This window comes from Castellaniella ginsengisoli, from assembly GCF_040955415.1.
Classification (GTDB): domain Bacteria; phylum Pseudomonadota; class Gammaproteobacteria; order Burkholderiales; family Burkholderiaceae_B; genus Castellaniella; species Castellaniella ginsengisoli.
This window is the reverse complement of record NZ_CP158257.1, coordinates 1,457,818-1,514,171: the sequence shown is the minus strand read 5'-3', so window position 1 is coordinate 1,514,171 and position 56,354 is coordinate 1,457,818. Positions and strand designations below refer to the sequence as shown.

55 protein-coding genes (2 of these 55 only partly in view) are annotated in these 56,354 nt (G+C 65.6%); 25 read left to right on the top strand and 30 right to left on the bottom strand.

All coding sequences use genetic code 11. The features are described from left to right. On the top strand, positions 1–923 hold the 3' portion of the coding sequence (locus ABRZ00_RS07185; protein WP_368647637.1) for a 4-hydroxyproline epimerase. The gene continues 19 nt to the left of window position 1, outside the view; 923 of the gene's 942 nt are visible here — the last part of the coding sequence; its start codon lies beyond the left edge, outside the window; it ends in the stop codon at positions 921–923. Positions 924–930: 7 nt separating this feature from the next. Then, complete coding sequence (locus ABRZ00_RS07180; protein WP_368642480.1) at positions 931–1,587, top strand: GntR family transcriptional regulator; 657 nt, start codon at positions 931–933, stop codon at positions 1,585–1,587. 78 nt (positions 1,588–1,665) lie between these two features. Here ABRZ00_RS07180 and ABRZ00_RS07175 read toward each other — a convergent pair whose 3' ends face one another. The 5 genes from ABRZ00_RS07175 to dctP all read right to left on the bottom strand — a co-directional run bounded on the left by ABRZ00_RS07175 (position 1,666) and on the right by dctP (position 7,023). Next, the gene (locus ABRZ00_RS07175) at positions 1,666–3,147 is read right to left on the bottom strand and encodes an aldehyde dehydrogenase (RefSeq protein WP_368642481.1); all 1,482 of its coding nucleotides are present in this window, start codon (positions 3,145–3,147) and stop codon (positions 1,666–1,668) included. 10 nt (positions 3,148–3,157) lie between these two features. Beyond that, on the bottom strand, positions 3,158–4,033 hold the full coding sequence (dapA, locus tag ABRZ00_RS07170; protein ID WP_368642482.1) for a 4-hydroxy-tetrahydrodipicolinate synthase: 876 nt from the start codon (positions 4,031–4,033) through the stop codon (positions 3,158–3,160). 72 nt (positions 4,034–4,105) lie between these two features. Further along, on the bottom strand, positions 4,106–5,425 hold the full coding sequence (locus ABRZ00_RS07165; RefSeq protein ID WP_368642483.1) for a TRAP transporter large permease subunit: 1,320 nt from the start codon (positions 5,423–5,425) through the stop codon (positions 4,106–4,108). After that, entirely contained in the window at positions 5,425–5,940 is a 516-nt protein-coding gene (locus ABRZ00_RS07160) for a TRAP transporter small permease subunit (RefSeq protein ID WP_368642484.1), read from the bottom strand. Before ABRZ00_RS07160 ends, ABRZ00_RS07165 begins: the two co-directional genes overlap by 1 nt. Positions 5,941–5,967: 27 nt before the next feature. Further along, the gene (dctP, locus tag ABRZ00_RS07155; RefSeq protein ID WP_368647636.1) at positions 5,968–7,023 is read right to left on the bottom strand and encodes a TRAP transporter substrate-binding protein DctP; all 1,056 of its coding nucleotides are present in this window, start codon (positions 7,021–7,023) and stop codon (positions 5,968–5,970) included. Between the two features lie 162 nt (positions 7,024–7,185). Here dctP and ABRZ00_RS07150 point away from each other — a divergent pair, with 162 nt between their 5' ends. Then, positions 7,186–7,413, top strand: a complete 228-nt coding sequence (locus ABRZ00_RS07150) for a 4-oxalocrotonate tautomerase (protein WP_368642486.1) — start codon at positions 7,186–7,188, stop codon at positions 7,411–7,413. A gap of 24 nt (positions 7,414–7,437) precedes the next feature. Here the strand turns inward: ABRZ00_RS07150 and ABRZ00_RS07145 are convergent, their stop codons facing one another. Next, positions 7,438–7,980 carry a DUF4168 domain-containing protein gene (locus tag ABRZ00_RS07145; RefSeq protein ID WP_368642487.1) on the bottom strand — a complete coding sequence of 181 codons (543 nt, stop codon included), beginning with the start codon at positions 7,978–7,980 and terminating at the stop codon, positions 7,438–7,440. Positions 7,981–8,269: 289 nt separating this feature from the next. Here ABRZ00_RS07145 and ABRZ00_RS07140 point away from each other — a divergent pair, with 289 nt between their 5' ends. The 5 genes from ABRZ00_RS07140 (at position 8,270) to ABRZ00_RS07120 (ending at position 15,140) form a co-directional block, all read left to right on the top strand. Further along, positions 8,270–9,166, top strand: coding sequence for a hypothetical protein (locus ABRZ00_RS07140; protein WP_368642488.1), 897 nt, complete (start codon positions 8,270–8,272; stop codon positions 9,164–9,166). A gap of 69 nt (positions 9,167–9,235) precedes the next feature. Continuing rightward, positions 9,236–9,892, top strand: a complete 657-nt coding sequence (locus tag ABRZ00_RS07135) for a thiopurine S-methyltransferase (RefSeq protein ID WP_368642489.1) — start codon at positions 9,236–9,238, stop codon at positions 9,890–9,892. A 180-nt stretch (positions 9,893–10,072) separates the two neighbouring features. Continuing rightward, entirely contained in the window at positions 10,073–11,800 is a 1,728-nt protein-coding gene (locus tag ABRZ00_RS07130) for a methyl-accepting chemotaxis protein (RefSeq protein ID WP_368642490.1), read from the top strand. A 253-nt stretch (positions 11,801–12,053) separates the two neighbouring features. Further along, on the top strand, positions 12,054–13,862 hold the full coding sequence (locus ABRZ00_RS07125) for a methyl-accepting chemotaxis protein (protein WP_368647635.1): 1,809 nt from the start codon (positions 12,054–12,056) through the stop codon (positions 13,860–13,862). Positions 13,863–13,994: 132 nt separating this feature from the next. Beyond that, entirely contained in the window at positions 13,995–15,140 is a 1,146-nt protein-coding gene (locus ABRZ00_RS07120; RefSeq protein ID WP_368647891.1) for an ABC transporter substrate-binding protein, read from the top strand. Positions 15,141–15,153: 13 nt separating this feature from the next. On the opposite strand, the gene ABRZ00_RS07115 is transcribed toward ABRZ00_RS07120, so the two are convergent. The 3 genes from ABRZ00_RS07115 to ABRZ00_RS07105 form a co-directional block, all read right to left on the bottom strand. Next, positions 15,154–15,999 carry a DsbC family protein gene (locus tag ABRZ00_RS07115; protein WP_368642492.1) on the bottom strand — a complete coding sequence of 282 codons (846 nt, stop codon included), beginning with the start codon at positions 15,997–15,999 and terminating at the stop codon, positions 15,154–15,156. A gap of 29 nt (positions 16,000–16,028) precedes the next feature. After that, positions 16,029–17,216 (bottom strand): FAD-dependent monooxygenase, encoded by a 1,188-nt coding sequence (locus ABRZ00_RS07110; RefSeq protein WP_368642493.1) that lies wholly within the window; start codon positions 17,214–17,216, stop codon positions 16,029–16,031. A gap of 82 nt (positions 17,217–17,298) precedes the next feature. Then, positions 17,299–18,579 (bottom strand): murein transglycosylase A, encoded by a 1,281-nt coding sequence (locus tag ABRZ00_RS07105; RefSeq protein WP_368642494.1) that lies wholly within the window; start codon positions 18,577–18,579, stop codon positions 17,299–17,301. A gap of 65 nt (positions 18,580–18,644) precedes the next feature. Here ABRZ00_RS07105 and rpe point away from each other — a divergent pair, with 65 nt between their 5' ends. The 3 genes from rpe to trpE all read left to right on the top strand — a co-directional run bounded on the left by rpe (position 18,645) and on the right by trpE (position 21,895). Beyond that, on the top strand, positions 18,645–19,397 hold the full coding sequence (rpe, locus tag ABRZ00_RS07100; RefSeq protein WP_368642495.1) for a ribulose-phosphate 3-epimerase: 753 nt from the start codon (positions 18,645–18,647) through the stop codon (positions 19,395–19,397). Between the two features lie 108 nt (positions 19,398–19,505). Then, a complete protein-coding gene (locus ABRZ00_RS07095) occupies positions 19,506–20,192 on the top strand; it encodes a phosphoglycolate phosphatase (protein ID WP_343836055.1) in 687 nt (228 codons plus the stop codon). A gap of 182 nt (positions 20,193–20,374) precedes the next feature. After that, positions 20,375–21,895, top strand: coding sequence for an anthranilate synthase component I (trpE, locus tag ABRZ00_RS07090; RefSeq protein ID WP_368642496.1), 1,521 nt, complete (start codon positions 20,375–20,377; stop codon positions 21,893–21,895). 54 nt (positions 21,896–21,949) lie between these two features. Here the strand turns inward: trpE and lldD are convergent, their stop codons facing one another. The 9 genes from lldD to ABRZ00_RS07045 all read right to left on the bottom strand — a co-directional run bounded on the left by lldD (position 21,950) and on the right by ABRZ00_RS07045 (position 32,424). Beyond that, the gene (lldD, locus tag ABRZ00_RS07085) at positions 21,950–23,086 is read right to left on the bottom strand and encodes an FMN-dependent L-lactate dehydrogenase LldD (RefSeq protein ID WP_343836057.1); all 1,137 of its coding nucleotides are present in this window, start codon (positions 23,084–23,086) and stop codon (positions 21,950–21,952) included. Continuing rightward, complete coding sequence (gene lldR, locus ABRZ00_RS07080) at positions 23,083–23,847, bottom strand: transcriptional regulator LldR (protein ID WP_343836058.1); 765 nt, start codon at positions 23,845–23,847, stop codon at positions 23,083–23,085. Before lldR ends, lldD begins: the two co-directional genes overlap by 4 nt. A gap of 172 nt (positions 23,848–24,019) precedes the next feature. Continuing rightward, a complete protein-coding gene (locus ABRZ00_RS07075) occupies positions 24,020–24,781 on the bottom strand; it encodes an IclR family transcriptional regulator (RefSeq protein WP_368642499.1) in 762 nt (253 codons plus the stop codon). Positions 24,782–24,811: 30 nt separating this feature from the next. Next, complete coding sequence (locus ABRZ00_RS07070; RefSeq protein ID WP_368647634.1) at positions 24,812–26,224, bottom strand: FAD-binding oxidoreductase; 1,413 nt, start codon at positions 26,222–26,224, stop codon at positions 24,812–24,814. A 64-nt stretch (positions 26,225–26,288) separates the two neighbouring features. Continuing rightward, complete coding sequence (locus tag ABRZ00_RS07065) at positions 26,289–28,073, bottom strand: IlvD/Edd family dehydratase (RefSeq protein WP_368647633.1); 1,785 nt, start codon at positions 28,071–28,073, stop codon at positions 26,289–26,291. Positions 28,074–28,225: 152 nt separating this feature from the next. Next, positions 28,226–29,260 (bottom strand): TRAP transporter substrate-binding protein, encoded by a 1,035-nt coding sequence (locus tag ABRZ00_RS07060; RefSeq protein ID WP_368642502.1) that lies wholly within the window; start codon positions 29,258–29,260, stop codon positions 28,226–28,228. A 67-nt stretch (positions 29,261–29,327) separates the two neighbouring features. Further along, positions 29,328–30,608 carry a TRAP transporter large permease subunit gene (locus ABRZ00_RS07055; protein ID WP_368642503.1) on the bottom strand — a complete coding sequence of 427 codons (1,281 nt, stop codon included), beginning with the start codon at positions 30,606–30,608 and terminating at the stop codon, positions 29,328–29,330. Between the two features lie 2 nt (positions 30,609–30,610). Further along, on the bottom strand, positions 30,611–31,111 hold the full coding sequence (locus ABRZ00_RS07050) for a TRAP transporter small permease (protein WP_368647632.1): 501 nt from the start codon (positions 31,109–31,111) through the stop codon (positions 30,611–30,613). A gap of 137 nt (positions 31,112–31,248) precedes the next feature. Continuing rightward, entirely contained in the window at positions 31,249–32,424 is a 1,176-nt protein-coding gene (locus tag ABRZ00_RS07045; protein ID WP_368642505.1) for a fumarylacetoacetate hydrolase family protein, read from the bottom strand. A gap of 498 nt (positions 32,425–32,922) precedes the next feature. Between ABRZ00_RS07045 and ABRZ00_RS07040 the strand changes: the two genes are divergently transcribed. From ABRZ00_RS07040 to ABRZ00_RS07020, 5 genes are read left to right on the top strand one after another with little or no spacing between them, the layout of a single operon-like run. Continuing rightward, a complete protein-coding gene (locus tag ABRZ00_RS07040; protein WP_368642506.1) occupies positions 32,923–33,489 on the top strand; it encodes an aminodeoxychorismate/anthranilate synthase component II in 567 nt (188 codons plus the stop codon). A gap of 50 nt (positions 33,490–33,539) precedes the next feature. Beyond that, entirely contained in the window at positions 33,540–34,574 is a 1,035-nt protein-coding gene (gene trpD / locus ABRZ00_RS07035) for an anthranilate phosphoribosyltransferase (protein ID WP_343836071.1), read from the top strand. After that, positions 34,571–35,365: an indole-3-glycerol phosphate synthase TrpC gene (gene trpC / locus ABRZ00_RS07030; RefSeq protein WP_343836072.1), complete on the top strand. Its 795-nt coding sequence runs from the start codon at positions 34,571–34,573 to the stop codon at positions 35,363–35,365. Before trpD ends, trpC begins: the two co-directional genes overlap by 4 nt. A gap of 16 nt (positions 35,366–35,381) precedes the next feature. Continuing rightward, the gene (locus ABRZ00_RS07025) at positions 35,382–35,846 is read left to right on the top strand and encodes an HIT family protein (protein WP_368642507.1); all 465 of its coding nucleotides are present in this window, start codon (positions 35,382–35,384) and stop codon (positions 35,844–35,846) included. A gap of 53 nt (positions 35,847–35,899) precedes the next feature. Beyond that, the gene (locus ABRZ00_RS07020; protein ID WP_368639698.1) at positions 35,900–37,279 is read left to right on the top strand and encodes an amino acid permease; all 1,380 of its coding nucleotides are present in this window, start codon (positions 35,900–35,902) and stop codon (positions 37,277–37,279) included. 121 nt (positions 37,280–37,400) lie between these two features. Here ABRZ00_RS07020 and ABRZ00_RS07015 read toward each other — a convergent pair whose 3' ends face one another. The 12 genes from ABRZ00_RS07015 to ABRZ00_RS06960 all read right to left on the bottom strand — a co-directional run bounded on the left by ABRZ00_RS07015 (position 37,401) and on the right by ABRZ00_RS06960 (position 47,618). Then, complete coding sequence (locus tag ABRZ00_RS07015) at positions 37,401–39,182, bottom strand: patatin-like phospholipase family protein (RefSeq protein WP_368642508.1); 1,782 nt, start codon at positions 39,180–39,182, stop codon at positions 37,401–37,403. A 2-nt stretch (positions 39,183–39,184) separates the two neighbouring features. Next, on the bottom strand, positions 39,185–39,652 hold the full coding sequence (locus tag ABRZ00_RS07010; RefSeq protein ID WP_368642509.1) for a hypothetical protein: 468 nt from the start codon (positions 39,650–39,652) through the stop codon (positions 39,185–39,187). A gap of 24 nt (positions 39,653–39,676) precedes the next feature. Beyond that, positions 39,677–40,117: a hypothetical protein gene (locus tag ABRZ00_RS07005; RefSeq protein WP_368642510.1), complete on the bottom strand. Its 441-nt coding sequence runs from the start codon at positions 40,115–40,117 to the stop codon at positions 39,677–39,679. A 242-nt stretch (positions 40,118–40,359) separates the two neighbouring features. Next, complete coding sequence (locus ABRZ00_RS07000; protein ID WP_343836075.1) at positions 40,360–40,785, bottom strand: F0F1 ATP synthase subunit epsilon; 426 nt, start codon at positions 40,783–40,785, stop codon at positions 40,360–40,362. Between the two features lie 9 nt (positions 40,786–40,794). Further along, positions 40,795–42,216 carry a F0F1 ATP synthase subunit beta gene (gene atpD / locus ABRZ00_RS06995; RefSeq protein WP_368642511.1) on the bottom strand — a complete coding sequence of 474 codons (1,422 nt, stop codon included), beginning with the start codon at positions 42,214–42,216 and terminating at the stop codon, positions 40,795–40,797. Between the two features lie 44 nt (positions 42,217–42,260). Then, complete coding sequence (gene atpG, locus ABRZ00_RS06990; protein WP_343836077.1) at positions 42,261–43,160, bottom strand: F0F1 ATP synthase subunit gamma; 900 nt, start codon at positions 43,158–43,160, stop codon at positions 42,261–42,263. A 54-nt stretch (positions 43,161–43,214) separates the two neighbouring features. Beyond that, positions 43,215–44,756 carry a F0F1 ATP synthase subunit alpha gene (gene atpA / locus ABRZ00_RS06985; protein ID WP_343836078.1) on the bottom strand — a complete coding sequence of 514 codons (1,542 nt, stop codon included), beginning with the start codon at positions 44,754–44,756 and terminating at the stop codon, positions 43,215–43,217. 36 nt (positions 44,757–44,792) lie between these two features. Further along, positions 44,793–45,332: a F0F1 ATP synthase subunit delta gene (locus tag ABRZ00_RS06980; RefSeq protein WP_343836079.1), complete on the bottom strand. Its 540-nt coding sequence runs from the start codon at positions 45,330–45,332 to the stop codon at positions 44,793–44,795. A 13-nt stretch (positions 45,333–45,345) separates the two neighbouring features. Beyond that, the gene (locus ABRZ00_RS06975) at positions 45,346–45,816 is read right to left on the bottom strand and encodes a F0F1 ATP synthase subunit B (RefSeq protein WP_343836080.1); all 471 of its coding nucleotides are present in this window, start codon (positions 45,814–45,816) and stop codon (positions 45,346–45,348) included. A gap of 128 nt (positions 45,817–45,944) precedes the next feature. Then, on the bottom strand, positions 45,945–46,187 hold the full coding sequence (gene atpE / locus ABRZ00_RS06970; RefSeq protein WP_043684944.1) for a F0F1 ATP synthase subunit C: 243 nt from the start codon (positions 46,185–46,187) through the stop codon (positions 45,945–45,947). A gap of 99 nt (positions 46,188–46,286) precedes the next feature. Beyond that, positions 46,287–47,165, bottom strand: coding sequence for a F0F1 ATP synthase subunit A (gene atpB, locus ABRZ00_RS06965; protein WP_368642512.1), 879 nt, complete (start codon positions 47,163–47,165; stop codon positions 46,287–46,289). Positions 47,166–47,189: 24 nt separating this feature from the next. Beyond that, positions 47,190–47,618, bottom strand: coding sequence for an ATP synthase subunit I (locus ABRZ00_RS06960; protein WP_368642513.1), 429 nt, complete (start codon positions 47,616–47,618; stop codon positions 47,190–47,192). 324 nt (positions 47,619–47,942) lie between these two features. Here ABRZ00_RS06960 and ABRZ00_RS06955 point away from each other — a divergent pair, with 324 nt between their 5' ends. From ABRZ00_RS06955 to pgaC, 9 genes are all read left to right on the top strand, one after another. After that, positions 47,943–48,422 carry a CsgE family curli-type amyloid fiber assembly protein gene (locus tag ABRZ00_RS06955; RefSeq protein WP_368642514.1) on the top strand — a complete coding sequence of 160 codons (480 nt, stop codon included), beginning with the start codon at positions 47,943–47,945 and terminating at the stop codon, positions 48,420–48,422. Continuing rightward, a complete protein-coding gene (locus tag ABRZ00_RS06950) occupies positions 48,423–48,791 on the top strand; it encodes a curli assembly protein CsgF (protein ID WP_343836086.1) in 369 nt (122 codons plus the stop codon). Between the two features lie 22 nt (positions 48,792–48,813). Continuing rightward, entirely contained in the window at positions 48,814–49,746 is a 933-nt protein-coding gene (locus ABRZ00_RS06945) for a CsgG/HfaB family protein (RefSeq protein WP_368642515.1), read from the top strand. 36 nt (positions 49,747–49,782) lie between these two features. Beyond that, on the top strand, positions 49,783–50,337 hold the full coding sequence (locus ABRZ00_RS06940) for a hypothetical protein (RefSeq protein WP_368642516.1): 555 nt from the start codon (positions 49,783–49,785) through the stop codon (positions 50,335–50,337). An 88-nt stretch (positions 50,338–50,425) separates the two neighbouring features. Beyond that, complete coding sequence (locus tag ABRZ00_RS06935) at positions 50,426–51,187, top strand: hypothetical protein (RefSeq protein WP_368642517.1); 762 nt, start codon at positions 50,426–50,428, stop codon at positions 51,185–51,187. A gap of 88 nt (positions 51,188–51,275) precedes the next feature. Beyond that, the gene (csgH, locus tag ABRZ00_RS06930; protein ID WP_368642518.1) at positions 51,276–51,593 is read left to right on the top strand and encodes a curli-like amyloid fiber formation chaperone CsgH; all 318 of its coding nucleotides are present in this window, start codon (positions 51,276–51,278) and stop codon (positions 51,591–51,593) included. A gap of 24 nt (positions 51,594–51,617) precedes the next feature. After that, positions 51,618–53,876, top strand: coding sequence for a poly-beta-1,6 N-acetyl-D-glucosamine export porin PgaA (gene pgaA / locus ABRZ00_RS06925; RefSeq protein WP_368642519.1), 2,259 nt, complete (start codon positions 51,618–51,620; stop codon positions 53,874–53,876). Between the two features lie 13 nt (positions 53,877–53,889). Further along, a complete protein-coding gene (gene pgaB / locus ABRZ00_RS06920; RefSeq protein WP_368642520.1) occupies positions 53,890–55,911 on the top strand; it encodes a poly-beta-1,6-N-acetyl-D-glucosamine N-deacetylase PgaB in 2,022 nt (673 codons plus the stop codon). 11 nt (positions 55,912–55,922) lie between these two features. Beyond that, positions 55,923–56,354, top strand: partial view of a poly-beta-1,6-N-acetyl-D-glucosamine synthase gene (pgaC, locus tag ABRZ00_RS06915; RefSeq protein ID WP_368642521.1) — the 5' portion only. 903 nt of this gene lie beyond the right edge of the window; the window shows 432 of its 1,335 coding nt (coding positions 1–432); its start codon is at positions 55,923–55,925; its stop codon lies beyond the right edge, outside the window.

Here is a 56,354-nt window from a genome sequence, read left to right as displayed (position 1 = left end):
TGGATTCCCACACGGGCGGAGAGCCGACCCGCCTGGTACTCGACGGCTTTCCCGATCTGGGCGGGGGATCCATGGCCGACCGCCGCCGGCTCCTGGCCGAACGGCACGACGATTGGCGCAAGGCCGTGATTCTGGAGCCGCGCGGCAGCGACGTGCTGGTCGGCGCCCTTCTGTGCACGCCGGTCGATCCCGCCGCCACCGCCGGCGTCATCTTCTTCAACAACACCGGCTATCTGGGCATGTGCGGCCACGGCACCATCGGCCTGCTGGCTTCGCTGGCCTGGATGGGCCGCATCGAACCGGGCGCGCATCGCATTGAGACTCCGGTGGGCGCCATCGGCGCCACCCTGCACGCCGACGGCTCGGTCAGCGTGCGCAATGTGCCGGCCTACCGCCATCGCAAGGCGGTCGCCGTGGACGTCCCGGGCTACGGCACCGTGCACGGCGACATCGCCTGGGGCGGCAACTGGTTCTTCCTGGTCGAGGCGCCCGACCGGGTCGTACCCGGCGCCGACCGGGCCGCCCTCACGGATTACGCCTGGGCCATCTGCCAGGCCCTGGAAGCCCAGGGCATCCGCGGCCGGGGCGATGCGCGCATCGACCACATCGAGCTTTTCGGCGCCGACGAGGAGGCCGACAGCCGCAACTTCGTGCTCTGCCCCGGCAAGGCCTACGACCGCTCGCCCTGCGGCACCGGCACCAGCGCCAAACTGGCCTGCCTGGCCGCCGACGGCAAGCTCGCGCCGGGACAGATCTGGCGCCAGTCCAGTATCATTGGCAGCCAGTTCCAGGCCAGCTACGAACCGGGTGAGCACGGCGAGGTCATCCCGACCCTGCGCGGACGCGCCTGCATCAGCGGCGAAACCACCCTGATTCTCCAGGACGATGATCCCTTTCAATGGGGCATCGAACCGCAGCTCTGATCCGACCATGACTTCCGCATCCCCCACCATCAAGATCCGCGCCACCGAAGCGGCCTACGACCGCATCGAGCAGATGATCGCCACACTGCAACTGGAGCCCAACCAGCCGATCGTGGAAAGCGACCTCATTCAGATGACCGGCCTGGGCCGCACGCCCATCCGCGAGGCACTGATGCGGCTGATCGCCAGCGGCCTGATCGAACAGCAGCCCCGCCGCGGGCTCCGCGTCAGCGAAATCCGCATCGCGGAACACCTCATCCTGATCGAGACCCGCCGGGTTCTGGAACGGCTGATCGCCGGATCGGCGGCCCGCCGCGCAACGTCCGGCCAGCGCGCCGCCCTGCTGCAGTGCGCGCACGACATGGCGGCCGCCGCGCACGAGGGCGACCTGGGCGACTACATGCAGGCCGACCAGGCCCTGGATCGCGTCACGCACGAAGCCAGCCGCAACCCCTACGCGGTGCAGGCGATCATTCCCATGATCATTCAATGCCGGCGTTTCTGGTACGCCTACCAGCACGAAGGCGACCTGGAGCGCGGCGCCCGCTGCCACCTGATGCTGGCCGAAGGCATCCACGCCAACGATCCGGAGCGGGCCATCGCCGGCGCGGATGCGCTGATGGACTACCTGATGGATTTCACCCATACAGTGATCGAGGGGTGAGCCCCCCTCGCTGCGCAGCCCCACGCCGCCGGGGCGGCCCTGCGGCGTGGAACTTTCCTGCGCCAGGCCCGGGCAGGCCTAGTTCACATACCAGATCGTCTTGACCTGCTGGTACTGGTCCAGGGCTTCCAGGCCATTGTCGCGGCCGCCGAAGCCGGACTGCTTGTAGCCGCCGAACGGGGTCGTGATGTCGCCTTCCGAGAAACCGTTGACCGACACCGTGCCCGCCTGGATGGCGCGGGCCACGCGCTGGGCGCGGCCCACGTCGCGGGTGTACAGGGACGCTGCCAGGCCGTAGTGGCTGTCATTGGCCAGCTCGATGGCTTCGGCTTCGGTCTCGAAAGTGCTCACGGCCAGGATAGGACCGAAGACTTCCTCGCGGAACAGGCGCGAGGCGCGCGTGACGCCGTCGAAGATGGTCGGCTCCACATACCAGCCGCTGCCCAGGTCGGAATGAATGCGGCCGCCATGCACCAGCCGCGCCCCTTCGGCCGCAGCGCCTTCGAGGAAGCCGCGCACCTTGTCGAAATGCGCGCGTTCGACCATGGGGCCGATCTGCACGGATTCGTCCGTGGGCAAGCCGACCTTCCAGGCGGACAAGCGCGCGCGCAGACGGTCGAGCAGGGCATCCTTGATGCCGGCCTGGACGATCAGGCGCGAACCGCAACTGCAATTCTCGCCCATGTTCCAGAAGGCGGCGGCCAGCACATGATCCACCAGGCCATCCAGATCCGCGTCGTCGAAGATCACCTGCGGGCTCTTACCGCCGCACTCCAGGACGATTTCCTTCAAGTTGCTTTCGGCGGAATACTTCAGGAAGTAGCGGCCGACCTCGGTGGAGCCCGTGAAGGACACCACGTCCACATCCATGTGGCGGCCCAGCACCTGGCCGACTTCCTCGCCTAGGCCGGTCACCAGTTGCAGCGCCGACGCCGGGACGCCGGCCTCGTGGGCCAGTTGGGTCATGCGGTAGGCGCTCAGGGACGTGAGCTCGGCGGGCTTGACGATGACCGAATTACCGGCCGCCAGCGCGGGCGCGACCTTCCAGGCATACATCTGCGCGGGGAAATTCCAGGGCAGCACGGCGCCCACCACGCCGATGGGTTCCTTGACGATCAGGCCCATGGCATCCGGTCCCGTCGGGGCGATGCGGCCGAAACACTTGTCGATGGCTTCGGCGTACCAGCGGAACGTGTCGAGCGTGGCCGGCAGGTCGGTATTCAGGCACTCGGTGATCGGCTTGCCGGCATCGATGCAGTCCAGCGCCGCCAGCTCTTCGGCGTGGGCCGTCATCAGGTCCGCCCAGGCCAGCATGATGCGCTTGCGTTCCGCCGGGGCCAGTTGCGACCATTCCCCGGACTTGAAGCCGGCGCGCGCCACGCGCACCGCCAGATCGACATCGGCGGCGGTGCCCGATTCCAGGGAGCCGATCACGCTGTTGTCGATCGGCGTCGTATTGTCCATCCGGGCGCCCGGCGCCTCATGGCCGGGAATCAGGTGGCCCGCCCAAAGGCTGCCTGCGCGGGCCTGGGCGAAAATCTGTTCTTTGGTCTGCGGCATGGTGGTCTCCTCAGCCTTGGTAGGCATCCAGCAGCGCCAGGAAGGCGCGTTCGTCCTGCTCCGACAGCGGGGCCAGGGGCTGGCGCACCGGGCCGGCCTCGATGCCGTGGCGGCGGCAACCCAGCTTGGCCTTCTGGTTGTAGTCGCCGGACTCCATGGCCTGGATCACCGGGTACATGCCGCTCATCAGGCGGCGCACCTCGTCCCACCGGCCGTCGTCGGCGGCCTTGACCATGGCCGCCTGCTCGCCCGGGAAGACATTGGCGCCGCCGCTGATCCAACTGCGCACGCCCCAGAACAGGAAATCGGCCGCCATGTCGTCGGAGCCGCTGATGATCTCGAAATTCGGGATATCGGCCTGGATCAGGGCCAGGGCGCGATTGAAGCTGCCGCTGCTTTCCTTGATGCCGACGATGTTGGGGATGCGGGCCAGCTCGATCACGGTCTCGACCTCGATCTGCACGCCGACCCTGGCCGGGAAGTCGTACATGATGATCGGCAGCCTCGTAGCTTGCGCGACCGTGCGGAAATGCTGCGCAATCCCGGCCTGCTCCGGCAAGCTGTAGGGCGGCGTGGACAACATCAAGCCGTCGTAGCCCAGGGCCTCGGCCTGTTGCGCATTGCGAATGGCCTGCGTCGTCGACAGGGCATTGATGCCGGCGATCGCGGTCACGCGGCCCCGGGTGGCCTCGGCCACCGTGCGCAGCACCAGTTCGCGCTCGTCGTCTTCCAGCGCGTAGTACTCACCCGTGGTGCCGCAGGCGACGATTCCCGCGACGCCGGCCTCGATGAAGCGTTCCGCCAGCCGGCGCAGCGCGTCGGCATCGACGCGGCCATCCGCCGCGAACGGGGTAATGATGGGAACTAGGACTCCAGCGGTATTCATATGTATTCCTAAAGACGAGAAAAACGGCCCGGACTCCGGGCGAATGCGGGGCGCAAGACCCCGGAATCAAAATCAGAACCCGACGACGCGCTGCGGCAACCAGGTGGCCAGGGCCGGGAACAGCACCACCAGCGCCAGGGTCGCGAACTGGATCAGGATGAACGGCACCACGCCTTTGCAGACCTGGCCATACTTCATGTCCGGCGGCGCGATCGAAAGCAGGTAGAAGATCGAGGATGCCATCGGCGGGGTCAGGTAGCTGGTCTGGATGACGATGATCACCAGCGTGCCGAACCAGATCGGATCGACGCCGGCCGCCGTGAGCACGGGCAGGAACAGCGGCACGCAGATCAGCACATTGGCGGTCCAGTCGAGCACGAAACCCAGCAGGAACACGATGCACAGGAACAGCACCAGGGTGCCCGACACCCCCAGGCCCATGTCGGAGATCAGCCCCTGGATCAGGCGTGACCCTCCGTTGGCGGCGAAAATTCCCGTAAACATGATACCGCCGGCCACGATCAGCATGATCATGGCGGAGATCCGCACGGTGATCGCCAGCGACTCCCGCATCACGGGCAGGCTGAACTTGCCGTAGCAGATGCACAAGATCAGCGCGCCGACCGCGCCGACGGCCGCAGCCTCGGTGGGCGAGGCGATGCCGGCCATCAGCGAGCCCAGCACGGCCACGATCAGCAGCATGGTGGGCAACAGGCCGCTGAGCGTGATCTTCAGCTTTTCCATCACCGGCAGACGCATGTCCGGATCGTCGGCCCGGGGGCCTTTCTTCGGATCCACGAGGCAGACGACGATGATGTACAGGATGAACAGCGCCACCATCACCAGCCCCGGGAACAGCATGGCGGCAAACAGCTCGCCCACCGAGATCTGCGCCAGCGAGGCATACACCACGGCCACCACCGAAGGCGGGATCATAGTGCCCAGCGAACCGCCCGCGCAGATGGTGCCTGCGATCAGGGAATTGTCGTAGCGAAAACGCTGCATGGCGGGAATGGCCATCAGGCCCACCATGACTTCGACCGCCCCCACCACGCCGGCGGCGGCGGCGAAGGTGGCGCCCATGGCGATGGTGGCCACGGCCAGGCCGCCGGGCAGCCGGCCCAGCCACAACTGCATGGTGCGGAACAGGCGTGCGGCGATCCCGGAGCGCTCCAGGATCGCGCCCATCAGCACGAACATGGGAATGGCCGACAGGATGTAGTTGGTGGCCGCCGAATACAGGCCGCCGTAGAGTTGGTTGAACACCTGATCGCCGAAAGCGAACCAGCCGGCCGCCAGGGCGGGAATGATCAGAGACAGGGAAACAGGGACGCCCAGGAAAATCAGCAGGAACATCCCCGGAAACATCAGGGCGGCGATGGTCGGATTCATCAGTGTTCCTTCTTGGCGTCGGAATCCAGGCCGCGGAAGGCCCGCAGACCCTCCACCGCCAATTGCAGGGTCAGGGCGGTCAACCCGATCGCAAAGCACAGGTAGAACGGCCACATCACCGGCGCCCAGGGGCTCACCGTCTCGACCTCATGCCGCACCCAGGCGCGCCAGGTGTGCGATGCGGCAATCCAGGACAGCATGCCGAAGAACGGCGCCAGGACCAACAGGTAGGCGACCCCCTGAACTCCATGGTTGAAACGGGCGGGCAGGCGGTTGCGCAGCACGTCGATACGGATGTGCGCGTCTTCCCGCAGGACGTAGGCCACGCCCAGCAGGAAGACGGCGCCATTGGCCATGTAGGCAATGTCGAAGGCCCAAACCGTGGGCGCATCGAATACGTAGCGGGCCACGACCTCATAGACCATGGCGATGGTCAGAACGGCCGCCGACACGCTGGCCAGTTGGGAAGCGCACCAGGATACGCCGTTTGCGAATCGGGTCAGGGCATTGAGCATCTCGGCCTCGCTAGGTAGGCGCGCGGATCAATCGCGCATCAGGTAGTTGCTCTCGGCCTTCCAGCGCTTGTGGTAGGCCTCGTAGTCGGCCAGCACCTCGGCCATGCCCGGTTTGCCGGCGGCCTTTTGCGCTTCGGCCGTCTTGTGCATCCAGTCATAGCCCGCATCGGACAACTGCTTCACGAATTCGGGGCTCAGGGTGATGATCTCGTTGCGTCCGGCGCGGTATTTTTCCATTGCTTTCATATCGGCGTCATAGAAATAGTCCAGGCTCTGCTCGGTGGTCAGTTGGGCGGCGGCCTCGATCAACGGTTTCAGGTCCGCAGGCACCTTGTCCCAGGTTTCCTGCTTGACGACCACTTCCCACATGAAGGTCGGCTGGTGCACGCCCGGCACGACGATGTACTTGGCCGCCTGGTGGAAACCTTCGGGCATATTGGCCGAGGGCGGAGCCCATTCCACGGCGTCCACACCCTTGCGCTGCAGCAGCGTATAGGTCTCGCCCGGCGGCACCACGGTCGGCACGGCGCCAAAATAATCGCGCATCACCTCGGCCCAGGGACCGGACGTGCGGTATTTCAGGCCCTTCAGGTCTTCCGCGCTGCGGATGGGCTTGTTGGCGTGGGCCATGATTTCAGAAGAACCGATCCCGACGATCATGGTCTTCAACCCCTGCCCGGCGCGCAGCTTCTCCAGCTTTTCCTTGCCGCCGCCCTGGTACAGCCAGGCTTTGTAGGTGTCCGGCCCCATGCCGCCCGGGAAGCCCGAGAAAATGGCGTTTTGCGGATCCTGGTTGACCAGGTAGCTGGACGTGGAGTGGCCGGCTTCAACCACGCCTTCGCGCACCGCATCGAACACCTTCAAGGCAGGCACGATGACGCCGGCGCCGAAAGGCTGGATCTCGACCCGGCCGGATGTAATCGTCTTAACGTTGGACGCGAAGCGCTCCAGGAAATTCTGATAGAAGGGCGAGCCTTCGGGCACGGAAGTCGGCACGCGCCAAGTCACGTCGGCCGCCGTCGCGGCCCCTGCGGTGCACATCGTCAAGGCCGCCACGGCCAGAGTACGGAAAATTTTCTTCATGGTCTCCCCCTTGAAGTATTGGACCGGCGCAGCTCGAACAGCACTCGCGCTATGCCTAGTCTAATATCCTATAAATATATTTACAACATATTTAGGGTAAACACCGAACTTGGCCTGTCGATGCCCGGCGCGGGGGTAACTGCACGGGCGCGCCCGCCGCATATGCTAGGCTCCCGTTCTCGACTTCACAGGAGTTGTGCCATGCCGACCATGCACATTGAATTGTTCGAGGGCCGCACCCCCGAAAAGAAACGCGAACTCGTCCGCGCCCTGACGGAGCGCACATGCGAAGTCCTGGGCTGCCAGCCGGACTCCGTGGACATCATCCTCACGGAAATCAGCAAGGACCGCTGGGCCACGGGCGGCGTACTCTGGTCCGAAAAGAGCTGACCCTGGCGCAAAGAGACGCCCTCGCTACTGGCCGACCAGACGCTCGACCTTCCGGCGCAACTCGGGATTCTCGCGCACGGCGCGGCTGATGCCGTTGTATTCGGCCACACTCATGCCGCCGGCCTCGACCTGGTCCACCATTTTCTGGTCGGCCTCGACACGCACCGCCTGCCTGGCCGGTTCGTCCTGGGCGGCCTCCAGCTTGGGCTGGTATTCCGCAGCCACCATGCCGACCTTGCGCACGGCCGCCGCATAACGCTGCAGTTGCTCGTCCGTCGGCTGATCCACCACCTCATAGGCCGCCTGGGCGTTCGCCGTCCGGACTACCGTCAAGGGGGCGGCCAGCCCCAGCGCAATGACGGAAGCCGCCAGAAACGCCCCGACACTGCGCAGCCCCTGGCTGCTCGCTGCCCCCCCAAGGGGGGAGCTTTCCGCCTTGGGACGGCCCGGCGGCGGAAACAGACCCCCCTCGCCGCGCAGCCCCTGGCCGCTCGCTGCCCCCCCAAGGGGGGGGCTTTCCGCCTTGGGACGGCCCGGCGGCGGAAAACCCTTCATCGCCTGATTCATCCTGGACTCCTGCGTTGGGTGATTGACGGTTTCATCATCACGGCGGAGCGGGCGTATTTCAAGTTTCCCGTTGTATAGGCCTGTGTCGCCATGACACAGGGATTTCCCTTCCCCTTCCGCCGCCAGCCTGCGCCAACCGGCATTAATAGCAGAACGTATATCCGAACTATAAGAACCTCGACATGCCGACGAGGCCAACACTTCGTTACGTTAGTGGGGCGCCGGATCAGGCGCCCGGCATCGCGAAATCCGCGTGGCCGCGTCCCTCGAAAAAGAAACCATTGGAGACATGATGCAAAAACAACCGCGACGCCTGCTGGCCGCCGCCTGCCTCGGACTCAGCGTATCCGCAGCGGGCACCGCCCACGCCGCCAACTGGAGCGACAACTTCATCGGCTATCGCTATAGCCCGTCATACACGGAACCTACGAATCCGGACACCGTCACGAAGAACGTCCTGTCCTTCACTCACGCCAGTGGCTACGACTACGGGCAGAACTTCCTGAACATCGACATCCTGCAATCCAGCAGCAACGATCCGGCCAGCGGCGGTTCGCGCAACGAAAGCAGCACGGGCGGCGCGACCGAGGCCTATCTGACTTACCGCCACCAGTTGCTCCTCGACAAAGTCTTCGATCACGACCTGGCCTTCGGGCCCGTCAAGGATGTGGCCTTGACGGCGGGTTTCGACCTGAACACGAAGAACACGGCGTTCGCCCCTCGCAAGCGCCTGCTGGTGCTTGGCCCAACGCTCAAGTTCGACGTGCCCAAAGGCTTTGTCGACCTGAGTCTGCTCTTAGGCAAAGAATGGAATCACTGCGGACTGGGCGCGCCGGCCTGTCCCGAGGCCAATGTCGCCTTCGATCCGCAGTGGATCGTGAGCCTGGCCTGGGGCCTGCCGTTCCAGGCAGGTTCGGTCCCCATGAAATTCCAGGGCTTCGCAAACTACAACAGCAAGAAGGGGCGCGACTACTCCGGCGTGGAAACCGAACCGGAAATCCTGGTGAGGGCCTCGCTCATGGCCGACGTCGGACAGATGATGTTCGACAGGAAGAACACCTTATGGGTCGGAGTCGGTTATGAATACTGGCACAACAAGTTCGGCAACCGCTACTACGGCAACGGCGCCAAGAAAGACGGCATCCTGACGACCGCTCCCACATTGCAAGTCGAATACCATTTCTGACCGCCCCGCAGCCGCCCATCCGAAACCGCTACACTGGAAACCCGAGGCGCTTCGGATGGGATACGAAACATGGATACGGATTTCTGGCTGCAACGCTGGACGCACGGGCAGACCGGCTTTCATCAGACCCGCGTCATGCCCTTGCTGCAAAAGCACTGGCCCGCGCTTGGCCTGCCGGCCGGCAGCCGGGTGCTGGTGCCCCTGGCCGGCAAATCCCTGGACGTCGCGTGGCTGGCGGCGCAGGGCCATGCCGTCCTGGCCGTCGAGCTTTCGCCGATCGCCGTGGAACAGTTCTTCACCGAACACGCGCTTCAGCCCGATCTCCACGCCACGGCCCGAGGCACCCTGTATCGCGCCGGCTCGATCGAGTTCCTGTGTGGTGACATTTTCGACCTGGATGAAACCTCACTGGCCGGCTGCTCGGCCTGCTATGACCGTGCGGCCCTGATCGCCCTGCCTGCGGACCTGCGCGCGCGCTACGTACGCCACGTCTATGGACACCTGCCCGCAGGCTGCCGCACCTTGCTGCTGACTTTGGATTACCCCCAGGCTGAAATGGACGGCCCGCCGTTCTCCGTGCCGGCGGCCGAGGTCCAGGCCCTCTACGGCGACCGTTGGCATATCGAAGCGCTGGAAACCCGGGACGTCCTGGCCCAGGAACCCAAATTCGCCGCACTCGGCCTCTCCCGCATGAATACGGATGTCTATCGCCTGACGGCCGTCTGAGCCGCACCGGAATGCCGCAAGCGGCCGCCCCATGCAATTTCCGCATGAAACCAACGATCGGCCGGGGAAAAGCAAAACACTAGAGGAATTATCCCCCCCTACTGGACCGATCAAGCGGCCAGGGTTTTCCCTAAGATAAAGGGATACCCTCTGCCGTATGGCGTCCCTCTTCGAATCCCCATGCAAAACGTCAAAATCAGTACGCGACTCGCCACAGCTTTCGGCTTCATCCTGTTTCTGGCGCTGATCCTGGCGCTGATCGGCATCTGGAATGCCCTCAGCACCCAGTCGATCACCAGGGAAATCAGCCAGCGCAACCAAACCGGCCAACTGATGAACCAATGGGCCCGGGATATCGACGTCCGCTCCAACCAGCTCATGGCCTACGCCCTGGTCGCCGACCCGGACATGATCGCGTACTTCAAGCAGGGGATCGACGAATCGACCGCCAGGATCAAGGATTACGCCCGGCAGGCCGACACGCTGTTCACCCAGCCCCGATCCCGGGCTCTTCTGCAGAAGGCCATGGCCGAGCGCGCCCAGTACCTGGACGTCCTGGGCACTATCTACAAGGCGCTCGACAACTACCAGAACCTGGCGGCGACCGAGATCGTCCGCAATCAATTGCCACAGCTCAACCAAAGCTATCTCGCCAGCATCGAAGCCCTGCGCGCCTACCAGCAGGAACAAATCGGCTTGGCCCAGCAGCAGGCAGCCGACCGGGCGCTGCTGAGCGAACAGATCCTGGCGATCGCCACCCTGCTGGCCCTGATCCTGGGGCCGCTGCTCGCCTGGCGTGTCATGCGCGCCATCACGATACCGCTGCGTCGCGCCGTCGCCGCAGCCGAAACCATCGCGCGCCGCGATCTCAGCCATGACATCCACGTCGACTCGAACAATGAGATCGGCCAGTTGCTGAACGCTCTGGCCACCATGACGCGGAACCTGCGCGGCGCCCTGGGCGAGGTGCGCAGCGGCTCGGATGCCATCGCCTCGGCCTCGGCGCAGATCAGCGCCGGCAACCTGGACCTGTCCTCGCGCACCGAGCAGCAGGCCAGTTCCCTGGCCGAGACCGCCGCCACCACCGAGCAGATCACCGCTACCGTGCGCCAGAACGCCGACAACGCCCAGCAGGCCAACACCCTGGCCGCCTCGGCCGCCAGGACCGCCACCGACGGCGGCGCCATCGTCGCCGAACTGGTCTCCACCATGAGCGAGATCAACACCAAGTCCCAGCAGGTCGCCGACATCATCGGCGTGATCGACAGCATCGCCTTCCAGACCAACATCCTGGCGCTGAACGCCGCCGTCGAGGCCGCCCGCGCCGGCGAACAGGGCCGCGGCTTCGCCGTGGTGGCCGCCGAAGTCCGGGCGCTGGCCCAGCGCTCGGCGGGCGCCGCCAAAGAGATCAAGGGCCTCATCGACACCTCGGTGGAATCGACCGCCAAGGGTAACGAGCAGGCCGCGCGCGCCGGGGCCACGATGCAGGACATCGTCGACAGCATCCACCGCGTCACCGACATCATGGGCGAGATCAGCGCGGCCAGCCGCGAGCAGACCACCGGCATCGAAGAGATCAATGCCGCCATCACGCAGATGGACGACGTTACCCGCCAGAACGCCAGCCTGGTCGAGGAATCGGCCGCCGCGGCCGGCAGCCTGCAAGAACAGGCCGACACCCTGGCGCGCCTGGCGTCCACCTTCACCCTGAGCCGGGACGCCGCCCAGCCACCCAGGCCCGCGCGCCTGCCCTCGGCTCCGGAGAAGGTCGTCAGCCCCGCGCCTCAAGCGCCCCGGCGCAGCGCCCGGGCAGACGCTCCGGCCCCCGCCGCCGCGAAGCCCGCCTTGCGCGCTCCGGGCCGGCCCGCCCCGGCCTCGGCCGGCGACGAAGAGTGGATCGATTTCTAGCGCCCCGACACTGCCCCCGGCCCGGCGTCCTCGCCGTCGGGCCGGTTCCCCCCATGCCCATGCGGGCTGTTTTCCGTCAGGCGCCCGCACCGCCCTCCCCATTTCCCGGCTGAACTGTGGCGACACCGGGCGCCTGTTATGCGCTTTGAAATCGGGGTCGCTTCGTACAATCAGACACAAACGATCGTTCGGCCCGCATCGGATGGCTGCCACCGTGGGCCCAGGAGACATTCAGCCATGACGCGAGTCCACCATGCGTAATCTCAAAATCGGCACCCGACTGGCCTTGGGCTTCGGGCTCATCATCGCTTTGCTGCTGGTCATGTCCGGCATCGGCGCCTGGCGCATGCTTGGCAGCCAGCAGGCCAACGCCAACCTCGAAGAACGGCAGATCGCCAACGCCCTGATCCTGCAATGGGCCCGCCAGGTCGAGGTCAACGCCAACCAGGCCCTGGCCGCCGCCAACCTGACCAATCCGGACGTGCTGGCGGTCTTCAAGCAGGGCATGGATGCCTCGGACCAGCAGGCGACCGACATCCGGGCCAAGATCGAACCCATGATCACCAGCGCAGAAGCCCGGGCGCTGTACGACGCCGCCATGCAGGTTCGCGAGGCCTACATCCAAGGGCGCACCCAGGCCTTCAAGGATCTGGACAACGGCGACTACGCCAAGGCCGATGCCTTCTTCAACCAGGAAATGCCCAAGATCACGGCCCAGTACATCGCCGAGATCGACAAGCTGTCCAAATTCCAGGGCAGCTACGTCACCCGGCTGTTCAACGAAAGCGAGCAAGCCACCGAACTGGGCCTGAGCATTCTGGCGGTGGCCACCCTGCTGGCCCTGATCCTGGGGCCGTTGTTCGCCTGGCGCGTGACGCGCTCGATCACCCATCCGTTGCGCCGCGCCGTCGATCTGGCCGGCGCCGTCGCCCGCCGCGATCTCAGCCACAACATCCAGCCCCAGGGCAAGGACGAGGTCACCTCCCTGGAGCAGGCGCTGCGCAACATGGCGAACGACCTGCGCAATGCCGTGAGCGAAATCCGCAGCGGCTCGGATGCCATCGCCTCGGCCTCGGCGCAGATCAGCGCCGGCAACCTGGACCTGTCCTCGCGCACCGAACAGCAGGCCAGCTCCCTGGCCGAGACCGCCGCCACGATGGAAGAGATCACCGCCACCGTGCGCCAGAACGCCGACAACGCCCAGCAGGCCAACACCCTGGCCGCCTCGGCCGCCAAGACCGCCACCGACGGCGGCGCCATCGTCGCCGAACTGGTCTCCACCATGAGCGAGATCAACACCAAGTCCCAGCAGGTCGCCGACATCATCGGCGTGATCGACAGCATCGCCTTCCAGACCAACATCCTGGCGCTGAACGCCGCCGTCGAGGCCGCCCGCGCCGGCGAACAGGGCCGCGGCTTCGCCGTGGTGGCTTCCGAAGTCCGAGCGCTGGCCCAGCGCTCGGCGGGCGCTGCCAAAGAGATCAAGGGCCTCATCGACACCTCGGTGGAATCGACCACCAAGGGCAACGAGCAAGCCTCGCGCACCGGCGCCACGATGCAGGACATCGTCGATAGCATCAACCGCGTCACCGACATCATGGGCGAGATCAGCGCGGCCAGCCGCGAGCAGACCACCGGCATCGAGGAAATCAACTCCGCGGTCACCCAGATGGACGACGTCACCCGCCAGAACGCCAGTCTGGTCGAGGAATCGGCCGCCGCGGCCGGCAGCCTGCGGGAGCAGGCCGACACCCTGGCGCGCCTGGTGGGCACCTTCACCCTGAGCCGGGACGGCGCCGCCGCCGGCCCGGACGCGCAAACGCGTGCCGGCGCCCAGCCGGGCACGGCCTCGGGCGCCCCCGGCGCGAACAACGCCGCCCAGCCACCCAAGCCCGCGCGCCTGCCCTCGGCTCCCGAGAAGGTCGTCAGCCCCGCGCCTCAAGCGCCCCGGCGCAGCGCCCGGGCAGACGCTCCGGCCCCCGCCGCCGCGAAGCCCGCCCTGCGGGCCCCGGGAAAACCGGCGCCGGCCTCGGCCGACACCGAGGAGTGGACGGAGTTCTAAAGCACGGTCTTCGGCAGCCCCCCTCTGCGCCCCCGGGGCGGCCTGCCAGGCCTTTTCATTACAATCGCGAGAGATTCGCGCAACGGCCCGCAATCGCGGGCCGTCTTTCATTCAGGAGACATCGCCGTGAACATCCGCTTCTCCAGCGCCGCCCTCGCGGCCGCCCTGGCCCTGGTCCTTCCGCTCCATGCCCATGCCCAGGTGAAGGTCGGCGTGGTGGTATCCGCCACCGGCCCGACGGCCCTGGTCGGCATTCCGCAGAAAAACACGGTTCCCCTGCTGCCCACCCAGGCGGGCGGCCAGTCCATCGAATACATCACGCTGGATGATGCCAGCGACCCGACGCAGACGGTCACGGCCTTCAAGAAATTGATCAGCGAAACGCACGTGGACGCCCTGATCGGCCCCACCGGCTCGCCCAACGCGATGAGCGTGCTGCAGTTCGCTGCGGAATCCGGCACGCCGATGCTGGCTCCGGTAGGCGCCGCGTCGGTCGTGCTGCCCATGACCGAGCAGAAAAAATGGGCCTTCAAGACCACCCAGAATACCGGCATCATCGCCCAGGCCCTGGTTGAAGACATGGTCGGACGCGGCATCAAGACCGTCGGTTTCATCGGTTTCGCCGATGCCTACGGCGATGACTGGCACCAGGTCTTCAGCCGCATGGCCCAGGAGGCAGGCCTGGACTTGATCGCCACCGAACGCTACCAGCGCACCGACAGCTCCGTCACCGGGCAGGCATTGAAACTGCTGGCGGCCAGGCCCGACGCCATCCTGATTGCCGGCACGGGCGGCGCCGCCGCATTACCGCAAACCACCCTGGCGCAGCAAGGCTACAAAGGCCGCTTCTACCAGACTCACGGCGCCGCTCTGCCTGCCTTTCTGAAGTTCGCCGGTCCGGCGGCCGAAGGCACCATCCTGGCCGCCGGCCTGATGCTCGTCCTGCCCGAGATCCCTGACAGCAACCCTTCCAAGCCCATCGTTCAGGATTACATCCAGCGCTACGAAGCGATGCATGGCGAAAAACCCGCCACCTTCGGGGCCAATGTCTACGATGCCGGCCTGCTGCTGCAGCATGCCATCCCCGCAGCGCTGAAATCCGCCCAGCCGGGCACCCCGGAGTTCCGCCGCGCATTGCGCGACGCCCTGGAGCAAACGCACGAACTGGTGGCGACCCAGGGGGTCTACAGCATGACGCCCGAAGACCACAGCGGTTTCGACCAGCGCGGGCGCGAACTCATCACCGTCAAGAACGGCGCCTGGACGCTGCTTCGCTGACCGTCATGCCGGGTCAGCCCGCAGCGGCCGACCCGCTCCCCGGCTCGTTCTGGGCATCCAGCTTCTTTTTCAGGGACTCCAGCGGCATCGCGCCGTTGACGCGGCTGCCATCGGCAAAGAACAGCGCGGGCGTGCCCTGCACATTCAGCTTGCGACCCAGCGCCAGGTTGGCCTGGATCGGCGTCTCGCATTCGGCCTGCGCCGGGGCCTCGCCGTTCAGCATCCAGGCTTTCCAGGCCTTGGCGGGGTCGGCCGCGCACCAGATGTCACGCGAACGGGTGGTGGAATCCGGCGAGAGGATCGGGAACAGGAAGGTGTAGACCGTCACGTCATCCACCTCTTCGAGGGTCCGGTGCAACTGCTTGCAATAGCCGCAATTGGGATCCTCGAAGACGGCGACCTGGCGCGTGCCGTCGCCCTTGACCTGCTTGATCGCGCGATCCAGCGGCAGGCTGTCGAAGGCCACCTGCTGCAAAACCTCGAGCCGCTCGGCCGTCAGGTCGCGACGCGCATGGGCATCGATCATCGATCCTTGCAGCACATAATCCACCTGGGCGTCGGTGTACAGCAGGTCCATCCCGACCTGAACCTCGAAAATCCCGTTCATGGGGGTCACCCGGACGGCATCCACGCGGATCCCGGGAAACCGCTGCTCAAAGGCGCGGGAGACGGCTTGAGCCGAATCGGCCTGGGCGGGAGCCGTCGACAGCACGCGATCGGCCGTGCCGTCGCGGGCGGGCACGGGCGCCTCGGCCCCGCCGGCCGTCCGGGTGCTCAAGACCTGGTCGGCGGCCGGCTGCGCCTGGGCGGTCAAACTGGCGCACAACAACAGCGCGGCCAGGCTCAGGGAGTGTTTCATGGAAAGAACCTCAAAAGACGAACCGGCGTTCAATCGCCGGCGGCAGCCTGGATCAGGCGGCGTTTCAGGAAGGGCACGCCGTCAACGAGACGCATGCCCTGGTTGCGTGCCCAGGCGGTCGGCGCGTTCGAGGCGCCGAACAGCCGGTGCAGGCCGTCGGTGACCAGGCCCATGGCCTGGACGGGCTCGGCCCGCCGACGGCGGTACCGCGCCAGAACCCGAGGATCGCCGGGCGTACGGTGCGGTTCGCGCATCCGCAGGACGTCCACCAGTTCCCGCACGTCGCCCAGCCCAAGGTTCAAGCCTTGGCCGGCGAGCGGGTGGACCCGGTGCGCGGCGTCTCCGATGAGCGCAACGCCAGGGGCCGTCATCGCGCTGCGCTCAAGCGTCAGGGGGAAGCCCTGGGGCCGCGTGCGCAGGCGCAGCGCCCCCAGGCGGTCTCCTGTGATGGCGCGCGCATGCGCGGCCAGGAAAGCCTGCTGGGCGTCGCCGTCCAGCGCCAGCCATTGACGCGCGCGGCCCTCATGCATCGACCAGACCAGAGAGGCTTGCGGACCGTCCGCCGTATCCGGCATGGGCAGCAAGGCGAACACGCTGTCGCCGGTGAACCATTGGCAGGCGCGATTCTGATGGGACCGCCCGATGTCCAGGTGCGCGACCACCCCCATGTCGCCATAGGGCGTGTAATGATGCTCGATGCCGGCCGCCAGCCGCACCGGGGAGCGCGCGCCATCCGCGCCCACCAGCAGCGCCGCCTCCAGCGCGCGGCCTTGCGCCGTCGTGATCCGCACGCCCGGGGCGCGGGCCTCGAGCCGCTCGAAGCGGTCCTCGTGCCAGGCGATCCCCATGACCTGCACGGCCTGCTGGAGTGCGCGTTCGATCTCACCGGACTCGACGATCCAGGCGAGTGCGTCGCGCGCATCCTGCCAGGCGGACAGGTCCAGGCGCCCGTCGGCATCGCCATGAATCTCCATGGCTTCGACGGCGGTGATACGGCGCGTATCCATCAGCCGCCAGGCGCCCAGCTTATCGAGCAGGTCGCGGCTGGCCGGCGAAATCGCATAAACGCGCGGATGGTAGTCGTCGACGGCGCGCGCGGCCGGCGCCTGGCGCGGCCCCAGCAGGGCGGCGGGCAGGCCCGCCCGGGCCAGCCCCAGCGCACACGCCAGGCCGGCAATGCCGGTGCCGCAGACGAGAATGGGTTCCTGATTCTTCATTCGAGCATCTTACCGCGCCGCGCGCCCGAGCGAATGCCCCCCGCCAAGGAAAGCCGGGTTCCCGGCGGGGTGTCCGCCGCCGTCAGCGCGCCGACGGCGCCCCGGCCCGCGCAGGCCACAACAGCCACATCCGCCCGGACTGCTTCATGCGGCCGGCGCGCGCGCCGGCCTCGTCTCCGGTGCCCCAGTAGAAATCGGCCCGGGCCGCGCCCTTGATCGCCGCGCCCGTGTCCTGGGCGAACACCAGCCGCCGCATCGGGGCGGCGCCGCCCTGGGGCCCGATATCGAGGAAGACCGGCGTGCCCAGCGGCACGAAGGCGGGGTCGACCGCGATGGAGCGCTGCGCCAGCAGCGGCACCCCATAGGCGCCACGGGGGCCAAGCTCGGGATCGATGATGGCTTCCTCGCGGAAAAACACCATGGCCGGATTGACGTTCAGCAACTCCGGCACACGCTCGGGATGCGCGCGCGCCCAGGCCTTGATGTTCTGCATGGAAGCCCGGGCCAGCGGCATCTCGCCCTGCCGTGCCAGCCACTGGCCGATGGAGACGTACGGCCGGCCGTTGTGATCGGCATAGGCCAGGCGCAAGACACCGCCATCGGGCAGGACGGCGCGCCCCGATCCCTGGATCTGCAGAAAAAAGGCCTCGACCGGATCATCCGCCCAGACGATCGCGGCGGGCTGGCGGGCCGGGTCGGAGGCGATCTGGGCACGCGTGTCGTAGGGCACTACCCGGCGGCCTTCGAGTTTGCCGCGCACCCGCTTGCCGGCGAGTTCCGGATACACCGCGCCCAGATCGACGATCAGCAGGTCGTCCGGTACGGCGTAGAGAGGCCACTGATAGGCGCCTCCACGGGTCCGCGAGGCCCGGATGAGCGGTTCGTAATAACCCGTCACGGTGCCGACGGCGGCCAGCCCGGCGCCATCGTCGAGCCGCCAGGGCCGCAACTGATCCTGCAGGAACTGGCGCACGGCGGGCCCGCCGGCCTGGGCCCCCAGGCCGGACTGTACCGCCGCCTGGCAGACTGGCTGCCAGGCCCGGGGCGCCGCACGCGCGGGCAGCGCCAACGAGCCCGATACCGGTCGCATCAGGCCGCGGCAATCATTCAGCAACGCCTTCCAGACATGCCTCAGGTCGTCGCCCGCCCATCCCGGCACACTGTCCCAGGAAACAGGCGTATAGCGCCCCTGCAAGGGCCGCGCAGGCGTTTCCGGCAACGCCGACAGCGGCGGAACGGCCAGGGGCTGCTCGCCCGGCACCGCCACGCCAGGCCCGCCGCCGGAAGCGGGCTCTTCGAGCGGCACGGTGGAGCACGCGCTCAGAACGGCCAGCACGGCCACAAACCACAAATGCTTTTTCATGCGGGGGGGCACTAAAATGGAGGCTGCAAAACCGTCATCATGACATATCCGGACCCCCTTTCGCCATGACTGAACTGCCCGCCGCCCGCATCGCCCCCAGCCTGCTGTCCGCCGATTTCGCCCGCCTGGGCGAAGAGGTCGCCAGCGTGATGGCCGCCGGCGCCGACTGGATCCACTTCGACGTCATGGACAACCACTACGTCCCGAACCTGACCATGGGGCCCATGGTGTGCGCCGCCCTGCGCCCCCACACCACCGCGCCCATCGACGTCCATCTGATGGTCGAGCCCGTCGACGCGCTCGTGCCCGCCTTTGCCGATGCCGGCGCGGACATCATCAGTTTTCACCCGGAGGCCTCGCGCCATGTCGACCGCACACTGGCGCTGATCCGCGACCACGGCTGCCGCGCCGGCCTCGTGTTCAATCCGGCCACGCCCCTGGAATGGATGGACCACGTGATGGGCCGCCTCGACCTGGTCCTGCTGATGTCGGTCAACCCGGGCTTTGGCGGCCAATCCTTCATCCCCCACACGCTGGACAAGCTCGCCCAGGCGCGGACGCGCATCGACCGCTGGCGGGCGGCGGGCGGCCAGCCCATCGACCTGGAGGTCGACGGCGGCGTCAAGATCGACAACATCGCCGACATCCGCGCCGCGGGGGCCGACGCCTTCGTCGCGGGTTCGGCCGTGTTCGGCCAGCCGGACTACGCCCATGTCATCGCCGCGCTGCGCGACGGCATCGCCCAGGGCGACGCCAGGCGCCGCACAGCCGAAAACCACGCCCCGTCACCGGGCCGGGCGGCAGATTCCCTGCGGTAATGATACGATGACGCCCGCCGACGTCCGAATGGCCCCTGGCATTCCGGCGCTCTCATGATTCACCCGGCCGCAGATCCGATGCGGCCGCTTTACCCGGCGTGCGACACCATGCAATTTCCCGGAATACTGTTCGACCTGGACGGCACCCTGCTGGACACCATCCCCGATCTGGCGGACGCCGCCAATGCCATGCGTCAAGACATGGGCCTGGCGCCGATCGCCGAAGAGATCATCGCCACCTATGTCGGCAAGGGCGTGGAACAACTGGTCATCCGCACGCTCGGCCATGAAGGCACGCCCGCCAGCGTGGACATGGTCATGCGCGGCCTGGCCCGCTACCAGGACCACTACCGTGCCCTCAACGGCCAGCGCAGCCACCTGTATCCCGGCGTCATCGCGGGCCTGCAGGCCTTCCGCGAGCAAGGCGCCCGTCTGGCCGTCGTCACCAACAAGGGCGCCGAGTTCACCGGCCCCCTGCTGCGCCAGAAGGGCCTGGATGGCTATTTCGACGCGGTGGTCTGCGGCGATACCTGCGAGCGCAAGAAGCCCGACCCCATGCCTTTGTTCCACGCCTGCGACCTGCTGGGAATTTCTCCCTCCCAGGCCCTGTTCATCGGCGATTCGATCAACGATGCCCTGGCCGCCAGGGCGGCCGGCATGCGCGTGCTGGCGCTGCCCTACGGCTACAACGAGGGCCGTCCCGTGCAGACCCTGCCGGTGGATGCTATAGTTGACTCCATTGTCGCGGCTGCCCGCTGGGCCACCGACGCGGCGCCCCAGACCGAACACGCATGAACACCCTCCGTTACTACCCGATCACCGCCGGCGCCTATTGGCGCTGGTGGTATTTCCGTTCCGGGTCGTAACGGTCACCCGGCGCACAGGCCCGCCTGTGCCCCGCCTCCACAGCCCGGACCCCTGATCGGCCGGGCTGTCTTGTTTCTGTCCCGGTCTGCCTCCACCCCCCTGAGACCACCATGACGGAAATCGAATTCAACGCACTGGCCGCCCAAGGCTACAACCGGATTCCGCTGATCGCGGAAACCTACGCCGACCTGGACACGCCCCTGGCGATCTACCTGAAGCTGGCGCATGCCGGGCCGGAAGCCGGGCGCAATAGCTGCCTGCTGGAATCGGTGGTAGGGGGCGAGCGCTTCGGCCGCTATTCCTTCATCGGCCTGCCGGCCAAGACGCTGATCCGCGCCACCGGCACCACCACCGAAGTCGTCACCCGGGGCCAGATCGTGGAAACCCACGAAGGCGATCCCCTGGCCTTCATCGAATCCTTCCAGAAGCGGTTCCGTGTCGCCCTGCGCCCGGGCATGCCGCGTTTCGCGGGCGGCCTGGCGGGTTATTTCGGCTACGACACCGTGCGCCACATCGAGCCGCGCCTGGGCCCGTGCGTCAAGCCGCGCCCCGCCGGCCAGCAGCCCGGCACGCCCGACATCATGCTGCTGCAGATCGACGAACTGGTCATCGTCGACAACCTGGCCGGGCGCACCTACCTGATCGTCTACGCCGACCCCCAGCAGCCGGAGGCCTACGCCCTGGCGCGCCGCCGCCTGAAGGCCCTGCGCGAGAAACTGCGCACGCCCGTGGTCATCCCCTACGCCTACGCCAGCATGCAGACGCCCACGGAGCGCGACTTCAAGAAAGACGACTACCTGGCCGCCGTGCGCAAGGCCAAGGACTACATCGCCGCCGGCGACCTGATGCAGGTCCAGATCGGACAGGTGATCGTCAAGCCCTTCCGCGATTCACCGCTCTCGCTGTACCGGGCGCTGCGATCCCTGAACCCCTCGCCCTACATGTACTACTGGAATTTCGACACGTTCCACGTCGTGGGCGCCTCGCCGGAAATCCTGGTGCGCCAGGACCGCGAATTCGAAGACGGCCGCAGCCGCGAAATGGTCACCATCCGCCCGCTGGCCGGCACGCGCAAACGCGGCGCCACCCAGGACGACGATCTGCGCCTGGAGCAGGAACTGCTGGCCGATCCCAAGGAACGCGCCGAACACGTCATGCTCATCGACCTGGCGCGCAACGACATCGGCCGCGTCTCCAAGGCCGGCACGGTCGAAGTCACGGACACCATGGCCATCGAGCGCTATTCCCACGTCATGCACCTGGTGTCCAATGTGCGCGGCGAACTGAACGACGGCATGAGCAACATCGACGTGCTGCGGGCAACCTTTCCGGCCGGCACGCTGACCGGCGCGCCCAAGGTGCGCGCCATGGAAATCATCGACGAACTCGAACCCGTGCGCCGCGGCATCTACGGCGGCGCGGCCGGCTACATGAGCTACGGCGGGGAAATGGACCTGGCCATCGCCATCCGCACCGGCATCATCCGCGATGGCATGCTGTATGTGCAGGCCGCCGCCGGGATCGTCGCCGATTCGGATCCCGAAAAAGAATGGCAGGAAACCGAGGCCAAGGCCCGCGCCCTGCTGCGCGCCGCCGAACAGGTGCAATTCGGGCTGGACGAGCCGATCTGAACACACGCGGCGCGGGGGCCGCGGCGCCGGCGCGGCCCCCGCGGGCCTTGCGGCTCAATCGCGGACCAGCAACTCCCGCGTGATGTCGGCGATGGTGCGCGCGCCGGTGAGCGTCATGGCCACGCGCATTTCCTTTTCGATCAGGTCCAGCAGGTTGGCGACGCCCGCCTCGCCCCCCGCCGCCAGCGCATACAGCCAGGCGCGGCCCAGCAGCACGGTGTCGGCGCCCAGCGCCAGCATGCGCACCACGTCCAGCCCGGTCCGCACGCCCGAATCCGCCAGCAGGGTGATCCGGCCTTTGACCGCATCGGCAATCGCCGGCAGGGCGCGGGCCGTGGAAAGCACGCCGTCCAACTGACGGCCGCCGTGATTGGACACCACAATGCCGTCGGCCCCGAAACGCACGGCGTCGCGCGCGTCATCCGGATCGAGGATGCCCTTGATGATCATCGGCCCCTGCCAGAAATCCCGGATCCATTGCAGATCCTTCCAGGAGATCGAGGGATCGAAATTGGCCCCCAGCCAACCGATGTAATCCTCCAGGCCGGTCGGCTTGCCCAGATACCGGGAGACATTGCCCAGATCGTGCGGACGGCCCCACAGGCCGACGTCCCAGGCCCAACGCGGATGCAGCACCGCCTGGACGTAGCGGCGCAGGGCGGCATAGGGGCCGCTCATCCCCGAATGGGCGTCGCGGTAGCGGGCACCCGGAACCGGCATGTCGACGGTAAAGACCAGCGTCGACACCCCGGCCGCCTGGGCGCGCTCCAGCACGCTTTTCATGAAGCCCCGGTCTTTCAGGACGTAGAGCTGGAACCACATGGGCCGGCTGATGGCGGGCGCGACCTCCTCGATCGGGCAGACCGACACCGTGGACAGGGTGTAGGGGATGCCCTTGCGATCGGCCGCGCGCGCCGCCTGGACTTCGCCGCGGCGGGCGTACATCCCGGTCAGCCCCACCGGCGCCAGGGCCACCGGCATGGACAAGGTCTCGCCGAACAGCCGCGTGGACAGGTCCAGTTGCGACATATCGTTCAACACCCGCTGGCGCAGCGCCACGCCCGCCAGGTCGCTGACGTTGTGCCCGAGCGTGTATTCGGCATACGCCCCGCCATCGCCGTAATGGAACAGGAAGGGAGGCAGGCGGCGCCGGGCGGCTTCGCGGTAATCGGTAGAAGCGGAAATGATCATGATGTCAGTGAGAAAGGGGGCAAACGGGAGGCGCGGGCGCACCGCGCTTCATCTTCGTCGAGTTTGCGCACACTGCCGTGCACGAACTCCAGGTGGCGCCAGACAGTCGTCCGGGCGGCTTCGGCATCGCCGCGCAGGATGGCTTCCATCAGCGCCTGATGCTGAGCCGTCAACTGATCCTGGGTATCCCGGATCAGGTACATGCGCTGGCGGTTTTCGGTCACGGTGGAGCGCAGCAGTTCGAACACGCCCCGCATCATCTGCAGCAACACCGCATTATGGGAAGCCTCGGCGATGGCCAGGTGGAACCGGGCATCGGCCTGCGCCGACAGATCCGGATCGTCCCGGCCCTGGAAGCGCACGATGTCCTCGAAGCGCCGCCGGATCGCCTGGCGGTCCTGGTCCGTGGCGCGCAGCGCGGCATGCCAGGCGGTGCCGCCTTCCAGGGCATGGCGGGCTTCCAGCACGTCGTAGCGGTATTCGGGATCGTCGGACACCAGCGCATCCAGCGGACGCATCAGACGCCGCTCGGGCCAGTCGTCTTCCACGGATTCAGCCGCCTGGACGTAGGTTCCCCCGCCCTGGCGGCTGCGCAACAGGCCTTGGCTGGACAACTGGCGGATGGCTTCGCGGATCGAAGGCCGCGAAGCGCCGAGGTCTTCGGCCAGCCGCCGTTCCGCCGGCAGGCGGTCGCCGGGTTTCAGGCCCTGCTCGTCGATCAGGTCCAGAAGCTGTTTCGCGAGTCGGTCGGAAAGGCGCATGCCGCACAGGCACGGTCTGCTTGAAGCCGGATATTGGCCAGACCATTTGAGTGATATGCCGTCCCAGATTTTAGGGCGCAGGCCCTCACACAGTCAACAAATCAATGAACAAGCCGGCCTGTCCCAAAAGACCGGCAAAAATGGTATGACCTTTATGCTTGCACGATCCCGATCAGGCTCGCGCCGACAGGCTCTGCCTGACTTGCGCGGCGACCCGCACGATGGCCTGCACGATGGTTTTTTCCCGCTTCGGCCCCAGCCGATCGGTGGGGATCGATGTGCTGACGGCAATCCTGCGCCCCATCGGGGTTTCGCCGGCAAAGACCGCGAAACAGTTCAAGCCCGCGGCCACCTCTTCCTGGTCGAGCGCCAGCCCGGACCGGCGGACCGCCGCGAGTTCCGCCAGCAGCACGTCATGCCGGGTAATCGTACGGTCCGTGATGGCGACGAGTTCGCGCGGCAGCAACCGCATGACCTCTTCATCGGACAACTGCGCCAGCAGCGCCTTTCCCAGAGCGCAGGCATGCGCGGGCAGCCTCGTCCCCATGTCGGACACCAGACGGACCGGACGGTGGGCATCCTCGCGCGCCAGATAGACGACCTCGGCACCCTGCAGCACGGCCAACTGGACGACTTCGTTATGCGCAGTCACGAATTCGGCCGCGGCCGTCCGGAAAATATGCTGCAGATTATCGAAATGGACGTAGGCGCAGCCCAGGATGTAGAGCCCGATGCCGATGACGTAGCCGCTGCCCTTTTTTTCGATCCAGCGGCGCTGTTCGAGCGAAGTGAGCAGCAAGTAGAGCGTGCTTTTTGCCAGGCCGGTATGCAGGGCCAGGTCGGCGGGGCTGACCGGCTCGCTGCTCAAGGCCAGCACCTGGAGCACGGCATCGGCCCTGTCCACTGCGGGCACTGCGGAATTGGAATCGCTCATTTCGGTCTGCCGCGTCGTGAAGGGCCCAGGTCATGCGTCCCAGGCAAGCACCTTGCCCGGATTGAAGATGTTGTGTGGATCATAGGCGTGTTTCAGCAGGCGCATGAGTTCGAGACCGGCCGCCCCATGCTCGGTCTTCAGGAACTCCATTTTATGGATGCCGACGCCATGCTCGCCCGAACAGGTGCCTTCCATGCCGATCGCCCGGTGGACCAGCCGATGATTGATGGCCTCGGCCGCCCGCCACTGCGCCTCGCAATCCGGATCGATCAGCATCTGGACGTGAAAATTGCCATCCCCGACATGGCCCACGATCGTAAACGGAAACTCGGCCGACTTCAGATCCTCCGCCGTCTGGGTGACGCAATCGACCAGTTTCGAAATGGGGACGCAGACGTCCGTGGCGACGCTGCGCGCCCCGGGCCGCAATTGCAGCCCGGCAAAATGGGATTGATGCCGGGCCGCCCACAGGCGCGCGCGATCCTCCGGATTCTCCGCCCAGGCGAATCCCGATCCGCCATGATCGCGCGTGATTTCCCGCACCACCTCGGCCTGTTCCCGCACACCGCTGGCGCTGCCGTGGAATTCGAACAGCAGCAGCGGCGTCTCCGCGAGTTCCAGCCGGCTATGGCGATTGACCGCCCCGACGGCGCGCTCATCCATGAACTCGATCCGGGCGATGCCGACGCCCGTCTGCATGATTTCCACCACCGACTGCACGGCATCGGCCAGGGTCGGAAAATTGCAGACTGCCGCGGTCACGGCCTCGGGCCGCGGATGAATCCGCAGCGTCACCTCCACGATGATGCCCAAGGTGCCCTCGCTGCCGACGAACAGCCGCGTCAGATCGTAGCCGGCGGATGATTTGCGCGCCCGGCTGCCCGTCCGGACGATCTCGCCCTTGGCCGTCACGACCTTGAGCGACACGACGTTCTCGCGCATGGTGCCGTACCGCACCGCATTGGTGCCCGATGCGCGCGTCGCCGCCATCCCCCCGATCGACGCATCCGCCCCCGGATCAATGGGAAAGAACAGGCCCGTATCGCGCAAGGCGTCGTTGATCTGGGTGCGCGTCACGCCCGGCTGGACGGTGGCGGTGAAGTCTTCGGGCCGCAGGGAAATGATCCGGTTCATCTCCGCCATGGACAATGTGATCCCGCCCTCGATGGGCAAGACATGCCCTTCGAGGGATGAGCCGGCGCCAAATGGAATGACCGGCACACGATACCGGTCGCACAGCCTGACGGCATGCGCCACTTCGTCCGCATCGCGCGGGAACACGACGGCATCGGGCAGGCACGCGGGATACGGCGACTCATCCCTGCCATGGTGCGCGCGCACGGCGTCGGACGTCACGAACCGCGCCCCGAACGCTTGCTTGAATTCGGCAACCCCCTGCGGCGGCAGGCTCCGCCGCCGGGCGTTCTCAAAACCGTTCTTCATGCCTTCCCTTCCTGTTCCAATCCCGTTTCATGGCGGCGCGTCCCCGGGCCGCCCAGCCCCGCGCTCAATGGTTGTTGCGGGCCTCGCCGCGCGTTTCCAGAATATTCAGGTAGAGCGTCGCAGGCTCCAGGCAGGCACCCGTGCCGTGCTGGCCGATCATGCTGCGGTAAATCTCTTCCCAGGGCGTCTGGCTGACCAGATCGGGCGGTTGCCATGCGGCGCGCCGCTGTTCAAGCTCCGCATCGGGAATCAGCACATCGACCCGCCGCGCATTCAAGTCGAGGCGAACCTTGTCGCCCGTTTTCAGCAGCGCCAGGCCGCCGCCGATGGCGGCCTCGGGCGACACGTTGAGGATCGACGGGCTGGCCGACGTGCCGCTTTGCCGGCCATCCCCCATGGTGGGCAATGTATCGATGCCCCGCGCGAGCAACGCGGCCGGCGGCTGCATGTTGACCACCTCCGAGCCGCCCGGATACCCCACAGGGCCCACGTTGCGAATGACCAGCAGGGTGTGCTCATCGATCCCGAGGCCGGGATCCTCGATCCGGGCGTGGTAGTCCTCCGGCCCCTCGAACACGACGGCTTTCAATTCCGCCACATTCGGATGCCCGGGATCGGACAGGAACCGCTCGCGGAATTTTTCATCGATGACGCAGGTCTTGATGACGGCGCTGTCGAACAGATTGCCGCCCAGCACCACATAGCCGGCATGGTGCTTGAGCGGATTTCCATAGGCCCGGATGACTTCATGGTCGGGCTCGCCCACCTGGCTCAGGTTCTCGGCCAGCGTCTTCCCGGTGACCGTCATGACGGTCGTGTCCAGCTTGCCGGCCCGCATCAATTCCCGCAGCACGCCCGGCACGCCGCCGGCGCGGTGGAACGCCTCGCCCAGATACCGCCCCGCCGGCTGGCAATCCACCAGCAAAGGGATGTCCGGCCCAAGCCGCTGCCAGTCGTCCAGCGTATGCTCGATGCCCATGTGGCGGGCAATGGCGATCATGTGGATCGGGCAGTTGGACGAAGCGCCCAGCGCCGCCGCCGCCACCACGGCGTTTTCAAAAGCGGCCTTGGTCATGATGTCGGAGGGCCGCAGGTTTTCATGCACCATGCCGACAATGCGCCGGCCCGTTTCATAGGCCATCCAGCCGCGCTCCCGGTAGGGCGCGGGAATGGCGGCGCAGCCCGGCAGCGACATGCCCACGGCCTCGGCCAGCGAGTTCATGGACAACGCCGTGCCCATGGTGTTGCAGTGCCCGATCGAGGGCGCCGAGGCGGCCGCCGCATCCATGAAATCGTCGTAATCCATTTCCCCGACCGCAAGGCGGCGGCGCGCCTCCCAGATCACGGTGCCCGAGCCCGCCAGCTTGCCATCCCACCAGCCGTCCAGCATCGGGCCGCCGGACAGTACGATCGCGGGGATGTTGACCGTCGCCGCGCCCATCAGGCAGGCTGGCGTCGTCTTGTCGCATCCGGTCGTCAGGACCACGCCGTCGATCGGATAGCCATGCAGCACTTCCACCAGGCCCAGATAGGCCAGATTCCGATCGATGGCGGCGGTCGGGCGCTTGCCGGTTTCCTGGATCGGATGCATCGGGAATTCCAGCGGAATGCCGCCCGCATCGCGTATGCCTTCCCGCACGCGCTTGGCCAGTTCGATATGGTGGCGATTGCAGGGGCACAGATCGGAGCCGGTCTGCGCAATGCCGATGATGGGCTTCCCGGACTGAAGTTCGGCACGGGTGATCCCGTAGTTCATGTACCGCTCGACATACATGGCCGTCATGCCGGGATCCGCCGGATTGTCGAACCAGCGGCGGCTGCGCAAAGTGGGTTTTTCGGAATTGGACATAAAACGCCTTCAAAGACTCTCTGCGACAAGGAGGAATTGATCAATCATCTGGCGCCGCGGCCCGTGACCGGGCCGCCCAGGCCCCGCGGGCGGCCTGCGGCAAAGCGCAGCGTCTTCCATCCGGATGCGCGCCCCGCCGCCATCGTGAGCGCTCATTGCGCCGCCTGTGCGGCCTTCACGATGCCATCCACCGTTTCAGGCCCGATTTCGGTGCGCAATTTGGCCACGATCGGTTCCAGTGTCGCCCGGATCTTCTCTTTTTCCTCGGGGGAGAAGCGCGACACTTCCACGCCATGATCCTTGATGAATTGCAGCGACTCGCTGTCCGCCTCCCGGCTGATCTTGCGCTGGTAGGCCTGGGAGGTCTTGGCGGCCTGGGTAATGACATCGCGCTCATCGGCCGTCAGGCTGTCCCACCAGCGCTTCGAGGCCAGCAGCACGAAAGGCGTATAGACGTGATTGGAAATCGTCAGGTAAGGCTGGACCTCATAGAACTTGCTGGTCTTGATCGTGCTCAGGGGATTTTCCTGGCCATCGACCGTCTTGGTCTCCAGCGCCGTGAACAATTCGGTGAAAGGCATGGGAATGGCATTGGCCCCCAGCCCATTGAACACCGCCAACGCCACTTCATTCTGCATGACGCGCAGCTTGATGCCCTTGATGTCTTCCATTTTGGCAATCGCATGGCGCGAGTTCGTGAGGTTGCGGAAGCCATTTTCCCAGTAAAGCAGCCCGATCAGCCCCTTCTCGGGCAAGGTGTCCAGCAGCTTCTGGCCCTCTGGCCCGTCCAGCACCGCATCCGCGACCTTTTCATTGTCGAACAGGAACGGCAGGTCGAAGACGCCAAAGCCCTTGACCATGCCGGCCAGCGGCGCCGTGGAGACGAAGGTGAGCTCCTGCGAGCCGCCGATCAGCGCATTCTGCATCTGTTCGTCGGAACCCAGCGAGCCGTTGCCGTAGGTCTTGACCTTCATCTTGCCATCGCTGAGCTTGCCGACCTCTTCGGCGAAGAAGCGCACGGCGTGGCCGGACGGACTCGAATCCGCCAGACCATAACCGAAGCGGATGATCCGCGAATTGATATCCTTGGCCATGACATCGTGGCCGGCCAGGCCCAGGGTCATGGCGGCCGCCAGCCCCACTGCGGCCGTCTTGAGACTCAGCCTTTTATTCAGATCAACAGACATTTGCCATCCTCCAGAAAATCACCGGTTTGCCGCCGCGGCTTCGGCCACGGCCGTCGCGTTCCGGCCTTTAATAAAACCAGTCCAGGGGGACCAGTACGATTTGCGGGAAAATCACCATCAGAACGACCAGCAGCGTATAGGCGATGACATAGGGCATCACCCCCTTGATGACTTCCTCCATCCGCACGCGCGCCACGCTGCACACGACGTTCAGCACCGTGCCGACCGGCGGGGTCAGCAAGCCGGCGCAGCCGACAATCACGAAGATGACGCCGAAATAAGTCGGATCGATGCCCGCCTTCTCGATGACCGGCATCATCACGGGCGCCAGAATAAGGATGGTGGGCGTCAGATCCATGGCCGTCCCGATGAGGGTCAGCAGGATGACGATGCAGAACATCAGCAAGGTGGGCGAATCCGTGAGCGGGCCCAGCAGGTCGATCAACTGGTCGGGGAGATCGGCCAGCGTAATCATGTAGGAGGCCACCAGCGCCGCCGCCACCAGGTACATCACGATGCTGGTCGTCTTGGCGGTATTGACCAGCACCTGAAAGAGCATTTTGAGGCCGATCTCGCGATACACGAACACACTGATCAGCAAGGCATAGGCCGCCGCGACGGCCCCCGCTTCGGTCGGTGTGAAGATGCCGCCGCGCAGCCCCCCGATGATGATGACCGGCAGGAACAAGGCCCAGAGAGAATCCCTGAACGCCTTCAGCCGGACCGCGCCGCTTTCCTTGGGCGCCATCCGGATGCCTGTCGAGCGGCGCGCCGAATACGCCCAGACCGCGGTCAGCGTCAGACCCATCAGCAGGCCGGGCACAATCCCCGCGATGAACAGCTTGGTGACCGAGATATTGGCCGCCACGCCAAAGATGATGAAGGAGATCGAGGGCGGGATGATGGGCGCGATGATCCCCCCGGCGGCGATCAGGCCGGTGGACTGGCCCATGTCGTAGCCTTGCTGGCGCAGCATGGGAACGAGCAGCGCGGCCAGCGCGGCCGCATCGGCGACCGCCGACCCGGAAAGGGCCGCCAGCAGGATGCTGGCCATGATGGCCACATAGCCCACCCCGCCCTTGATGTGGCCGACCAGCGTGGTCGCCATGAAGACCATGCGCCTGGACATGCCGCCCGCATTCATGCTCTCGCCCGCGAGGATGAACAGCGGCACCGCCATGAGCGAGAAATTATCGGCCCCGGTGAGCATGTTCTGCACGATGATCTGCGGGTCGAAGAAGGACAGGTGAAACATCAAGCCGATGGCGCCCAGGATCAGCGCAAAGGCGATGGGCATGCCGAAAGCCATGAAACCCAGCAGCGTGCCGACGAAAATGAGGACATCCATGCTCAGATCTCCTCCACGCTGTCCACCGAGGTGCGGAACACCCCGGTGTTTTCCGGCGTCGCGGGCGTGCGCAAGGCCACGAAAATGTCCAGAATCGCCATGAGGGCCATCGCCACCGCCGAGAACAGGACCGCGCCGCTGAAAACGGCGATCGGCATGCCCGCCACGGGGGTGACCGTGCGCATGCTGATGACGGTCTGCTCCCATCCGCCCGTGATGATCAGCCACAGCACCCAGAGAATGAGCAACTGCCGGGCCACGTGGGTGAACTTCTGCATCCTCGGGGAAAAGCGCTCGATTCCCATATTGATGGCCAGGTGCTCGCGCGTCCTGAAGGCGAGCACGGCGCCGCCGAATGTCAGCCAGACGAACGCCAGGCGCGCGATCTCGCTGGAGATATTGATTCCCGAATTGAACACATAGCGCAGCACCACATTGCCGAACACAAGCACCAGCATCACGAAAACACACAGGGCCAGGGCGACGGTCAGCACCGCGAACATCAGATCGGAAAGCGTCCGGATCCTCGGCGCCGTCGCTCGTCTGTCTTTCTCCTCCAATGACATCTCCTTATCTCTCTTGATATTCATTGCCCGTGCGCCCGGGCTTTTTGACCCCTGAGCGCCGGAATCCCGCCCCGCTAGGCGGGCAGCAGCAGTCCCCGCGCGCCGAGATTCCTGTAGAGCGCCCGCACGCCGAAAGTCCAGCGGGGAATCTCCGTCGACAGTTGGACCTCATTGACCAGGGCGCCCAGCAGCGGCGATGAAATGGTCACGATGTCGCCCAGGTGATGAGTGAATCCGGCGCCGGGGGTTTCCCGATCCTGAACGGGCGAGAACATCGTGCCGAGAAACAGCATGAAGCCGTCCGGATACTGATGGTGATCGCCGTAGGCCTGGTTGACGAGATCCAGCGGATCCCGGCTGATCAGGTCCATGCGGCTGACGGCCTCCAGCCTGAAGCCATCGAGCCCTTCGATCAACAGCGACACTTCGGCCCGGCGGACGGAATCCAGGGTGTAGTGCGCGTCGAACAAGCGGATGAACGGACCGATGGCGCAGGAACCATTGTTGTCCTTGGCCCGCCCCAGCAACAAGGCGCTGCGGCCTTCGATGTCGCGCAGATTGACGTCGTTGCCCAAAGTGGCGCCCCGCGCCCTACCCCGGCTGTCCACGGCCAGCACGATTTCCGGCTCGGGATTGTTCCACCGGGAATCGGGATGCAGGCCGATCCGGTCTCCCAGGCCGACCGACGCCATCGGCGGCGCCTTGGAAAAGATCTCCGCATCCGGGCCGATGGCAACCTCCAGATATTGCGACCACTCGCCGCGCCGGACCAGTTCGCGCTTCAATTGCCGCGCGCTGTCCGATCCCGGGCGCACCGAGGACAGCTCGGCGCCGATCGATTGCTGCAGTGAATCGCGGATGGCCTGGGCCTGCCGGGCATCGCCCCCGGCCCGCTCCTCGATGAGCCGCTCGAGCAGACTGACAATGAAAGTCACGCCCGACGCCTTGACGGTCTGCACATCGCAAGGAGCGCACAAGACAGGCGCCGCGCTTTCCGGCGACCGGGCGAGACTGTTGTGGATCAGTTCGTCGACCGGGCCGATGGGAGCGCCCGTCACGCGGCGCACGAATCCGGCGCAGTCCTCGCGGTCGAGAAGATCCGCCATGGTCGGCGCATGGGCCGAAATATCGAAGACCATGCCTTCCTTGACGACCACCGTGCTGGGACCGCCCTGCGGGCCCGGCACCCAGACTCTTCCCACGAGCGTGGCGTGATCGACATCGGCGGGCAAGTGGCTGACAGCATTCATCGATTGAATTCCTGATATTCGAGACACCGCAATCCGGAGAGGCGTTCGGAGAGGCTGGAGGCAGTCTAGTATTCGCTTTTCATCCAAACAACATATTGTTTTTATTTCCAATATATTGGAAACACAGCCGATGCGCCGTGCACGCCTTCCGCGGCGCGCCGATCCGCCCCAGGCGCACCGAACGCAGCGGCATGGCGCGCCACCCGCTCGACAGTCTTCGCGCCACACAGTAGAATGCTTGCCATGATTTCACTTGCGACCGTGCACGCTTCGTCCTGGTGGCGCTCCTCTTAGGGGCGGCATCCTCATGCGTGATTCATCGCACCTTGCCGCCGCTCTGGCAGGCATAGGTCTTCGTGAATCTATCTCCGGTGCGGCGGCTCCTGACTCCAAGGAAGACCATGTCCGTATCGCTTCATCCCTCCCGCACCCCGCAGCTTCCCGAGCGTGCCCCGGTTCGCGCGCGCGTTTCCCGACACTGACCAGGACGGCTCGATCATGAAACTGCTGATGCTGGACAACTACGACTCTTTCACCTACAACCTGGTGCAGTATTTCGGCGAACTGGGCGCTCAGGTCCAGGTCGTGCGCAACGACCAGATCGACCTGGCCGGCATCGAGGCCATCGACCCGGACCGCATCTGCGTGTCTCCGGGGCCCTGCTCGCCCGCCGAGGCCGGCATCTCCATCGAACTGATCCGGCATTTCGCCGGCAAGAAGCCGATACTGGGCGTGTGCCTCGGCCACCAGGCCATCGGCGCGGCCTATGGCGCACGCATCGTGCGCGCACAGGAGATCATGCACGGCAAGGTCTCGTCCATCACGCACCGGGGCACCGACGTCTTTGCGGGGCTGCCTTCGCCCTGCACCGTCACCCGATACCATTCCCTGGCCATCGAGCGCGCCTCCCTGCCCGACTGTCTGGACATCACCGCCGAGACCGCCGACGGTGAAATCATGGGCGTCGCCCACCAGTCCCTGCCCCTCTACGGCGTGCAGTTCCACCCGGAATCCGTACTCAGCGAACACGGCCACGCGCTATTGCGCAATTTCCTGGAACTCTGAAGCCACCGCGCCCGGCCATCCGAAACACGAAGACACGAGGAGCCTTGCCCATGCCGCCGATCACTCCCAACGAAGCGCTGTCCCGCTGCATCGAACACCGGGAAATCTTTCACGACGAAATGCTGGAACTGATGCGCATGCTGATGCGCGGGGAAATGTCTCCCCAACTGGCCAGCGCCTTGCTGATGGGCTTGCGCGTCAAGAAAGAAACCGTCGGCGAGATCACGGCCGCCGCCCAGGTCATGCGCGAATTCGCCCTGGGCGTTGACACCCCCTACCCCGAAGAGCTGCTGGACATGTGCGGCACGGGCGGCGATGGGTCGCATACGTTCAACATCTCGACCGCCGCCATGTTCGTGGCGGCGGCGGGCGGGGCCAGGATCGCCAAGCATGGCGGGCGCAGCGCCTCGTCTTCATCGGGCAGCGCCGATGTCCTCGAAACGCTGGGCATCCACTTCGCCGCCACGCCCGCCCAGGTGGCCGAATCCATCGAGGCCACCGGCATCGGCTTCATGTTCGCTCCCGCCCACCACAGCGCCATGAAGAACGTCGCCGCCGTGCGCCGCGAGCTCGGTGTGCGCACGATCTTCAACATCCTCGGCCCGCTGACCAACCCGGCGGGCGCGGCCAACCAATTGATGGGCGTGTTCCATGCCGATCTGGTCGGCATTCTGGTGCGCGTCCTGCAGCGCCTGGGCTCGCGCCACGTGCTGATCGTGCATGGCAAGGATGGCATGGACGAGGCCTCGCTGGGCGCAGCCACCCTGGTGGGCGAACTCAAGAACGACGAGGTCCGCGAGTACGAGATCCACCCCGAGGATTTCGGCATGTCCATGGTCTCCAACCGCAGCATCAAGGTCGCCAATCGCGACGAATCCGCCCAGTTGGTGCGCGCCGCCCTGAACAATACCGCCGGCGCGGCCCGCGACATCGTCGCCCTGAACGCGGGCCTGGCCCTGTACGCGGGCAACCGCGCCGATTCGATCGACGCCGGCATCCGCCAGGCCTTCGAACTGATCGCCTCGGGCGCCGCGCGCGACAAGCTGGAACAATTCCGCCAATACACGCAAAGGTTTTCCGCATGAACGACATTCTGGCCAGGATTCTGGACACCAAGCGTACCGAAGTCGCCACCGCGCGGCAGATGCGCAGCGAATCCGAAGTGCTGCGCGAAGCCCAGAGCCGCCAGGACATCCGCGGCTTCGTGCGCGCCATCGAAGACCGGATCGCTCAGGGCAAGCCCGCCGTGATCGCTGAAATCAAGAAGGCATCGCCCTCCAAAGGCGTGATCCGCGAGGATTTCCGGCCGGCGGACATCGCCACCAGCTACGCCGGCCACGGCGCGGCCTGCCTGTCCGTGCTCACCGACGTGCAGTATTTCCAGGGTGGCTATGATCACCTGCGCCAGGCGCGCGCCGCCTGCAGCCTGCCCGTGCTGCGCAAGGATTTCCTGATCGATCCCTACCAGGTCATCCACGCCCGGGCGCTGGGTGCGGACTGCGTGCTGCTGATCGCCGCCGCCCTGACGCCCGCCCAGTTGAGCGAACTCGAAAGCGTGGCCACGGAACTGGGCATGGACGTGCTGGTTGAAATCCACGACCGCGACGAACTGGACGCGGCCTTGTCGCTGAACACGCCCCTGATCGGCATCAACAACCGCAATCTGCGGACCTTCGAAACCCGCCTCGAAACCACGCTGTCGATGCTGAAGGACCTCCCGGAAGGCAAGCGCGTCGTCACCGAAAGCGGCATCCTGCTGCCTGAAGACGTCGACCGCATGCGCGAGCACGGCGTCCAGGCCTTCCTGGTCGGGGAAGCCTTCATGCGCGCGCCGGATCCGGGCGCCGCCTTGCACGAACTGTTCTTCGCCCGCTGACCCGGCCGCTTCCGCCATGGATTTTTCTCCCGACTGCCCGCTGTGCACGGCAAACCCCGACACGCTGCTCTGGCGGGACGACAAACTGCGGATCATTCGTGTGGATGAGCCCCGGTACCCCGGCTATCTGCGCATCGTCTGGCAGCGCCACAAGGCGGAAATGACCGACATCGACCCCATGGATCGCCTGCACCTGATGCGCACCGTATTCCAGGTCGAACGCCTGCAGCGGACCTTGCTGCGTCCCGACAAGATCAACCTGGCCAGCCTCGGCAATCAGGTGCCTCACCTGCACTGGCACCTGATTCCCCGCTGGCGCGGCGACCCCTGCTTTCCGGATGCCGTCTGGGCGCCGCCCCGGCACGATCCCGCCCGCGCAGCCGCCTGGTCGCACGCCTGCGAGGCGCTGGCTCCGCACGTCGAGCGGCTGCACCTGGCCCTGTCGACCCGCGGGCCGGCGGCCGAGCCGCCCCGCGCCTGAAACGCCCCGATACGCTCCCCGCGGTTCCGATTCCCCACGTACTTCCTGCTTCCATGCCCACCCCTCCCCCCGCATCCGGCGCAGCGCCCGCCGCTCTGGCGCGCAGCCTGAAAAACCGGCACATCCAGATGATCGCCCTGGGCGGAGCCATCGGCACAGGCCTCTTCTACGGGTCGGCCGCCTCCATCCAACTGGTCGGTCCAGGCATCATCCTGTCCTATCTGATCGGCGGCCTGGCGATCTACCTGATCCTGCGCTTCCTGGGGGAAATGTCCACCCAGGAACCCGTGAGCGGCGCGTTCAGCCATTTCGCCTATCGCTACTGGGGCGGTTTCGCAGGCTTTCTGTCCGGCTGGAACTACTGGCTGCTGTACGTTCTGGTCAGCATGGCCGAGCTCTCGGTGGTCGGCCTCTACGTCAATTACTGGCTGCCCGACTTTCCCGCCTGGGCCAGCGCCCTGGCGGTGCTGCTGGCCGTCACGTCCCTGAACCTGCTGAACGTGCGCCTGTATGGCGAAAGCGAATTCTGGCTGGCCTTCATCAAGATCGCCGCCATCATCGGCATGATCCTGCTGGGCGGCGTGCTGATCGCGCGCGGCGCCGGCGGCGCGAGCGTGAGCAATCTCTGGGCGCACGGCGGTTTCCTACCCAACGGCGCGCACGGCCTGCTGCTGTCCCTGGTGGTGGTGATGTTCTCCTTCGGAGGCACCGAGCTGATCGGCATCACGGCGGGCGAAGCCGACGATCCCCGGCGCAGCATCCCGCGCGCCGTCAATCAGGTGATCTGGCGCATCCTGATCTTCTACATCGGCGCGCTGGCGGTGCTGGTGGCCCTGTATCCCTGGAATGAAGTCGGCTCGCACGGCAGCCCCTTCGTGCTGATTTTTTCACGCCTGGGAATCCCCGCAGCCCCCGATATCCTGAACCTGGTCGTGCTGAGCGCCGCCATCTCGGTCTACAACAGCGGCATGTACAGCAACGGCCGCATGCTCTACAGCCTGGCCGAGCAAGGCAATGCGCCCCGCATCTTCCTGCGCCTGAGCCGGCGCCAGGTGCCCTGGGCGGGGGTGCTGTTTTCGTCGGCCTGCACATTGCTGATCGTGATCGTGAATTTCCTGGTGCCCGAAGGCGCCTTCATGCGGATCATGGCCGTGGCGACGGCGGCAGCCGCGATCACCTGGATGATGATCGTGCTGGTTCACCTGCGCTTTCGCAAGGCCCATGCACGCGAAACACTGTTGTTCCCCGCGCCCTTTTATCCCTGGACCAACTACCTGTGCGTGGCTTTTCTGGTGGGGCTGGTGGGACTCATGACACAGTTGGAAAGCACCCGGCCGGCCGTCTATGTGCTGCCGGTCTGGCTGGGCGCGCTCTACCTGGGCTACCGGCTGCGGCGGCGGCATTGCCCAGAACGCCCGAAGATCGGGGTGTGAATCCAGATCAGGCGGGCGGGCAATGCCCAAGCCCATTGCCTCGTCAGCGGCCGGGCCATTGCACAAGGGAACGACGCTCGCGTCGCGCCCTGTGCGTCCTCTTGCGCGGTATCGGCGCGGATCAGCCCTCCTTGCCCCACGCAAGCTCGTACAGCTCAAGCTGGAACCGGTAGCACGGGTCCGTCTCGAACTGCGGCGGATAGTTGCCGGGATGCGGCTCGCCACCGTCGCGGATCGCATGCTTTTCCATATCCGTCAGCACAGCGAAGCAATCCTGCGCGCTGTCGAACTCGGTCGCGTAGGCTTGGTCCCGGCGCTGCTCGATCTGCTCCAGGATCTTCAGGGTGGACAGCGTCTGCGCCTTGCGCACCCGCTCTGGCGATGCGTTCAGATCGAACGTGCCGATATCCCCGTGGAAAATCACGAAGGCATTCGGGCCCGCTTCGTGGATCTTGATCTTGTCCTGGTGCCCCATCCCGGAGAGTTTCGAGTTGCCGGACATCTGGGCCTTGGCCCAGGCGACCAGCCCCGTCGCCGGCCCCTCGGGCTCTCTGTGCAGCACGGTATAAGCCTTGCCGTTCTCGTCGAACGTCATCAAGGCGGTTCGCGCCCGCGCCTCCTCCAGCGCCCGCCCCTGCAGGTTGTCCGTGATGACCTCGGTGGGCATGTTGCTGCCGACCCCGCCATCGGTGAAGGAACGCGTGCCGCTGCCGTCGCCGGGATCGAAATCCACGGACCGGAAGTACACCGGGATGCTCATGGAGATGCGCCCCGCGACGGCCACGGGCATGTCCGGCGTGTTCTGCGCGTTGAAGTAGGTTTCCTGCTTGTTGGTGCTGTCCCACCCCGTGAGCGTCAGCTCCTTGAACTGCGCGGGCGCCAGCAGATGCATCAGGCGCAGGTCCTTGAACGTCACCATCTGGCCCGTGCGGTCGCTCTCGAAATCCTGCGTGCGCAACTGCGCCAGGCGCTCGATGGCGCTATCGATCTCCCCCTCGCCGCCCAGGCTGGCGAGCTTCTCCCGCATGGCGGCCGGGTCCCAGTTCCTGTTCAGGTATTGGGACACGCCGGTGGCCGAGGTCTGGTCCAGCAGTTCAAGCGCGCGGCCGGCATGGAACCCCACGCGCCAGCTCACATCGACCATCGGATAACGCGTCTCGAAGTTTTTCGGCGTGCCCTTCAGTTCGTTCATGTCCACCGAGGCGGAGAACGTCTGGAAGGCATGCGCGTCCTGCCCGCACGACAGACACACCGCGGTCAGCGCGCCGGCGGACGTGCCCACCAGGTGCTTCAGGCCACTGAGCATGCCGGCGTCCTGCATTTCGACCAGGGCCCCGGGATTGCCGATGCCTTTGGCGCCGCCGCCGCGGAACACCAGATTCTCGATCTGCGGCGCTTGCCGGATCACGTTGAAGCCCAGCACCTTGCCTTCGGAATCCTTGCGCGGAACCACCTGCGGCCGGATATCCACTTGCCGATCCACCGTCAGCCGCGCGTGCGAGGCATGGATCTGCAGTTCCTGCAGCGCTTCCTGGGCGCGGGCATTGGCCTTGGACACGGCCTCGCGCAGCACCTTGTCCGGCACCCGGCCATCGCCGCGAGCGAGGGCTTCCCGCGTCGCGATGTTCAGCGAGTTCTCCAGGATTGAGGCGCACAGTTCCTGAGCGCGGACCTCGAAGCCCGCCTTGCTGTGCCCGGGTACGCCCGCCCCGAGTTGCGAGACCTGGGCCTGGAAGAAACCCTTGAACGCTTCACGCGTGTTGATCAGTTGGGCGACGCTGCGGGTCGGCGTGCAGAAGACGCCGACCAGCCGGGCAAACCACGTGGGGGGTTCGCTGCTGCGCTGGACCGCGTCATTCCATTGCGTCGAGAGATGGCTTACGTTGCCTAAGGGGGCGGTCATCATCATTGATCTCCTTGAGGCGCGGCGGCAAGCGCCGGGGCCAGTTCATAGGCGAGACGGCTGTTCTCGAAACCGATGGTGCGAACCAGTTCGCGTACGCGGCGCCCCTGATCGAGCATCCAGATCAACCAGGCGCCGAACGTACCGCCCTCGAGGCGGTCCATGGCCTGGCTGGCGTGCACGACGATGAAATCGCGGCTGTCCAGACCCACGCGGAACGGCTGTCCGGCCTGCGCGGAGCGATTGAGCAGCAACAGCGTATCGACCAGGGCGCGGCGCGGCGCGCCGACATACGCCGAGACGTCATGGCACCAAACGTCGACGCAGACATCCGGTCGTTTGAGATGTCCGGACACGGTCACGCACAGGTTGTCGTCGAATACCAGGTCGAAGCTGCGCGAGGACGTGGGCGTCACGTCTCCGAGGCTGGCAGCCAGGCGTTGGAAATCGGGATCTTCGAATTGCGGCATCTGTCTTTCCTTGAGAGGCGGTGCTCAGACTCGCGACCAGCGAGCAGGCGTGTTGATCGTCGACAAGGAGGCGTCGTCCGGAGCGGGCGTGTCGGACTCTTGCGCGGGTGCCACGCAGCGTTCGAACATCTGGTTCAGCAGGGTTTCGACGGCCATGGCGTCGACCGGTTCGGCCAGCTCAGCCAGGACACAATCGCGGCCTTCGTCGTCCAATCCACCGGCAAATGCCTGGCTGAAGCGGCTATCGGCTCCGAGGCGCAGCAGCGCCTCGCGCGCGGCCGCTTGCTGCGCTTCGGTGCGGCCCACGGCCAGCGTGGCCACGGACAGTCCGAGCGTAGATGGCACGGTGCGTCGCAGCAGCCGGACCATGCGGTGCTCGTCCAGGGGCATGTGGACTTCCTGGCCAGGGGCCAGGGACGCCGCGCCTTCGGCGATGGCCTGCGCAATCGCGGAAATCGAATTCATCGGGGCTCTCCATTCCAGCGGATCAAGTTCCGCTTTCCAGGTGAGTAACCAGAACTCCCGAGACAGTTCCCCGGGGCCGCCAAGGACATCCGGCAGCGCCGGGAGCGCGCCTGACTTGGCATGGCGCGTGCGTCGCAATGATGGCGCCGCCTCCCTGGAGGCGCGAGATGCGGCGCAATGGCCGCAGACAAAAGAAAAGGCGCCCAGAGGGGCGCCTTTTCCGGTGACACTGCGGTCGCCGGTCAGTGCGAGCTGCGTTTCTGACTGAACTTGCGTGCCGCGGCGGCCTGGGCCGCCAGCATGGCGAGTTCGGCCTCGACGACAGCGATGTCGGACTTTTCCTTGGTGTTGCGCAAGGCTTCCTCGGCACGCTCCCGCGCGGCGACGGCCTTGGCTTCATCCAGGTCGGCGGCGCGGATGGCGGTGTCGGAGAGCACCGTGACGGCATGCGGCTGGACTTCCAGGATGCCGCCGGCCACGAAGATGTGCTCTTCGGTGCCGTCGTCACGCCGGATTTTCAGCGTGCCGGGCCGCACGCGCGAGATCAGCGGGGTGTGCCCCGGCAGGATGCCGAGATCGCCCGATTCGCCCGGCAGGGCGATGAAGGCCGCCTCGCCGGAAAAGATCGAGGCCTCCGCGCTGACCACTTCGATGTGAAGAGTCGCCATGTGCAATCCTTATTGGAGGGTTTTGGCCTTTTCAAAGGCCTCGTCGATGCCGCCCACCATATAGAAGGCCTGCTCGGGCAGCGCATCGCACTCGCCCTCGACGATCATCTTGAAGCCGCGCAGGGTCTCGGCCAGCGGCACGTACTTGCCGGGCGAGCCGGTGAAGACTTCGGCCACGTGGAAAGGCTGCGACAGGAAGCGCTGGATCTTGCGGGCGCGGGCCACGGCCTGCTTGTCTTCCGGCGACAGTTCGTCCATGCCCAGGATGGCGATGATGTCGCGCAGTTCCTTGTAGCGCTGCAGCGTCTGCTGCACGGCGCGGGCAATGCCGTAATGCTCTTCGCCGACGACCTGCGGGTCGAGCTGACGGCTGGTCGAATCCAGCGGATCCACGGCCGGATAGATCCCCAGGGCGGCGATGTCACGCGACAGCACCACGGTGGAGTCCAAGTGCAGGAAGGTGGTGGCGGGCGACGGGTCGGTCAAGTCATCGGCCGGCACGTACACGGCCTGGATGGACGTGATCGAACCGGTCTTGGTGGACGTGATCCGTTCCTGCAGCTTGCCCATTTCCTCGGCCAGCGTCGGCTGATAGCCCACGGCGGACGGCATCCGGCCCAGCAGGGCGGACACTTCGGTACCGGCCAGGGTGTAGCGGTAGATGTTGTCCACGAAGAACAGCACGTCGCGGCCTTCGTCGCGGAATTTTTCCGCCATCGTCAGGCCGGACAGGGCCACACGCAGACGGTTTCCGGGGGGTTCGTTCATCTGGCCGAACACCATGGCGACCTTGGATTCCGCCAGGTTGTCGAGCTTGATGACGCCCGCGTCGGACATTTCATGGTAGAAGTCGTTGCCCTCGCGGGTGCGCTCACCCACGCCGGCAAACACCGACAGACCGCTGTGGGCCTTGGCGATGTTGTTGATCAGTTCGAGCATGTTGACGGTCTTGCCCACGCCGGCGCCGCCGAACAGGCCGACCTTGCCGCCCTTGGCGAAGGGGCACACCAGGTCGATCACCTTGATGCCGGTTTCGAGCAGCTCGACCGAAGGCGAGAGTTCGTCGAATTTGGGAGCGGTCTGGTGGATGGCGCGCTTTTCGTCGGACTGGATGTCGCCGCGCTCGTCGATCGGGCGGCCCAGCACGTCCATGATGCGGCCCAGGGTGCCGGTGCCCACGGGCACGGAGATCGGCGCGCCGGTGCCGGCCACGGACATGCCGCGGCGCAGGCCGTCGGACGAACCCATGGCGATGGTCCGCACGACACCGTCGCCCAGTTGCTGCTGGACCTCGAACGTCAGGCCCTTTTCCGCGAATGCGGAGGACTCGTCGGTCAAGGTGAGCGCGTCGTAGATGTTGGGGATGCTGTCGCGGGGGAACTGAATGTCCACCACGGCGCCGATGCACTGAACGATGGTACCGTTGCTCATGTTTAGTCCTATAAGTATCTCTGGGTTGCCGGTGCTTGCGTCGATCAGACCGCGGCGGCGCCGCCCACGATTTCCGAAATTTCCTTGGTGATGGCCGCCTGGCGGGTCTTGTTATAGACCAACTGGAGGTCGCCGATGACTTTCTTGGCGTTGTCGGACGCGGCCTTCATCGCGACCATCCGGGCGGACTGCTCGCTGGCCATGTTTTCCGCCACGGCCTGATAGATCAGGCCTTCGACGTAGCGCAACAACAGCTCGTCGATCACGGTCTGGGAGTCCGGCTCGTAGAGGTAGTCCCACCCGTACTGGCTTTCCAGGGCTTCCTCGCCCTGCGCGTCGGTCTGGAAGGGGTCTTCCAGGCCCGAAGGCAGCGGCAGCAGGCGGATGAAGCTGGGATCCTGCTTCATGGTGTTCACGAAGCGGCTGGTCGCCAGATAGACCGCATCCACCTTGCCCTCGACGAAATCGTCGAGCTGGACCTTGATGGCGCCGATGAGGCGTTCCAGGTTAGGCGCATCGCCCAACTGGACTTCCGAAGACACCACATTGACGCCGACGCGGTTCAGCAGGCCCAGGCCCTTGGAGCCCAGCGCCGTCGCCTGGACCCGCACGCCTTGCTGCTCGAATTCCTTGATCCGCGCCAGTACCAGGCGCGAGATGTTGGTATTCAGGCCGCCGCACAGACCCTTGTCGGTGGTGACCAGCACGACGCCCACGGACGACAGCTTCTGGCGCTCCACCATGTAGGGATGGGTGTAATCCGGGTTCGCCTGCATCAGGTGGGCCGCGATGGCGCGCACCTTGGTGGCGTAGGGACGGCCCGTCCGCATCCGTTCCTGCGCCTTGCGCATCTTGGATGCGGCGACCATTTCCATCGCCTTGGTGATCTTGCGCGTGTTTTGCACGCTCTTGATCTTGGTTCGAATTTCCTTGATTCCGGCCATTCCACTATCCTGTCAGGGCTGACCGGGACGCGCGCCGCGCGCCCCGGGCGCTACTTAAAACGTGCCGTGCTTCTTGAATTCCTGGATGGCGGCGCCCAGAGCGGCGTCGTCTTCCTTGGAAAGTTCCTTCACGTCTTCGATGCGCTGGATCAGGGCTTCGTGCTTGGCCTTGAGGTAATCCTTCAGGGCCTTTTCGAAGGACAGCACCTGGCCGACTTCGAGGTCGTCCAGATGGCCGTTGTTCACGGCATACAGGGCCACGGCCAGTTCCCAGACCTGCTGCGGCTGGTACTGCGGCTGCTTGAGCAGCTCGACCACGCGCTTGCCGCGCTCGAGCTGGCGGCGGGTGGCGTCGTCCAGGTCGGAGGCAAACTGCGCAAACGCGGCCAGTTCGCGGTACTGGGCCAAGTCGGTCCGGATGCCGCCCGACAATTTCTTGACGACCTTGGTCTGGGCCGACCCCCCCACGCGCGACACCGAGATACCGGCGTTGATGGCGGGGCGGATACCGGCGTTGAACAGGTCGGTTTCCAGGAAGATCTGGCCGTCGGTGATGGAAATCACGTTGGTCGGGACGAAGGCGGACACGTCGCCGGCCTGAGTTTCGATGATCGGCAGCGCAGTGAGCGAACCGGTCTGGCCCTTGACGGCGCCCTTGGTGAATTTTTCCACGTACTCGGGATTCACGCGGGCGGCGCGCTCGAGCAGGCGGGAGTGCAGATAGAACACGTCGCCGGGGTAGGCTTCGCGCCCGGGCGGGCGGCGCAGCAGCAGGGAAACCTGGCGATACGCCCAGGCCTGCTTGGTCAGGTCGTCGTACACGATCAGGGCGTCTTCGCCGCGATCGCGGAAGTACTCGCCCATGGTGCAGCCCGAGTAGGCGGCCAGGTATTGCATGGCGGCGGAATCGGACGCGGCGGCGGCCACGACGATGGTGTATTCCAGCGCGCCGTGTTCTTCGAGCTTGCGCACCACGTTGTTGATGGTGGAAGCCTTCTGGCCGATGGCGACGTACACGCAAGTGACGTTCTTGCCCTTCTGGTTGATGATGGTGTCGACAGCCACCGCGGTCTTGCCGGTCTGGCGGTCGCCAATGATCAGTTCGCGCTGACCGCGACCGATAGGCACCATGGAATCGATGGCCTTCTGGCCGGTCTGCAGCGGCTGCGACACGGACTGGCGTGCGATCACGCCCGGCGCGACCTTTTCGATCACGTCGGTTTCTTTGGCGTTGATCGGACCCTTGCCGTCGATCGGGTTGCCCAGCGCATCGACCACGCGGCCGCGCAGCTCGGGGCCGACCGGCACGGCCAGAATGCGGCCGGTGGTCTTGACGGCGTCGCCTTCGGAGATGCCGACGTAGTCGCCCAGCACCACGGCGCCCACGGAATCACGTTCCAGGTTCAGGGCCAGACCGAACTTGTTGTTGGGGAATTCGAGCATTTCGCCCTGCATCACGTCGGACAGGCCGTGGATGCGGGTGATGCCGTCGGTGACGGACACGACCGTGCCCTGCGTGCGGACATCGGTGGATGCGCCCAGGCCTTCAATGCGGCTCTTCAGCAGTTCGCTGATCTCGGACGGGTTAAGTTGCATGGTAAGACTCCTGGAATCTTGTTGGTTGGCCCGCCATCACGCGGCCAGCGTATCGCGCAAGCCGGCCAGCCGGGCCTGCACGGAAGTGTCGAGCACATGATCGCCGACGGCGACGCGCACCCCGCCGATCAGTTCCGGGTCGACCGTCACCTGGGATTTGAGCTTGAGGCCGAACTTGCGCTCCAGCCCCTGCAGCAGGCCGGCCACCTGGGCGTCGCTGAGCGGATAGGCGCTGGTGATGTTCGCCAGGGCGGTGCCTTCGAGCCGGTTGCGCAGCAGTTCGAATTGCTCGGCCACCTGAGGCAAGGCCTGGACGCGGCCGTTCTCGACCACGAGGGCCACGAGATTGGCGGCCTGCTCGGGAAGTTCCTGGGACACCAGGCCGGTCAGCAGATCGGTGCGCTGGGCATCGGACAGGCGCGGATCGGCCATGGCCTCGAGCACGTCGGGCATGCCGGACACCTGGGCCAGCAGCGACATCACGCCGGACCAGTATTCGAGCCCGCGTGCGTCGTTGCGCACGGACTCGAACAAAGCCTCGGCATAAGGCCGCGCGATAGTAGACAGTTCAGCCATGACTCGCCCTGGTTCAGAGTTGCGCCTGGAGCTGGTCGAGCAGCTCGGCATGCGCCTTGGCATCGACCTCGCGACGCAGGATTTGTTCAGCACCCTTGACGGCCAGCACGGCCACTTCGGTACGCAGCGTTTCACGTGCGCGCTGGACTTCCTGGGCGGCGTCCTGACGGGCCTGGGCGACGATCCGGGCCTTTTCGGCTTCGGCTTCGCGGCGGGCTTCGTCGATCAGCGCGGCGGCCTGCTTTTCGGCTTCGGCCAGACGTGCATGGTTTTCCGTTTTGGAGGCAGCTTCCATCAGACTGACGCGAGCCTGGGCCTGGGCCAGGTCGGCCTTGCCCTTCTCGGCGGCGGCCAGACCGTCGGCGATTTTCTGGCGACGATCATCCATTGCCTTCGTCAGGGGCGGCCAGATGAATTTCATCGTAAACCAACCCAGAACGAAAAACACGATCATCTGGAAAAAGAGAGTCGCGTTTAAATTCACGGTCGTTTTCCTAATTTACCCGTTCGTGCCTTGCGGCGATTCCGCAAGGCACCTAAACCGGCCGTCCACGGCTTGAAGGCCGCCGACGAACCCCTGGCCTGCGACACGCGCGCAGGCCTGCGCCGTCATCAGCCCACGAAGGGGTTGGCGAATGCGAACAGCATGGCCAGACCCACACCGATCAGGAAGGCCGCGTCGATCAGGCCGACCAGCAGGAACATCTTGGTCTGCAGGGTGTTCATCAGTTCGGGCTGGCGCGCGGAGGCTTCCAGGTACTTGCCGCCCATCATGCCGATGCCGATGCAAGCGCCGATGGCGCCCAGACCGATGATCAGACCGCAAGCGAGAGCAACGAATGCAACGTTGGTCATAACAACTCCTTGGTAAGTAAACGTTGTTTAGTCAAAAAATCAAAAACCAGAGATCAGGGCAAGCCCCGCGAGCCCGCCCGGGAAGCCCCGGGCGAATTTTTAGTGGCCTTCGTGCGCCTGCCCGATATACACCAGGGTCAGCATCATGAAGATGAACGCCTGCAGCAGCACGATCAGGATGTGGAAGATCGCCCATGCCGAACCGGCGAGCACGTGTCCGAACGCAAGACTGATGCTGGAAGCATTCGCCCCCGTCCAGGCACCACCCAGCAAGGCGATCAGCATGAACAGCAGCTCGCCCGCATACATATTGCCGAACAGCCGCATGCCCAGCGACACGCACTTGGCCGCATATTCGATGAGGTTCAGCAGGAAATTGAAGGGCGCCAGGATCAGCGCGGCGATGCCGTGCGCATGAAACGGCGCGGTGAAGAGTTCCTTGACGAAACCGCCCGGGTTCTTGATCTTGATGCCGTAGTACAGCATCAGCACCAGCACGCCCAGGGACATGCCGATGGGGATGTTCAGGTCGGCGGTCGGCAGGATGCGGTGGTAGTACAGCGGATCGGAGTGCTCCGCGCCCAGGCCGGTGATGCGGAAGATCCAGGCGGCCAGATCGACGGGAATCAGGTCGAGCGCGTTCATCAGCGCGATCCAGAGGAACACGGTGAGCGCCAGCGGCGCGGCAAACTTGCGCGTGTTTTCGTTGGGGATGATGCCCTTGGCCTCTTCATGGACCATGCCCACGAGCATTTCGATGGACATCTGGAAGCGGCCCGGCACATCGGTCGTGGCCTGGCGGGCGGCGCGCCAGAGGAAGAAGATGACGATGGCGCCCATCAGGACCGACCAGAACAGCGAGTCGTAGTTGACGACGTCGAAGTTGGCGATGATGTCCTGCTTGTGCCCGAGATTGTTCAGGTGAACCAGATGGTGCTGGATGTATTCGGACTGAGGCGTGCTTACAGCGTCGGTCATCGGAAACCCTTTTTCGTATTCAAATCATGGCAGTCGGCGCAAGGCCAGCAATACCACGTACCCCTTCATGACGCCCAGCAAGCCCAGCAGAAAGGCCAGCCAGCTCAGCCAACCGCCCCACTGCCACGCCACCAGGACCACCACCCCCGCCACCACCAGCAGCTTGAGGAATTCGCCCCAGAAAAAGGCGAGCGATCCCGGGCGCTTCGGCCCGAAGTACCCCAGCAACAGCCGCAAGGCGAACAGCGCATTGGGTACAAAATAGGCCGCCGCCCCGATCAGGGCGGAGACCCCAGCGTCCTTCCCGGCAATCCCCCAGGCGACCAGCACCACCAGCATCCCCGTGAATGCCTGCGCTGCCAGCGCCCGAAACAGGCCGACCCGTGAACGTCGGGCGATCAGTGCGCGTTCCTGGTCGGAGAGCACCAGCGCGCCGACGGAATCGTCATCCAATCCACAACGCAGATCCGATGCGGACCGATCACCCATAAAAGCCCGTTCACAGCCCCGCGCCGATGGCGCAAGGCGATACAGTCAAACCGTTGAATTATAGCCTTCTTTAAGCTGGCGTTCAGCGCACCCGCCCAAAAGGCGCACCATTTTAGCGTAGTTTGCGCTCCCGTGCCCACCGCCGCGCATGAGCAAAGGACTACGGCTTTTGGCGGAAGGGGGATGCCCTGCCGCCAAAAAGCCTAACCCTTCCGTCCTATAGGACTGGCGCAAACGGACTCTTAACATTTCCCCACAGATCACAGTTCGATACGTTCAGAAAAAAACGTGTTCATCGGGGAGATCGCTGTGTCGTTCCATGAGTTCCGCTTCGCGCTGGCAACGATGTCGCTGGCGGCCTCCCTGGCCGCGGCGCTGCCGGCTGCGGCGCAGGAACCCGGCCCGTCCAAACTCAACCTCGACGAAGGACGGATCAACAGCGACCCGCTGAAGGGTCTGATCATCAGCCGCACCATGACCGTCATGGGATGGGACTTCTACAGCAATTTCACCCAAGTGTGGCAAGCGCTGTACCCGGACTCTCAGGCCACGATGACCGTCATTGAGCGCCCCACGGCGCAATTCGGCAGCGAGATCTGGATCACCTATCTGAACCAAACCGTTTTCCACACTTTCCTGTCGCCGGCCCGCTCGCGGGCGAAAGACCAGAGCAGGGAAGTCGTCCAGGCAGTCCGGGAAAACATCGACATCATCAACGCCCAAAGGCAGTTCATCCAGAGCGCCGACCTCGGGCCAGAGGAGATGTAAATGAATCAATCCAAACGCAACGCCCGCCCCAGGCCCGGCAGGCCCATCGCGATCTTCTTGGGCGCCCTGCTCGCGCTGCCATGGGTCTCGCTGCCCGCATCGGCGGAGCAACTGGTCTACACCCCGGTCAACCCCAGCTTCGGCGGCAACCCGCTCAACGGCCCCACGCTGCTGCAAAGCGCACAGGCGCAGAAACGTTTTCCCTACCCCATGGACGATCTCGGCCTGGACAACATCGGGCAGATTCTGCAAACCGACCAGGGCTTCCTGATCCAGAAGGGCGACAAGCTCTACTGGGTCGACCTGAACGGCAACGCGCACCCTATCGATCTCGACAGTGCCAGCAGCAGCGACGCCCCCATCAACTGAACCGGAACAAGAAAGGCCCGCCATGGATACCCAGAAGATACCCGGAGTCCGCGCATTCACGCCGGTACGCGGTTCATGGATCGCTCCGTTACTGGCGCTGACTCTGTCCGCATGCGCCCTCCAGAAGCCCGTCAACGTCTCCAATGAAGCACAGTTGACACCGCCGACGCCGTCGGCCACCGCATTGCTGCAGTTGCCCCCACCGCAAAACAAAATTGTGGCCGCCGTCTACGGTTTCCGGGATGAAACCGGTCAATACAAGCCTTCACCCAACAGCGCATTCTCCACGGCAGTGACCCAGGGTGCCGCGTCGATGCTGATGAAGGCCCTGAGGGATTCCGGCTGGTACATCCCCGTCGAGCGCGAAGGCCTGCAATCCCTGCTGACCGAACGCCGGGTGCTGCGCGCCGTGGCGGAGGGCGCGCAAAACGGCAACAACGGGGTTCCGAACCTGCTGCCCGCCTCCATCATCCTGGAGGGCGGCGTGATCGCCTATGAAACCAACACGAGAACCGGCGGCCTGGGGGCAAAGTTCCTGGGGATCGGCTTGAGCACGCAGTACAGCGTCGACCAGGTCACGATCAATCTGCGGGCCGTGGACGTCTCGTCCGGCGCAGTCCTGGACAGCGTCTCGACCACCAAGACGATCTTCTCGCACGAGATCCATCCGAGCTACTTCCGCTTCGTCAATTACTACGACCTCCTGGAAATCGAAGGAGGCTACACCCACAACGAACCCGCCCAACTGGCCGTGAAAGAAGCCATCGACGCCGCCGTCATGCACCTGACGGTCAACGGCATCAAGAACAACCTGTGGCAACTGAAAAATCCGGAGGACTGGAACAGCGCGCTGATCCAGCGTTACCTGACCGCCGACAGAAACGAGGTCGTGACAGTGACGCCGCGCCAGGCGGCCGACATGGACGCCACCGCCACGCCGGCCCAAACCCAATAACCGCCTTGAATGCGGCTTCGCCCGCAGGAGTGCGCCATGATGAATGCTACTTTCCTTTTCCGAACCCGCCCGCCTGTCGGCCGCGCCTGCCTGCGTCTGGGCCTTGCCGCCCTGCTGGGCGCCATCCCCCTGGCCGGCCACGGCGCCAGTCCTGATCTTTCCATGCCCGGCGAACTGCCGCCCCAGGAGCTGACCCATCTCGGCGTCCAGGCGCACATCGCCCAGCGCGGCGCAATGAACACCGGCGAGATCACCCAAAAAGGCGCCGATTCCGCAGCATCCATCCTCCAGGACGGCCTCCACAATCGCGCGGACACCTCGCAATCGGGCGTGGGCAACACGGCCGTGATCCAGCAGGCCGGGGTCAACAACGAGGCCCAGATCATCCAGGCCGGCATGGGAATCTGGGGCGAAATCCATCAAACCGGCCTCTCCAACCGCGGCCGGCTGGAGCAGTACGCGAGCAACAGCTACGCGAACCTGAACCAGGTCGGCAGCTTCAACCAGTTGTCGGTGACGCTCACCACACCGGGCCCACTGGCCCCCATCACCCAGATCGGCAGTGGATTGAAACTTTCCGTATATCGCTGACGCCCCCTTCCTTTCAACGACGCCCGGTTCCAAGACCGCCGGACAGCGTTTTTCCCTCACTGGTCTTGTCGATTCAAGGAGCTTCAACATGAAACACTCTCTTTGCGCACTGGCGTCCGGTCTTGCCCTGGCTTTCGCCGGCACGGCGGCATTGGCCGGCAGCACCGGCGATGTCTACCAGAACGGCTTCAACAATGACGCCGAGATCACACAGGCATTCAACGGCGACGCCTCCACGGTCATCACCCAGATCGACACAAGCAACATCGCCAAGGCCAACCAGTCCAACAACTATTTCGGCCCATCCCTGATCGATATCTATCAGAAGGGATACAACAACTATGCCGACGCGGCGCAATCGCACAACACGATCGCCAGTTCCAAGGTGGTGCAAAAGGGCTGGAAGAACGTGACCAACACGGATCAAAGCCACAACGTGAACGCCAAGTCGGACGTCTACCAGGATGGTGTCAACAACTCGGCGGACGTCACACAGACCTGGACATTCAACGCCAGCGCCAAGATCGTCCAGAAAGGCCTGAAGAACGTCGCGGAAACCAACCAGGAACACAGCCTGGACGCGACGGCGGACATCTACCAGGATGGCGTCAACAACTCCGCGGACGTCCACCAGAAATGGACCGGCAATGCCGACGCGAAGATCGTCCAGGCCGGTTTCATGAACACCAGCACGGTCACGCAGCAGTTCGGGAGCAACCAGAAGGCCGACCTCTACCAGGATGGCTGGCTCAACACGGCAACCGTGATGCAGACAGGCTCCGATCTCAGCGCCACGGCTGTGCAGATCGGGGTTGGGAACACCGCGACATTCAATCAGACGGGCTGGTAAATCCGCAGGCCTTCGGGCCGGCGTCTCTGGCGGGACCGGCATGGCCCGCACCCGCCAGAGCCGCCCTTTCTTCTTCCGGAGCATGGCCATGATGGCGGCAGATCTGAATCTTCAGGTATGGCTCGATAGCGGGACCGGAGCGCAGACCGGCATGATCGTGCCCTACGTCCAGAGTCCGGACAGCCGCGTGATCGGCTACCAGCTCCAGGCCATCAAGCAAGGCGCGTCGGGCACCTCGCGGATCACGCAAAGCGGCACCGTCGAGCTTCCGGCCGACCGCCCCACCGCACTGACGCAGTTCTCCTTATCGCTTGGGGCCGACGATCAATGCCGGATCGAGCTGCTCCTCTTTTCCCAGGGCGTCCAGGCGGGCGTCTACCGCTTCGCATGCCCCCGTTCACACTGACCTTTCCACGCCGCGAGACCGTCCGTGAACGACACCCTGCCCCCTGCCGTCTTTACTTTTTGTACGCTCCTGGCACTTCCTGCCATCAGCGCGGCAGCGACCGCCCCCGGCGACCAGACCCTCATCCAAGAAGCGCGGGCGCAGCGGGATGCGCGCCAGTGGTCACAGGCCATTCAACTGTTCAGCCTGGGAGAGCGCCGGTTTCCAGGCCAGCCGGCGTTCGCCTACGGGCACGTCATGACGCTGGCCGATGCGGGGCGCCCGCACGATGCGATTGAACGCGGCAAGGCGCTCGTGGCGCTGCGCCCAGACGACCCGGACGCACATCTTGCCCTGGCCTACGCATACGGACGCAACGCAGCGCCGTATGCGGCCCTGGAGCATGCTTCCGACGCGTATTCCCTGGCTCCGGACCGCGCTTATGTCATCCGTGCCTACGTGCTCGCCCAGCAGGACGCAAGGCTGCCGCACAGCGCCTTGCAGTTGGCCGACGCGCATCCGGGCCTGCTGAGCCCCGCCCAGACCCGATCGCTGCAGGCCGACGCGGCGGCGCATCTCGTGCGCGCAGCCATGACGGCGTCACGCGGCGAAGCCGACCGCTACGCGCTGGCCGACCAGGCCCTGGCGATGTACGAGACGCTGATCCCGGCATGGGATGCCCTGGGCCCGGCGGGGCGCGCGGACGCAGACCGCGCCCGCGCGGACCGGCTGCAGGCCTTGAGCGCCCGGCGCCGTCCACGGGACGTGGTGGCGGCATACGAAGCGATGCGGGCGCAAGGCCGACCCATCCCAGCCTACGTACTGGATGACGTGGCCTCGGCCTACCTGACGCTGCGCCAGCCCGAAAAAGCCGAACCCTTGTTCCGGCAGTCGCTCGCCTCGCAGGCGAACCGGCCGCAGACCGCCCCCCCTCTCCAGGCCGAGATCGGTCTTTTCTACGCGCTGACCGAGTCCGACCCTTCTCTGGACACGCAGCCGCAACTCGATCAAGCGACGGAATCCATCCCGGTCTGGGTCCACCACAAGGGCGACCCGGCCCGATACCCGAATGCCGTGAAACTCGAGGCGGCGCTGGCAAGCGCCATGGCGACGCTGCACTCCGGCCGGACATTGCAGGCGCAGCATCAGCTCGACGCCATGGTCGAGCTGGCCCCCAACAATTCCCGCCTGCGCGCTGCGCGTGCGCAGGTCTACCGCGCCCGCGGGCTGCCCCGGCATGCCGAAGCGGACCTGCAGATCGCACAGACGCAAGACCCCCGTTCGATCCTCGTCATGCAGGAACAAGCCGGCACCGCCCTGATGCTGCACGAGCCGCACGAGGCGGACTTGCTGATCGATGATCTCCTGGCGCGCGCCCCGGAAGACCCCGCCGTGCAACGGCTGGCCGATGACCGCGAGCTCGATGGAAAAGCCGAACTGCAAGTCACGGGGGCATACGGCGTCACCAGCGACAGCCCCGTACTGGGCAGCCGCGACCTGAGCCTCGAATCGACGCTGTATTCCCCTCCGGTCGACGATCATTGGCGAGGGTTCGCCGGCACAGGCTATTCACAGGCGGAGTTCGAGGAGGGCAATGCCCACCTGGCCTGGATGCGCGCAGGCGCGCAATGGCGCAATCGCGACATCACGGCTCAAGCCGAGGTGTCCGCGAACCGATATGGATTCGGCACCCGCGCCGGCGCATCGGCGTCCGCAGAGTATTCGCTGGACGATCACTGGCGGATCGCCGCAACGGCGGCGCTCAATTCCCGCGACACCCCCCTGAAGGCGCTGCGGCACGACATCACATCCCATCGATTCGGCATGTCGATCCACTGGCGCGGCGATGAGCGTCGCGAGTGGTCGCTTGCCGTCTCACCCAGCTATTTCTCGGACGGCAATCGCCGCATCGAAGTGGATGTATCGGGCCGGCAGCGGCTGTACACGACCCCGGGCGTCCGGGTGGATGCCCTGCTGGGGCTTTCCGCATCGCACAACAGCGCTGAGGACACCCCCTACTTCAATCCAAAATCCGATTTCACCGCTCTGCCCATGGTCGAGCTCACCCATGCGTTGTACCAGCGGTACGACACGCGGTGGGAACAGCGCTTCCTGGTGGGCGCGGGCCTGTATGCGCAACGGGATCACGGCAGCGGCGCCCTCTACCAGATCGGCTATGGGCAGAATTTCCGGTACGCCAGGAATTTTGAGGTCGGTGTGCTGCTGACGGGCACATCCCGGCCCTACGACGGCCAAAGAGAACGGGATTTCCGCATCGTCGTGTCCATGACCTACCGATTCTGAAACCGGAGCGACCATGTCACGCCTTCATGTCTCCGTCTTTCAATGCATCGCGCTTTCCTGCTGTCTGCTGCTGAGCGCCTGCGCCGGCGGCGCACCCCGTTTAACGCCGGTGGATCAGCGCCCTGCGCCGGCCCAGGACCGCCCCTGGCCGAAGAACCACGTGCTCATCCTGGCCTACCACGACATCGAGGACACCGACCCCGACCAGCGTTTTCTGGCTGTCCGGACCGACCTCTTCGCCGCCCAGATGGAATGGCTGCGCACCCACGGCTACCACGCCGTTTCGGTGGACCAGATCCTGGCGGCGCATGCCGGCGGGACGCCGCTGCCCGAAAAAGCGGTCCTGCTGACGTTCGACGATGGGTATCACAGCTTCTACAGCCGCGCGTTCCCCATCCTGAAAGCCATGAACTGGCCCTCCGTCTGGGCGCCTGTGGGCAAATGGCTGGATACCCCGGCGTCCGAACCGGTTTTGTTCGGCGCCGTCCAGGTCCCCCGGGAGCGGTTCGCCACCTGGGACGAAGTCTCGCGCGTCGCGGCCTCGGGCCTCGTGGAAATCGGATCCCACACCGACGATCTGCACCATGGGATTCTTGCCAACCCCCAGGGAAACATGGAGCCGGCCGCCGCCACGCATCGGTACGACCCGGTGACGCAGACCTATGAAAGCAGCACAGCCTATCGTCGGCGGATCGAAACCGACGCGCGGGAAATCACCCGCAAGATCGAGAAAGCGGCCGGGAAGGCCCCCCGCGTGTGGATCTGGCCCTACGGCGCCGCCACCGGCGAGGCGATGGCCCTCGTCCAGAAGCACGGCTACCGCATCGGCCTGACCCTGGACGACGGGTTGGCCGATGCGGGCCGCCCGCTGTCCATGCCCCGCCTGCTCATCAATGGCTCACCCGATATGGCGGCCTTCGCCCGATCCGTCCTGGCGTTCGAATCACGAGGAGTCCAGCGGGTGGCCCAAGTCGATCTCGATTACGTCTACGACCCCGATCCCGGGCAAACGGACCGGAATCTGGGCGCGCTGGTGCAGCGCATCGCCGATCTCGAGATCAGCACGGTCTACCTGCAGGCCTTCGCCGACCCGGGCGGCGAAGGCCTGGCGCGAGAGGTCTACTTTCCCAACCGCTGGCTGCCTGTGCGGGCGGATCTGTTCAACCGGACGGTCTGGCAGCTCAGGACCCGCGCCCATGTCGAGGTCTACGCCTGGATGCCGGTCCTGAGCTTCGACTTTCCAGGCGACATGGCCCGGGTCCGCCGATGGAATCCGGACGACGCGGCCGCGCCGTCCCAACCCGACCCAGGCCAGTATCGCCGGCTGTCCCCCTTCGACCCGCGTGCGCGTGAGGCCCTCATCGGCCTCTACGAAGACATGGCCCGCAGCGCGCCGATCGACGGCATTCTTTTCCATGACGACGCCATCCTGAGCGACTACGAGGATGCGAGCGCGCCCGCGCTGGCGGCCTATCGGGCTGCCGGCCTGCCGGACTCGATTCCCGCGCTCCGGAGCGACCCGGACACATGGCAGCGCTGGACGCGCTTCAAAAGCCGCACCCTGATCGAACTGACCGGGCAACTGGCGGCGCACGTCCGCGCCATCCGCGGCACTCATGTCAAGACGGCGCGCAACCTCTACGCCGAACCGATCCTGAACCCGGCCAGCGAAGCCTGGTTCGCACAGAACCTGGATGACTATCTCGCGGCCTACGACTGGACCGTACCCATGGCCATGCCCTTGATGGAGAAAGTCCCCGCGTCACAGGCCGACGCCTGGCTCGACCGCCTGGTCGAAACGATCCGTCAGCGCCCCGGCGCACTGGAGCATACCGTGTTCGAACTCCAGGCCCGCGACTGGAACCTGCCCGTCAAGCCTCCGGTGGACAGCCGCATCCTGGCCGGATGGATGCAGCGCCTGCAGCGGGCCGGCGCCCGGCATTTCGGTTACTACCCGGACGATTTCGCGCTGGACCGCCCGGTGCTGGAAACCATCCGTCCCGCGATCTCGACGGCCTGGTATCCCCACCGCTGAGGAGCGCCTCGATGACGGAACGACTGCTCGCCTTGCTGATCCTGTGCCTCGTCGCGGGCGCGCCCCTCGGGGCGGCGCTGCTGTGGACGGGCAACCTGATCCTGGATTTCGTCTTCTTCTATCCCCTGTTCATGTCGGGCCTGTGGATGTTCGGCGGACTGTACTACTGGCTGCATTGGGAACGGCGCTGGGCCTGGGGTCCGCAAACCGCCCCGCCGTACCTGAAAGGTCAGCCCTGGATCACTATCCTGATCCCCTGCCACAACGAGGCCCGGCACGGGGGCGACACGGTGCGGTCGGCATTGGGCCAGCGCTACCCGCGGGTGGAAGTGATCGCCATCAACGATGGCTCCACGGACGGCACCGGCGCCATGCTGGAGGAACTGGCCGAGTCCCACCCGCGTCTGAGAGTGATCCACCTCGCACGCAACCAGGGCAAGGCG

What these genes read in the sequence shown, in the direction of transcription:
- ABRZ00_RS07140 (WP_368642488.1), top strand. Translation starts at nt 8,270, where the DNA reads ATGATGCAAAAACAACCGCGACGCCTGCTGGCCGCCGCCTGCCTCGGA.
- ABRZ00_RS07000 (WP_343836075.1), bottom strand. Translation starts at nt 40,785, where the DNA reads ATGGCGACTCTTCACATCGAAGTGGTCAGCGCGGAGGCCTCGATCTTT.
- ABRZ00_RS07060 (WP_368642502.1), bottom strand. Translation starts at nt 29,260, where the DNA reads ATGTCTGTTGATCTGAATAAAAGGCTGAGTCTCAAGACGGCCGCAGTG.
- ABRZ00_RS07095 (WP_343836055.1), top strand. Translation starts at nt 19,506, where the DNA reads ATGCAATTTCCCGGAATACTGTTCGACCTGGACGGCACCCTGCTGGAC.
- lldR (WP_343836058.1), bottom strand. Translation starts at nt 23,847, where the DNA reads ATGCGCCTTTCCGACCGACTCGCGAAACAGCTTCTGGACCTGATCGAC.
- ABRZ00_RS07160 (WP_368642484.1), bottom strand. Translation starts at nt 5,940, where the DNA reads ATGCTCAATGCCCTGACCCGATTCGCAAACGGCGTATCCTGGTGCGCT.
- ABRZ00_RS07055 (WP_368642503.1), bottom strand. Translation starts at nt 30,608, where the DNA reads ATGGATGTCCTCATTTTCGTCGGCACGCTGCTGGGTTTCATGGCTTTC.
- pgaB (WP_368642520.1), top strand. Translation starts at nt 53,890, where the DNA reads ATGTCACGCCTTCATGTCTCCGTCTTTCAATGCATCGCGCTTTCCTGC.
- ABRZ00_RS06935 (WP_368642517.1), top strand. Translation starts at nt 50,426, where the DNA reads ATGAAACACTCTCTTTGCGCACTGGCGTCCGGTCTTGCCCTGGCTTTC.
- ABRZ00_RS07165 (WP_368642483.1), bottom strand. Translation starts at nt 5,425, where the DNA reads ATGAATCCGACCATCGCCGCCCTGATGTTTCCGGGGATGTTCCTGCTG.
- ABRZ00_RS07130 (WP_368642490.1), top strand. Translation starts at nt 10,073, where the DNA reads ATGCAAAACGTCAAAATCAGTACGCGACTCGCCACAGCTTTCGGCTTC.
- ABRZ00_RS07135 (WP_368642489.1), top strand. Translation starts at nt 9,236, where the DNA reads ATGGATACGGATTTCTGGCTGCAACGCTGGACGCACGGGCAGACCGGC.
- ABRZ00_RS06940 (WP_368642516.1), top strand. Translation starts at nt 49,783, where the DNA reads ATGATGAATGCTACTTTCCTTTTCCGAACCCGCCCGCCTGTCGGCCGC.
- trpE (WP_368642496.1), top strand. Translation starts at nt 20,375, where the DNA reads ATGACGGAAATCGAATTCAACGCACTGGCCGCCCAAGGCTACAACCGG.
- atpG (WP_343836077.1), bottom strand. Translation starts at nt 43,160, where the DNA reads ATGGCCGGAATCAAGGAAATTCGAACCAAGATCAAGAGCGTGCAAAAC.
- ABRZ00_RS07015 (WP_368642508.1), bottom strand. Translation starts at nt 39,182, where the DNA reads ATGACCGCCCCCTTAGGCAACGTAAGCCATCTCTCGACGCAATGGAAT.
- ABRZ00_RS07110 (WP_368642493.1), bottom strand. Translation starts at nt 17,216, where the DNA reads ATGAAGAATCAGGAACCCATTCTCGTCTGCGGCACCGGCATTGCCGGC.
- ABRZ00_RS07180 (WP_368642480.1), top strand. Translation starts at nt 931, where the DNA reads ATGACTTCCGCATCCCCCACCATCAAGATCCGCGCCACCGAAGCGGCC.
- ABRZ00_RS07075 (WP_368642499.1), bottom strand. Translation starts at nt 24,781, where the DNA reads ATGAGCGATTCCAATTCCGCAGTGCCCGCAGTGGACAGGGCCGATGCC.
- lldD (WP_343836057.1), bottom strand. Translation starts at nt 23,086, where the DNA reads ATGATCATTTCCGCTTCTACCGATTACCGCGAAGCCGCCCGGCGCCGC.
- ABRZ00_RS06950 (WP_343836086.1), top strand. Translation starts at nt 48,423, where the DNA reads ATGAATCAATCCAAACGCAACGCCCGCCCCAGGCCCGGCAGGCCCATC.
- trpC (WP_343836072.1), top strand. Translation starts at nt 34,571, where the DNA reads ATGAACGACATTCTGGCCAGGATTCTGGACACCAAGCGTACCGAAGTC.
- ABRZ00_RS07020 (WP_368639698.1), top strand. Translation starts at nt 35,900, where the DNA reads ATGCCCACCCCTCCCCCCGCATCCGGCGCAGCGCCCGCCGCTCTGGCG.
- dapA (WP_368642482.1), bottom strand. Translation starts at nt 4,033, where the DNA reads ATGAATACCGCTGGAGTCCTAGTTCCCATCATTACCCCGTTCGCGGCG.
- atpD (WP_368642511.1), bottom strand. Translation starts at nt 42,216, where the DNA reads ATGAGCAACGGTACCATCGTTCAGTGCATCGGCGCCGTGGTGGACATT.
- ABRZ00_RS07010 (WP_368642509.1), bottom strand. Translation starts at nt 39,652, where the DNA reads ATGCCGCAATTCGAAGATCCCGATTTCCAACGCCTGGCTGCCAGCCTC.
- rpe (WP_368642495.1), top strand. Translation starts at nt 18,645, where the DNA reads ATGACTGAACTGCCCGCCGCCCGCATCGCCCCCAGCCTGCTGTCCGCC.
- ABRZ00_RS07115 (WP_368642492.1), bottom strand. Translation starts at nt 15,999, where the DNA reads ATGAAACACTCCCTGAGCCTGGCCGCGCTGTTGTTGTGCGCCAGTTTG.
- trpD (WP_343836071.1), top strand. Translation starts at nt 33,540, where the DNA reads ATGCCGCCGATCACTCCCAACGAAGCGCTGTCCCGCTGCATCGAACAC.
- ABRZ00_RS07150 (WP_368642486.1), top strand. Translation starts at nt 7,186, where the DNA reads ATGCTAGGCTCCCGTTCTCGACTTCACAGGAGTTGTGCCATGCCGACC.
- ABRZ00_RS07105 (WP_368642494.1), bottom strand. Translation starts at nt 18,579, where the DNA reads ATGAAAAAGCATTTGTGGTTTGTGGCCGTGCTGGCCGTTCTGAGCGCG.
- ABRZ00_RS06980 (WP_343836079.1), bottom strand. Translation starts at nt 45,332, where the DNA reads ATGGCTGAACTGTCTACTATCGCGCGGCCTTATGCCGAGGCTTTGTTC.
- ABRZ00_RS07175 (WP_368642481.1), bottom strand. Translation starts at nt 3,147, where the DNA reads ATGCCGCAGACCAAAGAACAGATTTTCGCCCAGGCCCGCGCAGGCAGC.
- ABRZ00_RS07125 (WP_368647635.1), top strand. Translation starts at nt 12,054, where the DNA reads ATGCGTAATCTCAAAATCGGCACCCGACTGGCCTTGGGCTTCGGGCTC.
- ABRZ00_RS07040 (WP_368642506.1), top strand. Translation starts at nt 32,923, where the DNA reads ATGAAACTGCTGATGCTGGACAACTACGACTCTTTCACCTACAACCTG.
- ABRZ00_RS07070 (WP_368647634.1), bottom strand. Translation starts at nt 26,224, where the DNA reads ATGAAGAACGGTTTTGAGAACGCCCGGCGGCGGAGCCTGCCGCCGCAG.
- ABRZ00_RS07065 (WP_368647633.1), bottom strand. Translation starts at nt 28,073, where the DNA reads ATGTCCAATTCCGAAAAACCCACTTTGCGCAGCCGCCGCTGGTTCGAC.
- csgH (WP_368642518.1), top strand. Translation starts at nt 51,276, where the DNA reads ATGATGGCGGCAGATCTGAATCTTCAGGTATGGCTCGATAGCGGGACC.
- atpB (WP_368642512.1), bottom strand. Translation starts at nt 47,165, where the DNA reads ATGACCGACGCTGTAAGCACGCCTCAGTCCGAATACATCCAGCACCAT.
- ABRZ00_RS07005 (WP_368642510.1), bottom strand. Translation starts at nt 40,117, where the DNA reads ATGAATTCGATTTCCGCGATTGCGCAGGCCATCGCCGAAGGCGCGGCG.
- atpE (WP_043684944.1), bottom strand. Translation starts at nt 46,187, where the DNA reads ATGACCAACGTTGCATTCGTTGCTCTCGCTTGCGGTCTGATCATCGGT.
- ABRZ00_RS07145 (WP_368642487.1), bottom strand. Translation starts at nt 7,980, where the DNA reads ATGAATCAGGCGATGAAGGGTTTTCCGCCGCCGGGCCGTCCCAAGGCG.
- atpA (WP_343836078.1), bottom strand. Translation starts at nt 44,756, where the DNA reads ATGCAACTTAACCCGTCCGAGATCAGCGAACTGCTGAAGAGCCGCATT.
- ABRZ00_RS06945 (WP_368642515.1), top strand. Translation starts at nt 48,814, where the DNA reads ATGGATACCCAGAAGATACCCGGAGTCCGCGCATTCACGCCGGTACGC.
- ABRZ00_RS07045 (WP_368642505.1), bottom strand. Translation starts at nt 32,424, where the DNA reads ATGAATGCTGTCAGCCACTTGCCCGCCGATGTCGATCACGCCACGCTC.
- ABRZ00_RS07050 (WP_368647632.1), bottom strand. Translation starts at nt 31,111, where the DNA reads ATGTTCGCGGTGCTGACCGTCGCCCTGGCCCTGTGTGTTTTCGTGATG.
- ABRZ00_RS07025 (WP_368642507.1), top strand. Translation starts at nt 35,382, where the DNA reads ATGGATTTTTCTCCCGACTGCCCGCTGTGCACGGCAAACCCCGACACG.
- dctP (WP_368647636.1), bottom strand. Translation starts at nt 7,023, where the DNA reads ATGAAGAAAATTTTCCGTACTCTGGCCGTGGCGGCCTTGACGATGTGC.